This is a genomic window from Deinococcus multiflagellatus (assembly GCF_020166415.1).
In the GTDB taxonomy this organism is placed as follows: domain Bacteria; phylum Deinococcota; class Deinococci; order Deinococcales; family Deinococcaceae; genus Deinococcus; species Deinococcus multiflagellatus.
The window spans coordinates 54,711-110,381 of record NZ_JAIQXV010000011.1 but is presented as its reverse complement, the minus strand read 5'-3'; the positions used below and the strand labels follow the sequence as shown (position 1 = coordinate 110,381).

53 protein-coding genes and 4 tRNA genes (1 of these 57 cut by a window edge) are annotated in these 55,671 nt (G+C 68.5%); 33 read left to right on the top strand and 24 right to left on the bottom strand.

Annotated elements, in window-relative coordinates; genetic code table 11:
* From K7W41_RS13775 to K7W41_RS13750, 6 genes are all read left to right on the top strand, one after another.
* Window positions 1-392: the 3' portion of an ABC transporter permease gene (locus tag K7W41_RS13775; protein WP_224609610.1), read on the top strand. 439 nt of this gene lie to the left of the window's left edge; only the last 392 of its 831 coding nucleotides appear in the window; its start codon lies off the left edge, out of view; the stop codon is at window positions 390-392.
* A 91-nt stretch (window positions 393-483) separates the two neighbouring features.
* Window positions 484-1,449 carry an ABC transporter ATP-binding protein gene (locus tag K7W41_RS13770; protein ID WP_224609607.1) on the top strand — a complete coding sequence of 322 codons (966 nt, stop codon included), beginning with the start codon at window positions 484-486 and terminating at the stop codon, window positions 1,447-1,449.
* Window positions 1,446-1,859, top strand: coding sequence for a hypothetical protein (locus K7W41_RS13765; protein WP_224609605.1), 414 nt, complete (start codon window positions 1,446-1,448; stop codon window positions 1,857-1,859). The genes K7W41_RS13770 and K7W41_RS13765 overlap by 4 nt, the downstream gene beginning before the upstream one ends.
* A 65-nt stretch (window positions 1,860-1,924) precedes the next feature.
* A complete protein-coding gene (locus K7W41_RS13760; RefSeq protein ID WP_224609602.1) occupies window positions 1,925-2,254 on the top strand; it encodes a hypothetical protein in 330 nt (109 codons plus the stop codon).
* Entirely contained in the window at window positions 2,251-2,862 is a 612-nt protein-coding gene (locus K7W41_RS13755) for a DNA-3-methyladenine glycosylase (protein WP_224609600.1), read from the top strand. The genes K7W41_RS13760 and K7W41_RS13755 overlap by 4 nt, the downstream gene beginning before the upstream one ends.
* 69 nt (window positions 2,863-2,931) lie before the next feature.
* Entirely contained in the window at window positions 2,932-3,597 is a 666-nt protein-coding gene (locus K7W41_RS13750; RefSeq protein ID WP_224609598.1) for a DNA-3-methyladenine glycosylase, read from the top strand.
* 112 nt (window positions 3,598-3,709) lie between these two features.
* Here the strand turns inward: K7W41_RS13750 and meaB are convergent, their stop codons facing one another.
* From meaB to K7W41_RS13710, 8 genes are all read right to left on the bottom strand, one after another.
* Complete coding sequence (gene meaB, locus K7W41_RS13745; protein WP_224609692.1) at window positions 3,710-4,663, bottom strand: methylmalonyl Co-A mutase-associated GTPase MeaB; 954 nt, start codon at window positions 4,661-4,663, stop codon at window positions 3,710-3,712.
* Entirely contained in the window at window positions 4,645-5,190 is a 546-nt protein-coding gene (locus tag K7W41_RS13740) for a hypothetical protein (protein ID WP_224609596.1), read from the bottom strand. Before K7W41_RS13740 ends, meaB begins: the two co-directional genes overlap by 19 nt.
* Before the next feature lie 23 nt (window positions 5,191-5,213).
* A complete protein-coding gene (locus K7W41_RS13735; protein ID WP_224609593.1) occupies window positions 5,214-5,663 on the bottom strand; it encodes a hypothetical protein in 450 nt (149 codons plus the stop codon).
* Window positions 5,664-5,671: 8 nt separating this feature from the next.
* Window positions 5,672-5,941 carry a hypothetical protein gene (locus tag K7W41_RS13730; RefSeq protein ID WP_224609590.1) on the bottom strand — a complete coding sequence of 90 codons (270 nt, stop codon included), beginning with the start codon at window positions 5,939-5,941 and terminating at the stop codon, window positions 5,672-5,674.
* Window positions 5,938-8,073, bottom strand: a complete 2,136-nt coding sequence (gene scpA / locus K7W41_RS13725; protein ID WP_224609587.1) for a methylmalonyl-CoA mutase — start codon at window positions 8,071-8,073, stop codon at window positions 5,938-5,940. The genes K7W41_RS13730 and scpA overlap by 4 nt, the downstream gene beginning before the upstream one ends.
* Before the next feature lie 102 nt (window positions 8,074-8,175).
* Complete coding sequence (locus tag K7W41_RS13720; protein WP_224609584.1) at window positions 8,176-8,835, bottom strand: hypothetical protein; 660 nt, start codon at window positions 8,833-8,835, stop codon at window positions 8,176-8,178.
* On the bottom strand, window positions 8,825-9,775 hold the full coding sequence (locus K7W41_RS13715; protein WP_224609581.1) for an ABC transporter ATP-binding protein: 951 nt from the start codon (window positions 9,773-9,775) through the stop codon (window positions 8,825-8,827). The genes K7W41_RS13720 and K7W41_RS13715 overlap by 11 nt, the downstream gene beginning before the upstream one ends.
* A complete protein-coding gene (locus tag K7W41_RS13710; RefSeq protein ID WP_224609578.1) occupies window positions 9,772-10,416 on the bottom strand; it encodes a winged helix-turn-helix domain-containing protein in 645 nt (214 codons plus the stop codon). Before K7W41_RS13710 ends, K7W41_RS13715 begins: the two co-directional genes overlap by 4 nt.
* A gap of 170 nt (window positions 10,417-10,586) precedes the next feature.
* Between K7W41_RS13710 and rpe the strand changes: the two genes are divergently transcribed.
* The 5 genes from rpe to nspC are packed head-to-tail and all read left to right on the top strand — an operon-like array spanning window position 10,587 to window position 15,625.
* Window positions 10,587-11,261 carry a ribulose-phosphate 3-epimerase gene (gene rpe, locus K7W41_RS13705; RefSeq protein ID WP_224609575.1) on the top strand — a complete coding sequence of 225 codons (675 nt, stop codon included), beginning with the start codon at window positions 10,587-10,589 and terminating at the stop codon, window positions 11,259-11,261.
* Window positions 11,262-11,264: 3 nt separating this feature from the next.
* Window positions 11,265-11,996, top strand: a complete 732-nt coding sequence (locus K7W41_RS13700; RefSeq protein ID WP_224609572.1) for a 2-phosphosulfolactate phosphatase — start codon at window positions 11,265-11,267, stop codon at window positions 11,994-11,996.
* A gap of 56 nt (window positions 11,997-12,052) precedes the next feature.
* A complete protein-coding gene (locus tag K7W41_RS13695) occupies window positions 12,053-12,547 on the top strand; it encodes a DcrB-related protein (RefSeq protein WP_224609569.1) in 495 nt (164 codons plus the stop codon).
* 54 nt (window positions 12,548-12,601) lie between these two features.
* On the top strand, window positions 12,602-14,362 hold the full coding sequence (locus K7W41_RS13690; RefSeq protein ID WP_224609566.1) for a DUF4034 domain-containing protein: 1,761 nt from the start codon (window positions 12,602-12,604) through the stop codon (window positions 14,360-14,362).
* Window positions 14,363-14,404: 42 nt separating this feature from the next.
* Window positions 14,405-15,625, top strand: coding sequence for a carboxynorspermidine decarboxylase (nspC, locus tag K7W41_RS13685; RefSeq protein WP_224609563.1), 1,221 nt, complete (start codon window positions 14,405-14,407; stop codon window positions 15,623-15,625).
* A gap of 612 nt (window positions 15,626-16,237) precedes the next feature.
* On the opposite strand, the gene K7W41_RS13680 is transcribed toward nspC, so the two are convergent.
* Together K7W41_RS13680 and K7W41_RS13675 are read right to left on the bottom strand one after the other, a co-directional pair.
* Window positions 16,238-17,497: a DUF4384 domain-containing protein gene (locus K7W41_RS13680; protein ID WP_224609560.1), complete on the bottom strand. Its 1,260-nt coding sequence runs from the start codon at window positions 17,495-17,497 to the stop codon at window positions 16,238-16,240.
* Between the two features lie 148 nt (window positions 17,498-17,645).
* Window positions 17,646-18,419, bottom strand: coding sequence for a DUF554 domain-containing protein (locus tag K7W41_RS13675; RefSeq protein ID WP_224609556.1), 774 nt, complete (start codon window positions 18,417-18,419; stop codon window positions 17,646-17,648).
* 428 nt (window positions 18,420-18,847) lie between these two features.
* Between K7W41_RS13675 and K7W41_RS13670 the strand changes: the two genes are divergently transcribed.
* Both K7W41_RS13670 and K7W41_RS13665 read left to right on the top strand, forming a co-directional pair.
* Entirely contained in the window at window positions 18,848-19,024 is a 177-nt protein-coding gene (locus K7W41_RS13670; RefSeq protein ID WP_107137846.1) for a helix-turn-helix domain-containing protein, read from the top strand.
* 107 nt (window positions 19,025-19,131) lie between these two features.
* The gene (locus K7W41_RS13665; RefSeq protein WP_224609553.1) at window positions 19,132-19,854 is read left to right on the top strand and encodes a hypothetical protein; all 723 of its coding nucleotides are present in this window, start codon (window positions 19,132-19,134) and stop codon (window positions 19,852-19,854) included.
* Here K7W41_RS13665 and K7W41_RS13660 read toward each other — a convergent pair.
* From K7W41_RS13660 to K7W41_RS13645, 4 genes are all read right to left on the bottom strand, one after another.
* On the bottom strand, window positions 19,809-20,741 hold the full coding sequence (locus K7W41_RS13660) for a phosphotransferase enzyme family protein (protein WP_380058193.1): 933 nt from the start codon (window positions 20,739-20,741) through the stop codon (window positions 19,809-19,811). The genes K7W41_RS13665 and K7W41_RS13660 overlap by 46 nt on opposite strands.
* A 194-nt stretch (window positions 20,742-20,935) precedes the next feature.
* Window positions 20,936-22,201, bottom strand: coding sequence for a cytochrome P450 (locus K7W41_RS13655; protein WP_224609550.1), 1,266 nt, complete (start codon window positions 22,199-22,201; stop codon window positions 20,936-20,938).
* Window positions 22,198-23,103, bottom strand: coding sequence for a DivIVA domain-containing protein (locus tag K7W41_RS13650; RefSeq protein ID WP_224609547.1), 906 nt, complete (start codon window positions 23,101-23,103; stop codon window positions 22,198-22,200). The genes K7W41_RS13655 and K7W41_RS13650 overlap by 4 nt, the downstream gene beginning before the upstream one ends.
* Window positions 23,100-23,744, bottom strand: a complete 645-nt coding sequence (locus K7W41_RS13645) for a YggS family pyridoxal phosphate enzyme (RefSeq protein ID WP_224609544.1) — start codon at window positions 23,742-23,744, stop codon at window positions 23,100-23,102. Before K7W41_RS13645 ends, K7W41_RS13650 begins: the two co-directional genes overlap by 4 nt.
* A gap of 260 nt (window positions 23,745-24,004) precedes the next feature.
* Here K7W41_RS13645 and K7W41_RS13640 point away from each other — a divergent pair, with 260 nt between their 5' ends.
* The 4 genes from K7W41_RS13640 to K7W41_RS13625 all read left to right on the top strand — a co-directional run bounded on the left by K7W41_RS13640 (window position 24,005) and on the right by K7W41_RS13625 (window position 30,570).
* The gene (locus K7W41_RS13640; protein WP_224609541.1) at window positions 24,005-26,596 is read left to right on the top strand and encodes a BamA/OMP85 family outer membrane protein; all 2,592 of its coding nucleotides are present in this window, start codon (window positions 24,005-24,007) and stop codon (window positions 26,594-26,596) included.
* A gap of 129 nt (window positions 26,597-26,725) precedes the next feature.
* Window positions 26,726-28,312, top strand: a complete 1,587-nt coding sequence (locus tag K7W41_RS13635; protein WP_224609538.1) for an Rqc2 family fibronectin-binding protein — start codon at window positions 26,726-26,728, stop codon at window positions 28,310-28,312.
* Window positions 28,313-28,381: 69 nt separating this feature from the next.
* Window positions 28,382-28,744 (top strand): aspartate 1-decarboxylase, encoded by a 363-nt coding sequence (gene panD, locus K7W41_RS13630; protein WP_224609535.1) that lies wholly within the window; start codon window positions 28,382-28,384, stop codon window positions 28,742-28,744.
* Window positions 28,745-29,181: 437 nt separating this feature from the next.
* Complete coding sequence (locus K7W41_RS13625; RefSeq protein WP_224609532.1) at window positions 29,182-30,570, top strand: alpha/beta fold hydrolase; 1,389 nt, start codon at window positions 29,182-29,184, stop codon at window positions 30,568-30,570.
* 86 nt (window positions 30,571-30,656) lie between these two features.
* On the opposite strand, the gene K7W41_RS13620 is transcribed toward K7W41_RS13625, so the two are convergent.
* On the bottom strand, window positions 30,657-31,277 hold the full coding sequence (locus K7W41_RS13620; protein WP_224609529.1) for an NAD(P)H-dependent oxidoreductase: 621 nt from the start codon (window positions 31,275-31,277) through the stop codon (window positions 30,657-30,659).
* Between the two features lie 86 nt (window positions 31,278-31,363).
* On the opposite strand from K7W41_RS13620, the gene K7W41_RS13615 reads away from it, so the two are divergent.
* A complete protein-coding gene (locus K7W41_RS13615) occupies window positions 31,364-31,972 on the top strand; it encodes a TetR/AcrR family transcriptional regulator (protein WP_224609526.1) in 609 nt (202 codons plus the stop codon).
* Between the two features lie 17 nt (window positions 31,973-31,989).
* Here K7W41_RS13615 and K7W41_RS13610 read toward each other — a convergent pair whose 3' ends face one another.
* The 3 genes from K7W41_RS13610 to K7W41_RS13600 all read right to left on the bottom strand — a co-directional run bounded on the left by K7W41_RS13610 (window position 31,990) and on the right by K7W41_RS13600 (window position 34,365).
* Window positions 31,990-32,346, bottom strand: a complete 357-nt coding sequence (locus K7W41_RS13610) for a hypothetical protein (protein WP_224609523.1) — start codon at window positions 32,344-32,346, stop codon at window positions 31,990-31,992.
* Between the two features lie 109 nt (window positions 32,347-32,455).
* Window positions 32,456-32,854 (bottom strand): hypothetical protein, encoded by a 399-nt coding sequence (locus tag K7W41_RS13605; RefSeq protein WP_224609520.1) that lies wholly within the window; start codon window positions 32,852-32,854, stop codon window positions 32,456-32,458.
* A complete protein-coding gene (locus K7W41_RS13600; protein WP_224609517.1) occupies window positions 32,851-34,365 on the bottom strand; it encodes a glycine--tRNA ligase in 1,515 nt (504 codons plus the stop codon). Before K7W41_RS13600 ends, K7W41_RS13605 begins: the two co-directional genes overlap by 4 nt.
* A 370-nt stretch (window positions 34,366-34,735) precedes the next feature.
* Between K7W41_RS13600 and K7W41_RS13595 the strand changes: the two genes are divergently transcribed.
* The 5 genes from K7W41_RS13595 (at window position 34,736) to dusA (ending at window position 41,078) form a co-directional block, all read left to right on the top strand.
* A complete protein-coding gene (locus K7W41_RS13595; RefSeq protein ID WP_224609514.1) occupies window positions 34,736-35,500 on the top strand; it encodes a hypothetical protein in 765 nt (254 codons plus the stop codon).
* A 39-nt stretch (window positions 35,501-35,539) separates the two neighbouring features.
* Window positions 35,540-37,705: a HelD family protein gene (locus tag K7W41_RS13590; protein ID WP_224609511.1), complete on the top strand. Its 2,166-nt coding sequence runs from the start codon at window positions 35,540-35,542 to the stop codon at window positions 37,703-37,705.
* 521 nt (window positions 37,706-38,226) lie between these two features.
* Window positions 38,227-39,393: a hypothetical protein gene (locus tag K7W41_RS13585; protein ID WP_224609510.1), complete on the top strand. Its 1,167-nt coding sequence runs from the start codon at window positions 38,227-38,229 to the stop codon at window positions 39,391-39,393.
* 380 nt (window positions 39,394-39,773) lie between these two features.
* Window positions 39,774-39,986 (top strand): hypothetical protein, encoded by a 213-nt coding sequence (locus tag K7W41_RS13580; protein ID WP_224609508.1) that lies wholly within the window; start codon window positions 39,774-39,776, stop codon window positions 39,984-39,986.
* Between the two features lie 66 nt (window positions 39,987-40,052).
* Window positions 40,053-41,078, top strand: a complete 1,026-nt coding sequence (gene dusA / locus K7W41_RS13575; protein ID WP_224609505.1) for a tRNA dihydrouridine(20/20a) synthase DusA — start codon at window positions 40,053-40,055, stop codon at window positions 41,076-41,078.
* 150 nt (window positions 41,079-41,228) lie between these two features.
* Here dusA and K7W41_RS13570 read toward each other — a convergent pair whose 3' ends face one another.
* Window positions 41,229-42,320 (bottom strand): M42 family metallopeptidase, encoded by a 1,092-nt coding sequence (locus tag K7W41_RS13570; protein ID WP_380055253.1) that lies wholly within the window; start codon window positions 42,318-42,320, stop codon window positions 41,229-41,231.
* Between the two features lie 19 nt (window positions 42,321-42,339).
* Here K7W41_RS13570 and apaG point away from each other — a divergent pair, with 19 nt between their 5' ends.
* From apaG to K7W41_RS13555, 3 genes are all read left to right on the top strand, one after another.
* Window positions 42,340-42,732 carry a Co2+/Mg2+ efflux protein ApaG gene (gene apaG / locus K7W41_RS13565; protein ID WP_224609500.1) on the top strand — a complete coding sequence of 131 codons (393 nt, stop codon included), beginning with the start codon at window positions 42,340-42,342 and terminating at the stop codon, window positions 42,730-42,732.
* 77 nt (window positions 42,733-42,809) lie between these two features.
* Window positions 42,810-43,244: a response regulator gene (locus K7W41_RS13560; RefSeq protein ID WP_224609497.1), complete on the top strand. Its 435-nt coding sequence runs from the start codon at window positions 42,810-42,812 to the stop codon at window positions 43,242-43,244.
* A 280-nt stretch (window positions 43,245-43,524) separates the two neighbouring features.
* Complete coding sequence (locus K7W41_RS13555) at window positions 43,525-43,956, top strand: response regulator (RefSeq protein ID WP_224609494.1); 432 nt, start codon at window positions 43,525-43,527, stop codon at window positions 43,954-43,956.
* Between the two features lie 494 nt (window positions 43,957-44,450).
* Here K7W41_RS13555 and K7W41_RS13550 read toward each other — a convergent pair whose 3' ends face one another.
* From K7W41_RS13550 to K7W41_RS13530, 5 genes are all read right to left on the bottom strand, one after another.
* Complete coding sequence (locus tag K7W41_RS13550; protein WP_224609491.1) at window positions 44,451-45,326, bottom strand: cyanophycinase; 876 nt, start codon at window positions 45,324-45,326, stop codon at window positions 44,451-44,453.
* Entirely contained in the window at window positions 45,319-46,221 is a 903-nt protein-coding gene (locus K7W41_RS13545) for an isoaspartyl peptidase/L-asparaginase family protein (protein WP_224609489.1), read from the bottom strand. The genes K7W41_RS13550 and K7W41_RS13545 overlap by 8 nt, the downstream gene beginning before the upstream one ends.
* Window positions 46,214-49,030 carry a cyanophycin synthetase gene (gene cphA, locus K7W41_RS13540; RefSeq protein WP_396115683.1) on the bottom strand — a complete coding sequence of 939 codons (2,817 nt, stop codon included), beginning with the start codon at window positions 49,028-49,030 and terminating at the stop codon, window positions 46,214-46,216. The genes K7W41_RS13545 and cphA overlap by 8 nt, the downstream gene beginning before the upstream one ends.
* 267 nt (window positions 49,031-49,297) lie before the next feature.
* Window positions 49,298-49,372: transfer RNA gene (locus K7W41_RS13535), tRNA-Val, on the bottom strand.
* A gap of 9 nt (window positions 49,373-49,381) precedes the next feature.
* Window positions 49,382-49,457: transfer RNA gene (locus tag K7W41_RS13530), tRNA-Ile, on the bottom strand.
* A gap of 117 nt (window positions 49,458-49,574) precedes the next feature.
* Between K7W41_RS13530 and K7W41_RS13525 the strand changes: the two genes are divergently transcribed.
* The 7 genes from K7W41_RS13525 to K7W41_RS13495 all read left to right on the top strand — a co-directional run bounded on the left by K7W41_RS13525 (window position 49,575) and on the right by K7W41_RS13495 (window position 55,568).
* Window positions 49,575-50,957 carry a glycogen synthase gene (locus tag K7W41_RS13525; RefSeq protein ID WP_224609486.1) on the top strand — a complete coding sequence of 461 codons (1,383 nt, stop codon included), beginning with the start codon at window positions 49,575-49,577 and terminating at the stop codon, window positions 50,955-50,957.
* On the top strand, window positions 50,954-51,886 hold the full coding sequence (locus K7W41_RS13520) for a hypothetical protein (protein ID WP_224609483.1): 933 nt from the start codon (window positions 50,954-50,956) through the stop codon (window positions 51,884-51,886). Before K7W41_RS13525 ends, K7W41_RS13520 begins: the two co-directional genes overlap by 4 nt.
* A complete protein-coding gene (locus tag K7W41_RS13515) occupies window positions 51,883-52,653 on the top strand; it encodes an RNA methyltransferase (protein ID WP_224609480.1) in 771 nt (256 codons plus the stop codon). Before K7W41_RS13520 ends, K7W41_RS13515 begins: the two co-directional genes overlap by 4 nt.
* Window positions 52,650-54,419, top strand: coding sequence for a GAF domain-containing sensor histidine kinase (locus K7W41_RS13510; RefSeq protein WP_263489826.1), 1,770 nt, complete (start codon window positions 52,650-52,652; stop codon window positions 54,417-54,419). The genes K7W41_RS13515 and K7W41_RS13510 overlap by 4 nt, the downstream gene beginning before the upstream one ends.
* A 218-nt stretch (window positions 54,420-54,637) precedes the next feature.
* Window positions 54,638-55,324 carry a TrmB family transcriptional regulator gene (locus K7W41_RS13505; protein WP_224609477.1) on the top strand — a complete coding sequence of 229 codons (687 nt, stop codon included), beginning with the start codon at window positions 54,638-54,640 and terminating at the stop codon, window positions 55,322-55,324.
* Window positions 55,325-55,381: 57 nt separating this feature from the next.
* Window positions 55,382-55,457, top strand: a tRNA-Ala gene (locus tag K7W41_RS13500).
* A 34-nt stretch (window positions 55,458-55,491) separates the two neighbouring features.
* Window positions 55,492-55,568, top strand: a tRNA-Met gene (locus K7W41_RS13495).
* The last annotated feature ends 103 nt before the right edge of the window (window positions 55,569-55,671 follow it).

Genomic DNA, 55,671 nt, shown 5'->3' with positions numbered 1-55,671 from the left:
ACGCCTGGACCCTGGGCGACGCCGCACTCCTGGCGGGCTGCGTGCTGGGCCTGATCTGCTTTTTCGGCGGCCTGTTCGTGGTGGGGGGCACCCTCACCTTCTGGACGGTGGACAGCGTGGAAGCCATGAACGTGCTGACCTACGGCGGGCGCACCCTGATCAGCTACCCCATGGGCATCTACGGCGAGTGGCTGCGCAAGACCTTTACCTACCTCATTCCAGCGGCCTTTCTGTCGTACTTCCCGGTGCTGCACCTGCTGGGCCGCCCCCTGCCCGACGGTCTGCCCCCGGCCGCCGCCTTTCTCTCGCCGCTGGTGGGCCCGGCGGTGCTGGCCCTGGCCTTCGCCTTCTGGCGCGTGGGCCTGCGCCGTTATCAGGGCACTGGAACGTGAGGGGGGTTGTAGGTCGTGGGGTGTGGGCTGTAGGAACAGCCTTTCCGACAACCTACACCCCACTTCCCACACCCCCTCCAAAGGAGCACCCATGATTCACGTTGAACACCTGCACAAGACCTTTACCAGCCGGGGTGGCTCGCCCCTGCGCCCGGTACGGCGGGTCCATGAAGCGGTGCGCGATATCTCGTTTCAGGTGGCGCCCGGCGAGGTCGTGGGTTACCTGGGGCCCAATGGCGCCGGCAAAAGCACCACCGTCAAGATTCTCACTGGCCTGCTGGTGCCAGACCGGGGCGAGGTGCGCGTGGGCGGGCTGGTGCCCTGGAAGTCGCGGCGCCAGCATGTGGCGCGGCTGGGGGCCGTGTTCGGGCAGCGCACCACCCTGTGGTGGGACCTGCCGGTGCGCGACAGCCTGGAGTTGCTGCGCCACGTCTACCGGGTGCCGCCGGCCCGCTGGCAGGCCAACCTGACCACTTTTACCGAGCTGCTGGACCTGGGGCCCTTTCTGCACACCCCGGCGCGGGCCCTCAGCCTGGGCCAGCGCATGCGCGCCGATCTGGCCGCCGCGCTGCTGCACGACCCGGAACTGCTGTTTCTGGATGAACCCACCGTGGGCCTGGACGTGGTGGCCAAGGAGCGCATTCGCGACTTTGTGGCCCATGTCAGCCGCGAGCGCGGCGTGACGGTGCTGCTCACCACGCACGACCTGGGCGACGTGGAACGGCTGGCCCGGCGCGTGCTGATCATTGACCACGGCCAGCTGCTCTACGATGGCGATCTGGGTCAGCTCCAGACCCGCTACGGCAGCGCCCGCGAACTGCATGTGGACTACGACGCGTCTCCCGCCGATGCCCAGGTGCCTGGCCTGACCCTGCTGGGCACCGAGGGGCCCCGCGCCCGCTACGCCTTTACCGGCCCCGCCGCTGGCCCCATTGCCCGCGTGACCGCCCACGCCCCCGTGCGCGACCTCACCGTGAAAGAGCCCGACATCGAGGCCACCATCCGCCGCATCTACGAGGGCGGGCTGCTGCGGGGGGCGGTACACTCGGGGGCATGACGCGCTGCACTGTTCCCCAACATGCGCCGCGTGGCGAGGACCATTCGCTGCTCTGGCCCCGAGTCATGGTGGTGCTGGCGCTGCTGGGCACCGGGCTTCAGCTGGCCCTGTGGCTGCCGCCCGCCGATCACCACGCCCTGTCCTGGACTGTGGCGGCGGTGCAGGCCGGGCTGGCCGGGTGGCTGCTGCGGCGGCTGGTGCGCGGCCCCGGGCAGGCCACAATGCAGGACCACGGCCAGCACCTCGTGATGACCATGATGGTGCTCCTGACTGCTCAGCTGCTGGGCCAGCGGGTGATGCGGGCGCTGGACGCCGGCCTCTCTGTCCTTGATGGCGCCCTGCTGGCTATGTTGGTGGCGCTGCTGGGCCTGTTCGTGGTGGTGGCGTGTCGCCCCAGTGACGCGTCATGACTGGGCCGCAGCCAGAGCAGGAAACCCACCGGGGCCCGCCGCCCAGCGTGGGGGCGGGGTGGTTGATGCTGGTCATCGTGACCGCGTACGCCGGCGCTTCTGCCATGGGTCTGCTGGTGCTGCCCGATCACCGTGCGCTGCGTGTGGTGCTGGCCCTGGTGCCCTTCGCCTTCATCATCTGGGCGGGCGCTGAGCTGTGGCGGACCCGGGGCCGGACGGCTCTTCAGGGCCCGCCCTGGCCGCTGATGGCCGCGCTGGCATGGCCCGCTCTGGCGCGTCCCATCCTCAAGCTGGCGCGTCAGGAGACATTGACGGGTTTGGATATCGGATTTGCCCTGCTGGTTGGCGTGGGCCTCATCTGGGTGATCGTTGCCAGCCGCCGTGCAGGCCGGTGAACCTGCCCCCCAGCCACTTTGCCGGTGATCCGGTGTCCATCGCCCGCGCGCTGCTGGGGGCCACGCTGGTGCGCGTGCTGGACTCGGGCGAGCGCCTCAGTGGCCGCATTGTCGAAACCGAAGCCTACGATTGCCCGCGCGATCCTGCCTGCACTGCCGGGCGCTTTCACGCCGCCCGCAGCGCCGAGATGGCGATTGCCCCCGGCCACTGGCTGTTCTGGGCGGCGCACGGCCACCCCCTGCTGCAGGTCTCCTGCCGGCCCAAAGGCGTGTCGGCCAGTGTGCTGATCCGTGCCATAGAGCCGCTCGAAGGCCTGGGTCAGATGCTCACCTTCCGCCCGGTGACCCGCGAGCGCGACCTGAGCAACGGCCCGGCCAAGCTGGTCTATGCCCTGGGCCTGAACCCCGCCCAGATTGCGGGCACGCGGGTGGACAGCCCTGCCCTTCATCTGCGGCCCGCAGAAACCCCACTGGCCGACGACGCCGTGCGCGTGACCGCCCGCGTGGGCATCAAGGAAGGGCGCCACCTGCCCTGGCGCTTCACCCTTCGCGGCAATCCCTGGGTGTCGCCGGCCCTGCCCAGCATGGCGGTGGTGGGGGACGGTTGATGGTTGATCGTTGATGGACGGTCAAGGTGGCCCCAGGGGCCTGGACCGCCCAGTTTCGTAAGCTCAGCCATGCTGTTTGCGCCGGCCTTTCCGCAGGAGCAGGCCCTGCCCCCCGAGTTCTTCGCGGGTGATCCAGTGGCCGTGGCCCGCGCGCTGCTGGGGGCAGTGATGGTGCGGGTGCTGCCGGACGGCGTGACCCTGGCCGCCCGCATCGTGGAAACCGAAGCCTACGATTGCCCGCGTGACCCCAGCTGCCACGTCATCGCCCGTCTGCCCGGCGCCGCCGCCATGATGGCCGGGCCACCCGGGCGCGTGTATTACCACCTCGCCTACGACCAGCCGCTGCTGAACGTGATCTGCCGCCCCCAGGGTGTGCAGGCGTCCATTCTGGTGCGCGCCGCCGAGCCGCTGCTGGGCGAGGAGCGCATGCGCGAGCGCCGCCCCGTGAAGCGCCGCGTGGACCTGACCAATGGCCCGGCCAAGCTGGTGCAGGCCCTGCACCTGGACCCAGAATTGCGCGGTCAGCCGATCAATGGGCCGGCGTTCTTCCTGGTGCCCGGCGAGCCCGTGCCAGACGAGCAGGTCACCACCACCGCCCGCGTGGGCCTGCGCCAGGGGGCCGAGTTGCCCTGGCGCTTTCTGATTACGGGCAACGCGTGGGTGTCGCCGGGCAAGCCCAGTGTTGGGGGCGGAGGGGCTCAGAGGGAACGCAGGAGAGCTGAAGGCGAGAGGTGAGCGGACTTGCAGCGCTGCAGCGCACAGCGAACACGAGCACATGCGGGATGACGGCGATGGACAAGCCCTCCTCGCTCTTCCCACTCTGCTGTGGCATCAGAGTCGGTCCGTCTCAGCTGGCGGATGGGCCCAGCAACGCCGCCACGCCCTGAACAGCGGTCAGGCGCCCGGCCTCCACCTCGGCGCGCAGCTGGCGAAGCTGCTCCGGGTCCACCCCGGCCTGGAATGCGCGCCATGCGGCCTCGCGCAGCAGCTCGTCAAACCACACGGCGGTCTGGGCGCGGCGTTTGGCGGGCAGATCCACGGCCTCGCGGTAGCGCTCCACAGCGGCCCACACCTCATCCAGCCCTTCGCCGCTCAGCGCAGAGGCACGCAGGGCCAGAGGGCGCCACGGGGCGTCATGGGGGGTCAGCAGGGTCAGGGCCGCGCGCAGTTCCGTCTGGGCACGCACGGCCGCCTGCGGGTTGGTGTCGGCCTTGTTCACCACGCACAGGTCCGCCAGTTCCATGATCCCGCGCTTGATGCCCTGCAGTTCATCGCCGGCGTTGGGCAGGGTCAGCAGCAAAAAGAGGTCGGTCATGGCGGCCACCTGGGTTTCGCTCTGGCCCACGCCCACGGTTTCCACCAGCACCACGTCGTACCCGGCAGCCTCGCACAGCGTGATGGCCTCGCGGGTGCGCCGCGCGACGCCGCCCAGCGTGCCGCCGGACGGGCTGGGGCGAATAAAGGCCTGGGGGTGCACCGTCAGCCGGGGCATGCGCGTCTTGTCGCCCATGATGGACCCGCCCGTGCGCGCGCTGCTGGGGTCCACTGCCAGCACCGCCACGCGGTGCCCGGCATCCGCCAGACGCAGACCCAGCGCTTCAATAAACGTGCTTTTGCCCACGCCCGGCACGCCGGTCAGGCCCAGGCGAATGGCGCGGCCTGCGTGGGGCAGCACCTCGGCCAGCAGGGCCTGGGCGCTCTCTTCATGCTCGGGGCGCGTGGATTCCGTCAGCGTGATCGCCTTGGCCAGCGCCCGGCGGTGACCCGACAGCAGGGGAGAGGTCAGCGGATGGGTGGACAGGTCAACTCCTTGATGAGGTCGGCGGGCCGGAGGTTCTGAAGAATCTGCGGCCACAGCACGCGGTCCCGCTCGGTGACCGGCCCCTGTTCCAGCCGCTGCACCACGCGGCCTGAGGAGTCAATGAAGAGTTCGGTGCGGGTGGTGCCCCCTGGGCTGGGCTGCGGCCCGGCGGTGGGCCCAGCCCGGAGCAACTGGCTTTGGGACAGATACCGGGGGTGGCCGCTGGCGTCCCAGTACACCAGATACTCGGTGCGGCCCCCCTCCAGCAGGTTGGTGGCCGAAAAGAACAGGCGGCGCACCACGCCCCGCCGGTCCGTCCAGGTGTCCACCTGGAACGCCGCGTCCATGATGCACGGCACCGAGCTTCCCGAGAACACCACGAACTGCCCCCGGGCGGCGTCGGTCTGCGCCACCAGCGTCCGCACCGCCTGGGTCTGGGCCGCCGCAGGCAGCGGGGCGTGGCCCCCACCTGCCCCCGCCGACACGCTCAGGGTCAGGAGGCCCAGCGCGGCCCAGCGTCTCAGCACTGTGGGCCTCAGCACGTTGGGCCTCAGCACTTCAGCCCCCGGGGCACAGGGCGCAGGTACGAGCGCAGCGGTGTGGTGACGCCCGCCCGGCGAAAGCCCGTTTCCTTCACCAGCCGCCCCCGCGCGTCGAAGGCCCCGCGCACGTTCAGCAGCGGGCCCGCAAAGCCGGTCCACTGCACCTGCATGCCGGTCAGGCGCCCGGCGCGGTCATAGCTCTGGCGCACGCGCAGCGTGTTGTCGGGAATCAGGCGGGCGTAGTCCAGACTGCGCACCCGGCCCGCGCGGTCCAGCAGATACCGGGTCTCGCCCACCTGACAGACCTTCAGGCCGCCCACCGTGGTCACGGCCGGGGTGTTCTGGTACGGGACAGGGGGGAGGCCCTGGGCCCCCGCCAGGGTCAGCAGGGTGCAGAGGGAGAGCAGCATGGCTTTCATGGCTGCCTGTACGGTGTGGCGGCGGGCTGGGTTGCTCACGGCGGCCCTCATCTCGGGTCCAGCCACGACGAGGCGATGAGACAGCCCACCCCCGCCACCGTCAGTCCGAACGCGGCGGTCAGCAGCACCAGGGCTGGGCCCACATCTGGGGCGTCCTTCAGGGCTTCAGGACCGCCCCCTGACAGCGCCAGCACAAACCCCAGCCCCAACCCCGGCAGGGCCAGCAGGCCGCCGATCAGCATGCCCGTCACCCCCAGGCCCACGCTGATGGTCCCGGCCAATCGCCAGGGTCGCCGGGGCGCCGGGGCGCCGGTCACGCCTCCCCGCGCAGCAGGCGCAGCACCTCGCGCGCGCTGTGCAGAATCGGGGTGCCGGGGCCAAAGATGCCCGCCGCGCCGGCCTCGCGCAGGGCCGGGTAATCCTGCTGCGGAATCACGCCCCCCACCACCACCCGGATATCCCCCGCGCCTTCGGCACGCAGCGCCTGAATCAGCTGCGGCACCAGCGTCTTGTGCCCCGCCGCCTGAGAACTGACCCCCACCACATGCACGTCGTTCTCAATGGCCTGGCGCGCGGCTTCTTCCGGGGTCTGGAACAGCGGGCCCACGTCCACGTCAAAGCCCAGGTCGGCAAAGCCGGTGGCGATCACCTTGGCGCCCCGGTCGTGGCCGTCCTGGCCCATCTTCACGACCAGTAGGCGCGGGCGGCGGCCCTCGGCCTCGGCAAAGGCCTCGATCTCACCTTTCAGGGCGCTGAAGCCCTCGTCGCCCTCGTAGCCAGCGGCGTACACCCCGCTCAGGGTGCGCACCTCGGCGGCGTGGCGGCCCCACACGCGTTCCAGGGCGTCGCTGACCTCGCCCACGGTGCAGCGGGCCTGCATGGCGGTTACGCTGAGGGCCAGCAGGTTGCCCTCGCCCGTGCGGGCAGCGTCTTCCAGGGCCGACAAGGCAGCCTGAACCGCTTGCGGGTCGCGCTTGGCCTTCACGCGCGCCAGCCGGGCCAGCTGCGCTTCCCGCACCGCCGCGTTGTCAATGTCCAGCACGTCCACGGGGGTTTCGGTGGCCGGGCGGTACTTGTTCACGCCCACGATCACGTCCTCGCCCCGGTCAATGCGGGCCTGCTTGCGCGCCGCACTCTCCTCGATCCTCAGCTTGGGAATGCCGCTTTCAATGGCCTTGGCCATGCCGCCCAGGGCCTCGACCTCGCGCATCAGCTCTCGCGCCTTGTCGGCCAGGTCGTGGGTCAGGCGTTCCATCAGGTAGCTGCCGCCCCAGGGGTCCACCACCTGCGGAATGCCGGTTTCTTCCTGCAGCACCAGCTGCGTGTTGCGCGCAATGCGGGCCGAAAAATCGGTGGGCAGGCCAATGGCCTCGTCAAAGGAATTGGTGTGCAGGCTCTGGGTGCCGCCGAACACCGCCGCCATCGCCTCAATGGTCGTGCGGATGATGTTGTTGTAGGGGTCCTGCTCGGTCAGCGACCACCCCGAGGTCTGGCAGTGGGTGCGCAAGGCGCGGCTCATGGGTTTTTTGGGCTCAAACTGGGCGATCAGTTCGCTCCACAGCAGCCGCGCGGCGCGCAGTTTGGCGACCTCGGTGTAAAAGTTCATGCCAATGCCGAAGAAGAAACTCAGGCGCCCGGCAAAGTCGTCGATGTTCAGGCCCTTGCCCAGCGCGGCCTTCACGTATTCCAGGCCGTCGGCCAGCGTGTAGGCCAGTTCCAGCGCGGCGTTCGCCCCGGCTTCCTGCAGGTGGTACCCGGAAATCGAAATGGAATTGAAGCGCGGCATCTCCTGCGCCGTGAATTCGATGATGTCCGCAATGATCCGCATGCTGGGTGCGGGCGGGTAGATGTAGGTGTTGCGCACCATGAACTCTTTGAGGATGTCGTTCTGGATGGTCCCCGAGAGTTCGTCCAGCCGCGCGCCCTGCTCCAGCCCCGCCACGATGTACGCCGCCAGGATGGGCAGCACCGCGCCGTTCATGGTCATGGACACCGACATCTCATTCAAGGGAATGCCGTCAAAGAGGATTTTCATGTCCTCCACGGAATCGATTGCCACGCCCGCCTTGCCCACGTCGCCCACCACGCGCGGGTGGTCGCTGTCGTAACCCCGGTGGGTGGCAAGGTCAAAGGCCACCGACAGGCCCTTTTGCCCAGCCGCGAGGTTGCGGCGGTAAAAGGCGTTGGATTCCTCGGCGGTGGAAAAGCCTGCGTACTGCCGGATGGTCCAGGGCCGCGCGGCGTACATGGTGGCGCGCGGGCCCCGGGTAAAGGGCGGCAGGCCGGGCAGCGTATCGGCGTCCACGCCCTCCAGGTCGGCGGCGGTGTACAGCGGCTTCAGGGTCAGCCCCTCGGGGGTCTGGGCGTTCAGGCGCGCGGGGTCGGCGCCCTTCAGGTCCTTGCTGGCCAGGGCCTTCCAGGCGGCCAGATCGGCGGTGGGGTGGGTCATGGGTGGGTGCCTCCGTCTGGGCCCATGATGCCACGCGCCGCCTAACGGGCGTTTGGGAAGGCCTCTTGTCCTGGCCTTCCCACCCAGCCCTGCCCCTCCCGCTTACCAGTGCGGGGCGCGGCGGCGCAGCAGCGCCCACAGGACCAGCAGCAGCAGGGCGTGGGCCAGCAGCCGGGGCAGCAGCTGTGCCGTGTCCCCGAACTGGGTCAGGCCCAGGGCAGGCAGCATGGCCCCCAGCGTGCCTCGCACGCCCTCGGGCAGCAGGGTCAGCAGCGCGGGGGCCAGCTGCAGCCACACCACCCCGATCACCAGCGTGGCGGCGAAGTGGCGCGTCAGCAGGCTCAGGACGGTCAGGGTGAGGGTGCTGGAGAGCACGCCCAGCAGCCCGGTCAGCGCCTGGGTGGGCGTGGGGAGCGGGCTGCCCAGCGCCAGGGCCATCGCCGCGCCCAGCAGGGCCACGGCCAGCACCAGTACCACCTTGGCCGCCACCACGCGGCTGGGGTGGGTGGGCGTGGTCTTCAGCCAGCGCGGTGTGCCCAGGCCGTCTTCCAGGGTCACCAGGTAGGGCAGCAGCAGGGCCACCGCCGCGTGTGCCGGCAGCAGCCACCCCGGCGCCGAAGCGCTCAGCGCCACCGGGCCCAGGTGCTGCGCCCCCCACAGCAGGGCCGGCAGCCCCAGCGCCGAGGCCGTGAGGGCCAGCGCCAGCGGCTGGCGCTTGAATTTCAGAAGTTCCGGGTACAGGGGCAGGGGCTCAGGACGCATCTTTGATTCTCCAGTACAGCTCTTCCAGGTCTTCGGGGCGGCTGCCGTACACGGGCAGGTTCAGGGTGCTCAGCAGGCCCAGCACCTGCGCGGCCTGGGCGGGCGCGGCCTGCACCACCAGTTCGCCGGCGCCGCGCCCGCTCTGGGTGGCGTGGCCGTGGGCCTGCAGGGCGAGCGCCGTCTGGGCCGGGTCGGGCACCTGCAGCACCAGCCGCCGCTGCGCCTGCAGCGCGCTCAGCGGGCCATCAAAAACGCTGCGGCCCCCGTGCAGCACGCTCAGGTGGTCGGCAGAGCGCTCGGCTTCCAGCACCTGATGGGTGGACACCAGCAGGCTCACCCCGTCGTCCCGCAGGCGGGTCAGCACCGACCAGAGGGCCTCGCGGCCTTCCACGTCCAGGCCATTGGTGGGTTCGTCCAGCAGCAGCAGCCGCAGGTCCGGGGTGAGGGTGCTGGCCAGATACAGGCGCTGGCGCATGCCCAGCGAGCAGCGCCCGAAGGCCCGGTGCGCGCTCTCCCGCAGCCCCACCCGCTCCAGCGCCCCCGCCGCCCAGACCCCTGCGCGGCGCAGGCCCCGGTAGCCGGCCACCACCCGCAGGTTGTCCAGCAGGCTCAGGTGCGGGTAAAAGCGCGGTTCCTCCAGCGTAAAGGCCACCTCGCGGCGCAGCGCCGGGTGGGGCGCGCGGCCCAGCAGGGTGAAGGTGCCGCTGTCGGGGGCCTCCAGGCCGGCCAGCAGCCGCAGCGTGGTGGTCTTGCCCGCGCCGTTGGGACCCAGGAACAGCCCCAGGGCGCCCGCCGGCAGGCTCAGGTTCAGGCCCTGCAGGACCGGGTGGGCGCCGTAGCGCTTCGTCAGCCCCTGGACATGCAGGGCGTCGGCAGTGCGGGGGGAGGTGGGAGGGGCGGCCTGCTCCCCCTGGTCGCGGATAGCCGTCAGCGCACTCATGCGCCGGCCTCGGGGGCCGCTTCGAACAAGGCGCCGGGAAAGGTGATGGCCACAGCGGTGCAGGGGCGGCGCTCGCCCGATGTCGTCGCGCGGGCGGCGTAGCGTTCCAGCAGCTCGCCCAGTTCGGCCTGCAGCGCGGCGTAGTCCTCGGCATTCAGGTCAAAGGTGCGCACGTTGGCGTTCAGGGCGTAGCGAATCAGGGCGGCGGGGGGCGGGTCCATATGCAGCGGCTGGTGGTGGCCCAGGCGCAGGGTAATCGCGCCTTCCAGCCTCTCCTCGCTGAGTTCCTGGGCGCGGTCGCGCGCGGCCTGGGCAAAGCGCCCCGAGACCTCGCGGAACAGCGGCGTGAACATCTCGCTCACGTCGGCGGCGGCGGTCAGGCGGTAGGGCACCACGAAGGTCACGGCCACCACTTGGTACCGCGCGCGTTTGCCCACCGTCTGCGCGGTTTCCAGCAGGCCCAGGCTCAGCAGGCGGCGCACATGGTAGGTCACGCGGTTGGCGGGCTGGCCCAGGCTACGCGCGGCCTCGCTGGGGGTCATGGGCTCGGCAAAAGCGCCCAGCAGGCTCAGGGTCTGGGGGTCCAGCAGGGCCAGGGCCTGCTCGGGGGTCTGTACGGTGAGGGGCGGGGTGTCGCTCATGGGGCCACTATGCCCCGGGTCATTTTCAGTCGGAACGCCAAAAACTGAAAATTGAAGATGGGCCTGTTCGGACCGGGCCGCGCTCCTCCACGGTTCTGCAGAGGCAAGACTGGGTCGGGGTTTTATGACCTGCGCGAAGTCGCGGTCCGCTTCAGGGTAGACTGCGGGGCGTGACCACGCCCGACCCTGTTGCCCGCCGCGTCAAGCTCGCGCCGAGCATCCTCGCCTGTGACTTCGCCCGCCTGGGCGAGGAACTGCGCGCCATCGAAAGTGCCGACTGGGCGCATGTGGACGTGATGGACGGGGCCTTTGTGCCCAACATCTCGTTCGGGCTTCCCATTCTGGCGGCGGCCCGCGCGGCCAGCCCACTGTTCATGGACGTGCACCTGATGATTGACCGCCCCGAGCGTTACCTGAAGGACTTTGCGGCGGCCGGCGCCGACGGCCTGACGGTGCATGTGGAGGCCACGGCGCACATCCACCGCGCGGTGCAGCAGATCAAGGAACTGGGCAAAAAGGCCGGCGTGACCCTGAACCCGGGCACGCCGCTCGAAACCCTGCGCCCCGTGCTGCAGGAGGTGGACCTCGTGCTGATCATGAGCGTGAACCCGGGCTTTGGCGGGCAGAAATTCATTCCGCAGAGCCTGGAGCGCATCCGCACCGTGCGCCGCTGGCTGGACGACCTGGGCAGCGCTGCCGAATTGCAGGTGGACGGCGGCGTGAGTGCCGCCAACGCCCGCGCCGTGGTGCATGCCGGGGCCAGCAATCTGGTGGCGGGCAGCGCGGTCTACGGCAAGGACGGCGCAGCGGCCGGCCTGGAGCGCCTGCGCGAGGCGCTGAAGTAAGCCATGCGCCTGCGCGTTGACCTGCTGCCGCACGGCACCTACCCCGACGTGGTGGTGGTGGTGGACGTGCTGCGCGCCACGACCACCGCCGTGACCTACTTGGAACGCGGCGCCGACGCCCTGCTGCTGACCGCCACCCCAGAGGTGGCCCTGGCCCTGCGCGACGGCGCACCTGAAGGCAGCCCCTACCTGCTGGGCGGCGAGCGCGGCGGCCTGCCCATTCCCGGCTTTGACTTTGGCAACAGTCCTGCCGAGGCGGCGGGCCAGAACTTCACCAGGAAAACGGTGGTTATGAACACCACCAACGGCACCGGCGCGGCCCACACGGCGGCCCAGACCGGCAAACACATCTTTCTGGCCGCCCTGACCAACGCCCACGCGGCGGCCCGCCGCGCCCGCGCTGCCGCCACCGAGGAAATCGCCATTGTCTGCGCCGGCACCGACAATCATGTGGGCCTGGAAGATGTGTACGCGGCCGGCGTGCTGGCCGAATACCTGCTGGCGATGGGCGAATTCACCGTGGACGACGGCGCCCGCATTGCCCTGACGGTGCGCCGCAACGGCGGGAACCCCTTAGAAGCCCTGAGCAGCAGCGGCCACGGCCAGCACCTCAGCCGCTTGGGGCTGGGCGAGGACGTGCGCTTTGCCGCCGGCCTGAGCACCAGCACCCTGGTCCCCACGCTGATTCCCGGCGAGGGTGCCCCCGAAGGCACCCTGAGATTCACGGCAGGTTAAGACCCGGGGCCGCGCCCCAGACCTGCGCGCCCCGCCCGGCCCCGTACGCTGCGGCCATGACCCTGTCCCGCCCCCTGCTGACCCTGATCCTGCTCTCGGGGGTGGCCCACGCCGCCACCTACAAGGACCCTTCCGGCACCTTCTCGGCCACCGTGCCGGCAGGCTGGCAGCAGGGGTCGTACCCCGGTACGGCGGTGGTGTTCGCCGCCAAGCCCGAGAGCGGCTTTGCGTCGAACATCAACGTGATTGTGCAGCCCCTCCCCGCTGGCATGACCCAGGCGCAGTACCACGCCCTGAGCGTCAAGCAGATTGGGCAGCTGATCACCGACGGCAAGATTCTGAAAAACGAGGCGGCCACCCTGGGCGGCATAAAGGGCAACCGGCTGGTGTACACCGGGCGCCAGGGGCAGTACAAGCTGTATTTCATCGCCACCTACGCGGTGAAGGGCAACCGCGCCTACGTGGTGACCGCCACCAGCCGCCAGGGCCAGGAAGCCAAGCTGGCCCCCGTGAACGACGCCTTTATCAAGAGCTTCAAAGTGCTCAAGTAAGGCCACGCAGCTGCGCAGGTACAGCTGGGGGCGGGGCGCTACCATGAAGGCTCGATGAACGCCGCCCCCGACCTTCTGCGCCTGCTGCGCGACGAGCAGTACGGCACCCTTCAAGAGCATCTGGGCGGGCTGCAGCGCCAGTTTGAGGCCGGGCAGCTGGCCGAGCGCGACCTGCTGAACGCTTTTCAGGCCTTCCAGCAGCCGGACCCCGCGCTGGGGGAGCGCTTCAGCGCGTGGATGGACGCGCATGTGGGCTCTTACGAGGCGCATGTGGCGCTGGCAGAGTGGCTGCTGTCGCGGGCCTGGGCCGCGCGGGGAGAGGCAAAGTCCAGCCATGTGAGCGATCAGGGGTGGCGTGGGCTGGAGCACTTTACCGAACAGGCCACCGCCTGCGCCGGGCACGCCGTGACACTCACGGCCAATCCCCTGGCAGCGTGGGCCGTGATTGGCTGGGCCGCCAACAGTCTGGGCTGCCGAGTTTCGGCCGCCGAGGTGGACGCCCAGCAGTATCCCGACTGGTTTACCCAGGGACTGGCGGCCAATCCGCAAAGCCTGACCTTAAGGCGCATCATGCTCTACCACCTGCGCGAGGAATGGGGCGGCAGCGAGGCGCAGATGCTGGCGTTCGTGCGCCACCAGCAGGCCAGCGGTCTGCTCTCCGAGACAGACATGCAGCGCCTCTGGGCCGAATTTCACGTCTGTGTGTCGCACCACGCGATGGCGTTTACCCGCGACTTTGTGGTGGCGGTTGAGCGTGCCCAGCTGGCGGCCAACCTGCGCGACCTCCATGCCAACCAGCTGTTTGTCGCCCTGACCATTGCCGGGCGTTCCCTGGCCGAGCGCCGCGCGGCTCTGGAGCGCTATCTGGCTGCCGCCGAGCAGGATGAGGACGCTGCGCTGGACGGCAATGGCCTCATCGCTTTCGTGCACGGCTGGCAGGGGCTTGAAGACTTGGCCCCCCGCGTGGCGGGCCTCCTCAGGCGCGCGGCAGAGCGGGGTGACACCGACGCCATGATCGGCTTGGGCAAGCTGCAACTGGCGGGGCCGGCGTGGCGTCTGCCCGACGCCCTACCCTGGCTGCTGCGGGCCCGCGATGAAGGCAACCGCGAGGCCGCTGAACTGCTCGTGGTCCTGCGTGCGGACCAGGAGCCCGAAGAGGTCAACCGGGATGCCCTGCGGGCCGCTGACCTGGGAAGTCCCGACCTGAGCTGGCACGTCTATGGGCACTTTGGTGCCTTTCGCCAGCAATTTGGTCTGGACGAGCGAGACCGTTACCGCTATCTGCTGCGCGCCGCAGACGCGGGAAACAATGACGCCCGCGTCGCGCTGGCCCAGCAGCTGCGGGCCGGGCGCGTCGAAGTGGGCGGCGACGGGGTGCTGCGCCCGGTTAAGACGCGCCCCATCCAGGACAGCCTGAATTACGCGCGCCACCTGCTGGAGCGGGCTGAGGGGAGCGGTCATGCAGGTGCCCAGCGCCTGCTGGCCCGCAGCAAGGCGCGTGACTGGGAAGCGGGGACGGCCCGGCGTGCACTGCTGTGGCCGGCGCTGCCCTTCACGCTGTCGGCCCTGCCCTCCACGCTTTCCGCTTTGCCACTGCCCACCGCTGGTCAGGCCCTGCGGCCCCTGCTGGCGCTGGGCATCATGTCCGTGGTGCTGTTCCGGGCCTGTCATCAGGCAGAGCCCTCTGAGCCGTGGCGTCAGGTTCTTACACCGGAGCAGCGGGCCCTGGTGGAACGCATCGAAAGCGGCGACGCGCGGCCAGTGTTTGAAGGGGACCGTCTGCGCCTTGACGATGTGAAGCCAGCTGTGCCCTGAGCCGCAGACCCGGACCCACCCCAACCCGCTACCCTGTGCCTCATGACGGCTTCTGACCTGTCCCTCCCGGCGGTGACCCCGGTGGCCTCCGTGGATTTCGCGGCCATTCCCAGTCCGGCCTTTGTGCTCGACGAATCACGCCTGCGCCGCAACCTCGCCCTGATCTCCCAGGTGCAGCGCGAGAGCGGCGCGCAGATCATCGTGGCCTTCAAGGGCTTTTCGATGTGGTCGGCCTTTCCCATTCTGCGCGAGTACGGCATCACGGGCGCCACCGCCAGCAGCCTGAACGAGGCCCTCCTGGCGCGAGAGGAGATGCAGGGCGAGGTCCATGTGTACGCGCCCGCCTACAGCGACGAGGAGTTTCCGCGCATCCTGGAACTGGCTGATCACCTCGTGTTCAACTCGTTCTCGCAGTGGCAGCGCTTCAAGCCGCAGGTCGAAGCGGCGCGGGCCGCCGGGCGCACCCTGCATGTGGGCATCCGCGTGAACCCCGAATATGCCGAGGTGGAAACGGACCTGTACAACCCCGCCGGGCCCTTTTCCCGCCTGGGCGTCACGCGCCGTGAATTCCGCCCGGAGCTGATGGACGGCGTGGACGGCCTGCACTTCCATACCCTGTGCGAAAAAGACAGTGACACCCTGGAGCGCACCCTGGAAGTGCTGGAGCGCAACTTCGGGGACGTGCTGGGGCAGGTGAAGTGGGTGAACTTCGGCGGCGGCCACCTGATGACCCGCGAGGGCTACGACATCCCCCGCCTGATTCGCGTGGTGCGCGCCTTCCGCGAGAAATGGGGCGTGCACGTCATTCTGGAGCCCGGCAGCGCCTTTGGCTGGCAGACGGGCTGGCTGGTCAGCTCGGTGCTGGACGTGGTGCACAACGTCAAGGACGCCGCGCTGCTGGACATCTCGGTGTCGGCCCACATGCCCGACGTGCTGGAAATGCCCTACCGCCCCCGCATTCTGGGCGCCGGCGACCCCCCCGAACACGACCACCGCGAGGCCGTGGACGCCCCCCCCGGCCACCCGTACCTGATCGGCGGCACCACCTGTCTGGCGGGCGATGTGGTGGGCGAATACGTGTTTCCTGGGCCCCTGGCTGTTGGCGACCGGGTGGTCTTTGACGACATGATTCACTACACGATGGTCAAGACCACCTTCTTCAACGGCGTCAAGCACCCCGACATCGGCATTCTGCGCCTGGACGGCACCTACGAGCGCGTGAAAACCTTCGGCTACGAGGAATTCAAGGCCAAGCTGAGTTGAGACGGGGGGCCGCGCGCCCGGCCTCCTTGCCGCAGCACTGCCGCGCCCTGGCCAGGGGCGCGGCAGTGCTGCTGGAAAAACGGTCAACAGGCTGGGCGGAGGGACAGAGGGAGCGTGGCCAGTCGCCCCGAGGCCAATTGAGACCCGCAGGCCACCGCGCACACTGCGGTGGGGAGGGCGGGAGAAGCCAGTGCTGGGCAAGGCGCCCAGCCGCGCAGGAGTTGAAAGTGGTCTTAACCTCTACGCTGCGGCCAGTGTAGTGGTGGGGGCTGATGGGCGGCTGAAGGGCACCAGGAGAGACCTCATCCGCGCGCTCATGCTTGGTCAGGCACTGGGGCCTGCGGGCTTGGCTGCCCTGGTCAGCCGGCGCGCCGGTTCTCGCCTCTGGCCAAGAGGGTCGTGACAGGGCGCAGGCAGCAGTGCTGAGACTCACTACCTGCCTGGAAAGGTTCCCGCGTGGTGCTGTGCCCACGGGCCAGGCCATGACCGGGAGGCCAGGGCTCACCCCGAGACCAGCCAGCCGCCCTGATGTGGCCCAACACGCGCAGGGTGGCCCCGGATGAATACATCTGGGGCCACCCTGCGCAGGCTGCGGTCAGGCTCGGAAGCCGCTTACTTGCGGTACACCTTAGGCACGCCGTTCACCGTGCGAATGGTGCCGCCCTCGAAATCAGCCGCCCAGGCGCCGCCAATCTGGTACTGGTCACGGGTGGGGAAGCCCAAGAACGAACCGCTGCCGCCCAGGCCCTGGTAGGTTTTGAGCACGTCGCCGGTCAGCCAGAAGGTGCCGTATTTCTCGGTGCCGTACAGGGCGCCGTTCTGGAAGAAGCCGTACAGGCCGCTGGTGCCGTAGGTGTTGCGGGGAATCACCTTCTCGTCGCCCGCCGCCCAGCCCAGGCGGCTGGGGGGCCGGGCAGCGCCATTTTCCGCCCTGGCCAGGGCCAGGTAGCGCTCCAGCAGCATGCCGTGCACCGCGTAGGCGCGGCTGGAACCGTTCGCATGGAGCAGCACCGCGTCGCCGTAGGCCCCCACGCCTCTGAACTTCTGCCACCAGCCGTCGCCCCAGGGGCCAGCGTAGGTGGTCGCCGCCCCCAGGCTCTCTTCGCCCTTCAGGCGGGCATAGGCCTCCACCATCGCCTGATCGCGGCTGCCGTCCTGCTTTTCACCGGGAGCAATGCTGGTCGTGGGGGTGGGCTGCGGTTGGGGCTGGGGTTGCGGCTGCGCGCCAGTTGCCGGAGGCTGGCCCTGGCCAGGCGTGATGGTCACGGTGCCGGTGGCGCCGCCCTGGGCAGGGGACACAGGGGTGCCGCCCACGCGGAAGGTCACCACGTCGGTGGTCCAGCCGTCGGCAGGCAGGGGGTTGACCACAATGCTCAGCGCCTTGGCCAGATTCTCCTGGCCCTTCACGCGCACCTCGGCAAAGCCCTGGCCCTCGGCGAAGCGGGCAATGTCGTTCAGGTCCAGTTCGCGCTTGCTGGCCAGCGCCAGCAGGCGGTCCTGGCCGTTGGGGCCGCCCACCGTGAAGGTGTACTTGGCGCCCTGCGGCGGGAACACGCGCGTGACGCCCGCCTTCACGAAGTTGCTTTCCTCGTAGCTGTTGGGGAAGAACAGGTCCACTTCGCCGTTGGCGTTCACGTTGAACAGGTACACGTAGGCGTCCTGGTTGGTCTTCAGCCCCACGCTCAGGCGCTCGCCCTTGCGGTAGACCGGGTTGGCCTTGCCGCTGGCGTCCTTGTTCACCCAGACTTCCACATCCAGCTTGGTCTCGACCGGGTTAACAATGATGCTTTGGGCGGTGATCTTCGCGGGGCTGGCGGCGGCGAGGCTCAGGCCCAGCAGCGCGCTCAGGGTGGTCAGGCGTTTTGGGTTCATAGGGTCCACCGTAGGGGGCCAAACTGACCAAAGGCTGAAAAAAGCCGTGCCACAAGGGTTTCTGAAGTCCGGTTCAAGCCTGGGTCAAGGCCCAGGCTGCTGCTGAGCGGGTTGGTGAGCATTTGCTTGAGGGTGTCGCGGACCGCCCTCAGCCCAGGGTGCGGCTCAGCCACAGGGCCAGCGGCGCCAGCAGCAGGGCCGGCAACAGGCTGCCCACCCGCACGCGGCGGTCTTCCACGCCCAGCCCCGCCAGCATCAGGTTCCAGCTGATCCCGATGATGGTGATGCCGCCCGCTCCGGTGATCAGCAGCACGTAGGGATTGGCCTTGAGGGTCGCCGGGTCCGCGCCGCCCAGCAGGCTGCTGGCCAGCCCGCCGGCAGCGAGGCTGATGGCGCCCTGCAGCAGCAGCACCGTCACGGCGCTGAAGCCCACGCCCAGGCCATAGGCCCCCGCCAGCGCCAGGGCCGCAATGCCGTCCAGCACGCTTTTGAGGATATAGGTGGAGGCGTCGCCGGTCAGGCCGTTTTGCAGGCCCCCCACCACGGTCATGGGCCCCACGCAAAACAGCAGGCTGGCCGCCACGAAGCCTTCGGTAAAGCGCCCGCCTCCCCGGAAACGCCGCTTGAGGGTCTCGCCCAGCCGTTCCAGCGCCTCTTCAATGCGCAGCGCCTCGCCCAGCACGGCCCCGGCGGCGAGGCTGATCAGCGCCAGAATGACCCCGGGCACGGCGCCGCCGCTGACCCGGTTCAGCGACGCGGCCATGTCCAGCCCCAGAAACAGCGTGACCAGACTGAGGGTTTGCAGCAGGGTGCGCTGGGTGCGTTCGGGCAGGCGGTGGCCGATCAGCAGGCCCAGGGCGGTGCCGGCCAGCACCGTGCCCACGTTCACCAGCGTGCCCGACAGTTGGGAGAGCAGACTCATCCGGGTGACTGTAGTGCACGGTGCCCGGCCCCCGCTCCGGCTTGCCTGACTGCCGAACCCATCTGTCATCCATGATGGACGTTTTCCGGTGAAAGGGCCCCGCAGCGCCTTGGGGACGGGCAGGAGAGGCCCACTTCAGATGGAGTGCCAGGGCCCTGGGGCGGCGGCTCAAGAAAAGGGCAAGGCAACCCTGACCCCGCCTTGACAGGGGGTGTGGTAGGGTCTTGACAAGTTGAACCGACTTCCCTCCCTCATTTGCCCCGGGCCGCGCCGCAGCGGCGGGTCAGGTGGCGTGCTGGGCGGGGTTGTGGACGTGCTGATTCAGTCGTCCGGTGCCGTGAAAACTGAAGCTGAAGGTGGGGCTGCCTCTGTGCAGCCCCGCTGCGTTTAAGGAGGCCTGCGTGACCTTATCCGACCAGTACCAGAACATGCCCAAACTCCTCAAGGTCAGCGAGGTCGCTGACTTTACCGGAACCCACGAACGCACGGTGCGCCGCTGGATCAGAGACGGGCGTCTGGGTGCGGTGGAGCACCCCAGCGGCCTGCGCGTGCCCCGCCGCTCGCTGTGGCGCTTTCTGGGCCTGGATCTGGCACTGAGCGCGTAAAGAAAGGCGCGACTTCTGGTGGCTCCTGGCCCGGGGTTGGGCTTGGTCGCCCAGGGCTGGCGCGGCAATGGCCCGCAACTGCCCCCTCAACTGCCATAGTGGCGGCCATGACCGACCCGCTTGCCGCCCTGAGCGCCGCGCTGGAGGAAGACCCTCAGGCGGCGCTGGTTCTGTACGGCCACCTCCCCCCGGTACTGCAGGCGCAGGCGGGCGAGGCGGCCCTGGCCCTGGGGCGGCCCCGGCTGGCGCTGACCTGGGCACCCGACCCCCTGGTGCGCGCGGCGGCGGCCCTGCGGCTGGGCGACGCTGCCCGCGCGCAGGCTGAACTGGCGGCGCTGCCCGACGGCCCCCGGGTGCAGGTGCTGCAGGCCCGCGCCGCACACCAACTGGCCCGGCCCGGCGCCCCTGCCGTCACCCTGGCCGCCCGTGCCCAGGCCAGAGCGGCGGGGGACAGCGCCGCCCTGGTGGCCGCCGCCGTGCTGCTGGCCGAACAGGAGTATCCCCAGGCCACGTCCCCATACGCGCCCCTGCGCACCCTGGCCGAGGGCCTGAAGGTGGCCGAACTGAGCGGCCAGAGCGCTGACCCCCACCTGCTGGCCGTGCTGGCCCACGTTCAGGCCCGGCTCAACCCGCGCAAGGCCCAGGCCACCGCCCACAAGGCCCTGGACCGCAGCGCGCCGCGCAGCCCGGCGCGGGTGCTGGCCCTGCTGGCGCTAGAGCGGGCGGCCGAAGCCCAGGCCGAAGCCGATGCCGGCGAGCTGGCCCCGGTGTGGTGGGCAGCCTTTCAGCGCAGCCCGGCGGCAGCCCAGGCCATCCCAAACGGCACGTAGGGCGGCGGACGCACAAAGCGGCGGGGCCCTGGATTGCCCTGGAGGTACACGCCTTCCAGGGTCCACACGTTGCGCTCCTGCAGGGTGGCGTACAGGTCGGCGCCGGCCTGCAATTCCTCGTGGGAGAGGGGTTGCCGCGTGCGGTAGCCCGCCAGGAACGAGCGGCCCAGGTCGGCCTGCAGGCCCAGGCTCAGGTGCAAGGCGCGCACGATTTCCCAGGCGCGCGGTGCCAGCCGGGTCTGCTCCCAGTCAATCAGGGCGGCGGGTTGCCCCGCCTGAAAGAACACGTTGCCGTCGTGGTAATCGCCGTGGAGGAAGCGGTGGGGCAGTGCGGGCCTCGTGTCTGCTGGGGCGGGGTCCGGGCGCGGCCCGGTGCGCAGATGGGTCAGCCGCTGCTCGGTGCGGACCAGGGCCCAGCGGTCCACCTCGTCTGGCGTGGGCCGGGCCAGGATGGCGGCGCGCACGGCTTCCAGCCGCTCGGTGGTGCGCGCCACCGGGGCAGGCGGGGCCAGGGGCGGCACCTCGAACGCCACCGTGGCGGGCAGCTGGGCGTGAAGCTGCGCCAGGAACTCTCCCAGCGCTGCCGCGTGGGCCGGGGTCAGGGCGGCCCGGGGCACAGGCTCACCGGGGGCGCATTCAAACAGGGCCGCCCACCCAGGGCCAGCCGCGCCAGGGTGCCGCCCTGCCGGGTGGGCACGGGGGCCGGGGTGGGCACGCCAGCGGCGCGGGCCACCCCTATGGCGTGGTGCTCGCGCCCGGCGCGCTCGGGGCGGGGGTCGCGGTACACGCGCAGGTGATGTGGACTCCGATTGGATCGTTTCTACAAACGGTTCAATCCGAGCGGAGCGAGAAGGAGAAAAGCGGCTGCCCGGCGTGGAGTTGCTCACCCGGTTCTGTTCCGGGTGGGCGACGAAACAGAGGGCAGCCGTATGAAAAGGGCCGGCGCGCGTCTGCACGCGGTAGGCGCCGTTGATGCTGCCACCCGCCAGGGCCCGCAACTGCACGCCCGGCCCCAGCGACCAGTGGGCGGCCAGATCACCGGGGGTCAGCGCCCTGGCGCCCAGGGGCCCGGCCCCGGTGCTCACCCGGCCTGCACGTCCAGCCGCGCCAGCCCGCGAATCACGAAGCCGCCGGTGTACTGGCCGGGCTCGTGGGGGTCCAAGAGGCGCAGCCCCGGCAGGGTGCGGCACAGGGCGCGCAGGCTCAGGGCCAGTTCCAGCCGGGCCAGCGGGGCGCCCAGGCAGTAGTGAATGCCCAGCCCAAAGGTCAGGTGCGGGTTGGGATCGCGGTTCAGGCGCAGGTCGTCGGGGGCCTCGAACTTCTCGGGGTCGCGGTTGGCGCTGGCGTACAGCAGGGCCACGCGCTCGCCCGGCTTCAGCTCTGCCCCGGCCAGCGTGAGGGGGTCCAGCACAATGCGCTCGAACATGGGGAGCGGGGTGTCAAAGCGCAGCAGTTCCTCGATTGCCCTGCGGAAGACCGGCAGGCTGTCCTCATCCTGGGCGGCGGCCACCAGGGCGTCCCAGTGCTCGCGCTGGCGCAGCAGGGCCAGCACGCCCGCCGACAGGCCATTCACGCTGGCCTCGTGCCCGGCATTGAGCAGCAGAATGCAGGTGTCAATCAGTTCCTGCTCGGTCAGGCGGTCGCCGGCCTCCTCGGCCTGCACCAGCGCGGTGATCAGGTCGTCCTGTGGCTGGGCGCGCCGCTGGGCCACCAGCTCCCGCAGCAGGGCGCTGAAGTCCAGCACCGCGCGTTCGGCCTCGGCCTGATCAGCGGCGGTGGGGGCGGGCTCGTACAGCTTGACAATCGCCGCCGACCAGGGCCGCAGCGCGTGGCGCTCGGCTTCCGGCACGCCCAGCAGTTCGGCAATCACCGTGACGGGCAGCGGCTCGGCGTAGTCGGCCACCAGATCAAAGGGTCCCCGGGCGCCCAGGCCGCGCACCTGCTCGTCCAGAATCGCCTCAATGCGCGCCTGCAGCGCCTCCACGCGCCGGGGGGTGAACGCCAACTGCACCAGCGAGCGCAGGCGGGTGTGCTTGGGCGGCTCGGAATCCAGCAGGTGGTTGCTGTTAAAGGCGTCGAAGTTGGCCTGCCGGGGGTCGGGGGGCGGCCAGCCCAGTTCATCGCGCGAGTAGCGGTGCAGGGCGCTGCGGCCCAGTCGCCGGTCGCGCAGCGCCGCCGAGATCTCGGCGTGGCGGGTGAGCACCACGCGCCCCATGCCGGGGTCGTAGAAGGCCGGCGCCCAGGCGCGCAGCTCGGCCAGCAGGGGGTAGGGGTCGCGCAGAAAAGCCGGGTCTTCCAGTGGCAGTGTGAAAGTGGGCAGGCCAGGGTGGGCGGGAGGGGCGCTCAAAGGAACTGCTGCCCTTCCACCCGCACGGGGCGCTGTTCGTCGGGGCTGTCGGGCGAGAGGCGGGTGAGCAGCGCCACCCCAGCGGCCACAGCGGCGCGCCGGGCGGCCTGGGCATCGAAGGTTGCCTCGTCAATGGGGGCCTGGGGGGCGTCGGTGGCCATTTCCTGCAGTGGGGCAGCGGGCACGGCGTCCGGTGCAGGGGGCTCGCTGGGGGGCTGGGGCGCCGCGCCGGCCGTGAGACTGGTCACGGCCGGACTGGGCAGGGTGCCTAGGGGCAGCGGATGGTCGTCGGGGGCGCCGTGCCGCGCGGCCAGCTCGGAGAACGAGCCCACCAGGGCGCGGTAGGCGCTCAGGAACTGCGCGTATTCCTGCCGGGCCCCGGTGAGGCGCGCGGTCAGCTCGGCGTGGCGCGCGCTGAAGGTGCGTTCCAGCTGGCTCAGGCGCTCGGCCTGGGCGCGCTCACGGGTGGCACTCAGATCATGGTGGGCGCGCTCCAGTTCGGCGGCGCGCTGGGCGGCCACCCGCTCCAGTTCGGCCATGCGCGCCTGGTGCCCGGCCTCCAGGGCCTCGCGCCGGGCCTGGGTGTCGTGGTCCAGCGTGTCGCGCTGCTGGCGGGCCTGCGCCACCATCAGGTCGGCCTCGCGCACGGCGTTCTCGCGCAGTTCGTGGGAAATGCGCTCGGCGGCCACCACCGCGCGGCGAATCTCGTCCTCGTTCTGGCGCTGGTCCTCCAGGGCGCGCTCCAACGTGGCCACCTGCTCGCGCATGGCCTGCTGTTCATGCAGCAGGGCTTCGAGGTCATCGGAGAGCTCGTTCAGGAAGGCGCGCACGGCGGCGCGGTCATAGGCGCCCAGCCGGGTGGGAAATTCCTGGTGACGCACGTCAAGGGGGGTGAATTTCACGAGAACAGACTCCTTCCCACCCGCACCAGGGTGGCTCCAGCGTGCACGGCCAGCGGGTAATCCCCGCTCATGCCCATACTCAACTCTGACAGACCCAGGTCGTGCGCGCGCCGCGCCGTGTCCTGAAAGAGGGCCAGCAGGCGCTCGTCGCGCGCCGGGTGCCCGTCCAGATCCGGGGCCATCACCATGAGGCCGCGCACGCTCAGCCCGGTGGCCTGCACCTCGCGCAGCACGCCGGGCAGCAGCTCCACCTCAATGCCGTGTTTCTGCGCCTCGCCGTTGTGCACCTGCAGCAGCACCGCAGGCGCCCGGCCCCAGCCCTGGGCGGCCTGGGCAATGGCCTGCGCCTGCCACACCGCTTCCAGGCTGTGCACCAGCGCTGCCGGGCGCAGGTACTTGACCTTGTTGCGCTGCAGCGCGCCCAGGTAATGCCATTCCAGGTCGGGGCGCGCGGCGGCCTTGTCGCGCAGTTCCTGGGCGCGGCCCTCACCCAGCGGAAAAGTGCCGTGAGACAGGACGCAGCGGTCAATGGCCTCCAGGGTCTGGCCCTTGGTGACCGCCACCAGCCGGGCGCTGCCGGGCGCGCGCCCCGCCTGGGCCTCGGCGGCGCGGATGCCGGAGAGCACCTCTGGCAGGCTCATGGCGTGCCCCGGCGCGCGCGGCACCGGACAAGCCCGAAGGGTTGGTGAGCAAACACCCGTCTATTCTCACCCACCCTCTGCCTGGGCTCAAGCGGCGCGGCCTGCGCAGCCCCCCAGACTGAGCCGGGCAGGGCTGCACCCAATCTTCACCCTTCTCAGGGCCGAAGTCGCAAGTGTGGGCAGGACTCGCCGCGCCTGCCCCCGCCGCCGCACATCCGGCCGGGGGCGATTTCAGGAGCCTGTGCGACACTAGGAGAAGCATGCGACACCCCCTTACCCTTGCCCTGACCGTTGTCCTCGCCGCGCCTGCCGTTGCCCAGACGGCCGGCACGGTGCAGGAGGTCACGGTGGTCGGCACCAGTGACCTGCTGACCAATTTCCTGCGCGCCACCCTCTCGGTGCAGGCCGGCGCGCCGCTGTCCAGCGTGAATCTGCGTCAGGTGGAACAGGAAGTGCTGGCCAGCGGTTACTTCAAGTCGGCCGTGGCCGAACTGCGCAGCGTGGCCGGGCGCGACACGCTGGTCATTACCGTGGTGCCCAACCCCACCATCAAGGACGTGACCGTCTCGGGCCTGACCTTCCTGCCCGCCGACGGCTTCAAAAAGAGCGTGGCGGACCTGCTGAACATCGCCCCCGGCGCCACGCTGAACAACGCGCGCATTGAGGAAGCCAAGGACGCCCTGGCCAGCAACTACCAGGGCGAGGGCTACCCCTTTGCCCCCAGCATCAGCAGCGACGTGAAAACCGAAGCCGACGGGACCGTCACCGTGAACTTCGTGGTGGACGAAACCGCGCCCATTTCGCGCGTGGAGGTCGAGGGCGTGACCCTGCTGCCCGCCAGCACCGTCACGGCCATCTTCAAGCCGCTGTACGACGCCAAGCGCTTTACCCCGGAGGCCTATTACGCTGCCGTGCAGGGGCTGCAGCAGGCCTACGACGAGGCCGGCTACCTGCAGGCGGGCGTGAACACCCAGACCACCGCGCTGGAGGGCGGGGTGCTGAAGGTGCGCGTCATTGAGGGCAAGGTAGTAGGCGTGGACCTGAGCGACCTGAATAACCCCCAGGTGACGCTGCAGACCCAGCCGGGTCAGCCGATCTCGCTGGCGCGCCTGCAGGCCGACGTGCGCACGCTGGCCAACCAGACCGGCCAGCCGGTGGGCTTTGCCCTGCGCCCCAACCCCCAGAACCCGGCCGAAGTCACCGTGCTGTTCGGCTCGGCGGGGGTGGCCAGCGGCCCGGTCAAGACCATTGCCGTGCAGGGCAACGCCCTGGTGCCCACCGCCACGCTGCTGGCGGCTGTGAAAACCAAGGTGGGCGACGTGTACAGCCCCCAGCTGGCCCAGGAGGATTTCCTGGCCCTGCGCGACGCCTACCGCAAGGCGGGCTATGAAATCAGCACCCGCGACGCGATCACCTTTGAAAACGGCGCCTTGACCTTCAACATCCGCGAGGTGCGGGTGGCGGGCTACGAACTGCAGTGGCAGGGCAACCACAAGACCAACGACCGCGTGGTGCTGCGCGAACTGCCCGAAGCCGGGCGCGCCTTTAACCGCGACGAGCTGAACGCGGCGCTGGGCCGCATTGCCCGCCTGGGCTTCGTGCGCGTGGTGAGCGAGCAGGTGCGCTCGGACCCCGCCAACCCCGAGAACATCACCTACGTGCTGGGCGTGACCGAAACCACCAGCGGCATTCCGGTCAGCCTGGGCCTCACCTATGACTCGTTCGCCGGAGGCTTCGGCGGCGAGGCGGCCTACACCAACAACAATGTCTTTGGCCTGGGGCACAACTTCACGGTGACGCTGGGCGGCCAGCAGAACGAAGCTGGTCAGAACCTCGTGGGCAACGTGGCCTACACCATTCCCTGGCTGGACCTGGATTTCCTGGACTTCCGCAAGGTGCCCACCACCCTGTCCGTGAGTGCAGGCACGGGCGTGACCGGCAACCAGCCGCTGTTCACCAAGCCCACCGACACCCCCGCCAACGTGGACACCGGCTGGGACTACACCACCCGCACCACCAGCTTCAGCGTGAGTGCCGGGCGCAACCTCACCAAGAACCTGTACGCCAGCGTGGGCTTTGGGGTGGGCTACAACACCTATTACCTGGAGCCGCTGCAAAAAGACGACAAGAACACGGTGACCTACAAAGACGCCAGCGGCGCCGAACAGAGCCGCACCTTTGCCGAGGGCGACGTCAAGGGCCTGGTGCCCACCAACTCGCTGCTCTCGGCGGCCAGCGCAGGTCTGTCTTACGACTCCACCGACAACGGCGACTTTCCCGGCAGCGGCGCGCGGGCCAACCTGGGGGTGCGCTACAAGTTTGGCAACCAGAACGGCGCCAACGTGCGCTGGACGGAGCTGGAAAGCGGCGCGAGCACCTACTTCGGCTTTGGCCGCACCCTGGAAAAGAGCCTGGGCGTGACCAACAAGCAGCAGGTCTTCGCCGTGCGCGCCAACGCGGGCACCACCCTGGGCCTGGACACCGCCCCTGTGGGCACCGGGTACTCGGTGGGCGGCGGCAGCAGCGCCAGCGCCTCGCGCCACATTCGCGGGCTGGCCGACGGCGAGCTGTTTGGCCCCAACTACCTGACCGCCAGCGCCGAGTACCGCTACGACTTCGGCCTGAAGGCCGGCATCGCCCAGGGCCTGTACGGCGTGGTGTTTGCCGACGCGGGCAGCGCCTGGGGCAGCAGCGCCAACCCCAACTTCAACCTGAAGTACGGCGTGGGCGCGGGCGTGCAGCTGAACCTGGGCATTGGCGGCACCCTGCTGCCCAGCCTGCGCTTTGACTACGGCTTCAGCCCCCAGACCGGCAAAGGCAAGTTCTACTTCCGCCTGGGGAACTTCTGGTAAAGACGTAGACGGTTGAACGTTGATGGTTGATGGAAGGGGGCTGCTCTTCCATCAACCATCAACCTTTGACCATCCACCTGCCTGCTACCATGCCCCGATGACCGCTCCCCACCCCCCTGGAGGCCGCCTGTGGAAGGGCTGATGCTCGCGCGGGTGCTGCGCGACCTGGGCCCGGCGTTGCCGCTGCGCACGCTGGGCTGGGCATTTCCCGACGAAACCACGGCGGCGCTGCTGCTGGACGGCCCCGGGCTGGAGGGGCGGCGCAATCTGGTGCTCAGCTACCGGCCGCCCACCCCGGTGGTGTTTCTGTCGCGCGAGCGGCTGCGCGGCGAGCCCCACAACCCCTTTCAGCGCTTTCTGGTCGCGCGCGTGCGGGGCGAACTGTTGCGCGCCGAGCAGCTGAAACTAGACCGGGTGATCGCCCTGCATTTCGGCGGTGAATCGGGTTTCGTGGATCAGGCGCCCACCCGGCTGGTCTTTGAGGTGACGGGCCGCAACGCCAACCTGCTGGTGCTGGAAGGCGGCGAGGGCTTTGAGGGCCGCATTGTGATGGCGGCGCGGGAAATCACCGGCAGCCGCAACCGCTTCCGCACCGTGCGCACGGGCGGGCGCTACACGCCGCCGCCCCCCTACGACAAGCTGGACCCGCGTACCGTAGGCGAAGCGGACGCCGGGGCGCTGGCGGCCCTGCCCGTTGGCCGCTGGCGCGAGCGGCTGGACGGCCTGGGCCCGCTGCTGGGCGCCGAACTGGCCCGGCGTGCAGGGTTGCGGCCCGACGAGGCACCCGGGGCCGCCTGGCCACAGGCGCTGGCGGCCCTGCGCGCCCTGGTGCAGGACCCCACGGTGAGCGAGGGGGTGCTGCAGGGCGGGGCACGCGAGGCGGCGCGGGGCGAAAAGGCGGCGGCGCTGCGCAAGGCCCTGCGCGAACCACTGGACAAGCGCCTGACCCTGCTGCGCAACCAGCTGTCAGACGTGGCCCGCGCCGAGGCTGGCCTGGACGACGCCGCCCGCGACCGCGCTGAGGCCGATCTGCTGATGGCCTACGCCCACACCATTCCCGCCGGGGCCGCCAGCGCCCTGCTGCCGGCCTTTGACGGCAGCGGCGAACAGCCCCTCAGTCTGGACCCCACCCTCAGCGCCATTCAGAACGCCGAGAAACGCTATACCCGCGCCCGGCGCCGCGAAGAGGTGTACCTGCGCCTCGCCGAGCGTGAAGAGGGTCTGCGCGCCGAACTGCAGGAGGCCGAGGCCCGCCTCGCCGCCCTGGACACCGCTGAACTGGAAACCCTGGAGGCCCTCTCCGCCCAGCTGCAGACCGAGCGCCCGGAAAAAAGCCCGTATGGCGCGCGCTTTACCACCCCCGGCGGCTTTGAGGTGCTGGTGGGGCGCAACAACAAGGAAAACGCGGCCCTCACGCACCGGCTGGGCAAGTCCATGGACCACTGGTTCCACGCCCAGGGCTACCCCGGTAGCCATGTGCTGGTGCGTTCGGGGGGGCGCGACCTGGACCTGCCGGACATCCTGTACGCCGCTCGGCTGGCGGCGGCCCATTCCAAGGCGCGCGGCAGCAGCAACGTGCCGGTGGATTACACCCGCATCAAGCATGTGTGGCGGCCCAGAGGCGCCCCCGCCGGGCAGGTGCATTACACCGACCAGAAAACGGTGTTCGTGGACGGCACCCTGCCCGCAGAGGGCAGCGGCGTGGCGAGTGGGTGACCAGGCCGGCGGGGGCGGAAAGTAAGGCGCACCCTGTCCGGGGGCGCAAAACGCGTACAATGCCGCTTTGTGGAACGCATCATGTTCAGGGCCAAGATTCACCGCGCGACTGTTACGCAGGCCGACCTGGACTATGTCGGCAGCGTGACGATTGACCAGGACCTGCTGGACGCGGCGGACATCCTGGTCAATGAGCGCGTGGACATCTACAACATCACCAACGGCAACCGCCTGAGCACCTACGCGCTCAGCGGCCCGCGCGGCAGCGGCGTCATTGGCATCAACGGCGCCGCCGCCCACCTGATGAAGCCCGGCGATCTGGTGATTATCGCCGCGTACGGCAACTTCACCGAGGAAGAGGCCCGGACGCTGGAACCCCGCGTGGTCCATGTGGACGAACGCAACCGGCAGCTGCATCTGGAACTGGCGTAAGAGAAGATGGATGTGGGGAGTGGGAAGTAGGAAGTGGGAACAGCGCACAGGAAGACGGCGCGCGCTGTTGTGCTTTTGAAAGTAGAACCTGCTGGGCCGCACCACGCCTTCTTGCCCCTCCACCGCCCCGGTCCAGACGAGGCCGTCGTGCGCGCAGCGCGCGGGCAATTGCGCGGGGGCGGAGGATGGCGTCGAAGCCAGACACGTCACTTGGTCGAGCAACCCCAGCCGACGTCAGTAAAAACTCTTGCCCAGTGCGAACGTCGCTCCCCCCTGCCCCTCCGGGGTAGGGGGGCTGGGGGGTGGGGCAAACGGGGCAACCGTCTCCAACCAACCCAGCCCCCCTCAGCCCCATGAAGAACACCTCCACAAATCCATAACCCGCCTCCGTTCCTCTCCCCACCTTTGCCCCCACCCCCGCCGCCCAGCATGACCCCATGCGCCGCCCCCACGCCCTGCTGCTTGCCCTCCTGCTGACCGCCCCCGCCCTGGCCGCCCCCACCGAAGCGCAGCTGAACGCTGTTCCAGCCACGCGCGTGGTGATGGGCGGCGCCGTGGTCCCCGGCACCCCAGCCAACCTAAACGCGAGCATCACCGTGCGCTACGGCAGCGCCAAACCCCGCGCGGTGCTGCTGCTGATGCCGGGCTTCCTGGGCGGGGCTGGCAGTTTTGACCGGCTGGCGCGGCAGATCGTGGCCCTGAATCCGACTGTGGCGGTGTGGGCGGTGGACCGCCGCAGCAACCTGCTCGAAGACCACACGTCCATCCTCAAGGCCGGACCTGCCGCCCTGGCCGGGCTGGTCAAGGATGGCCTGCCCGTGCGCACCCCGGACAGCCTGCCCTACCTGAAGGACTGGGGCCTGGACACCACCCTCAAAGACTGGCGTGTGGCGGTGCAGGCGGCGCGGGCCCTGACCCCCAACGTGTTCCTGGGCGGGCACTCCATGGGCGGCACCCTCAGCGGCCTGTACGCCGCCTACGACTTTGCGGGGGTGCCAGGGGCCCGGGACGTGCGCGGGCTGGTGATGCTCGACGGCCTGCCCGGCCTGATGAGCGGCCAGCCACTGACCGCCGACGCCTACCGCAAGGGGGCCAGCAACCCGATTGGCCCGCTGCCGGGCCTGGACGGGCTGGCGCGGGCGCCGTATGTGGACGCGGTGTTCTTCAGCCCGCGCCTCGCCAGCCGGGGTGCGGCCCAGGCGCGGCTGGCCCAGCTGGACCCGTCCGGGCGGGCGCCGGCGGGGGGCCTCGTGCCCTTTCCGGCCACCAATATGGCCGCCGCCATGACCCAGCTGGACCAGCGCTACGCCCTGATTCCCTTCATGGCGATCAAGACCGGGCAGGCCACCAACGCCACCGAGGCCACCAATCTGCCCACCCTGGCCCTGGGCGGCAGGGACAGCCACTGGATTGCGGGCGCCAAGGACCCCCGTCAGCCGGTGGGCTGGCAGGCCGACCCCGCCGCCCCCACCGACGCCGCCGATTTTGTGCGCCGCTATATCACCCCGCTGAGCGACTACGCCGAGTGGTACTTTCCCCAGCGCCTGACCCTGGACCTTGCCGCCGCCCGCACCGGCACGCGCGGCACTCCCTTTGAAAAGACGCTGCCGGTGTGGCACATGAACACGCTGAAGCTGCCCGTGCTGGGCATCGCCGCCGAACAGGGCGTGACCACCGAAGCCCAGTACCGCACCTTTGCGGCGGGCACGCAGGCCCAGCTGACCACCTTTACCCTGAACGGCGCGGCGCACCTGGACATCGTTTCGGCGCGCGGGGATCAGGTGGCGCGCTGGATTGGCGCCTGGATGAGGCCGCTGGTGAAGTAGGGGAGAGGCGGAAGAGGGAGGGCCGCCGGTTCATCCGCGCAGATCCCCCCGGTCTTGCTGGTCCCGTGCCTTGTACGCGCCTCCTCCTACGCTCCGGGGTGGCTCATCACGGCTTGACCCGGGTGCCGCTGGCTGGCCCGCTGACCATCCCGCTCTCCCAGCTGGGCTGCCTGGGCCAGCCACCGTTCCCGCTGCTCTGGCGTGCTGCGGCGCACTGGCCCCAGGCGGGTGGCCTGCACAGGGCGGAAGCCGCTAAAGGCCAGGGTGCGGTCCTTGACGCTGCGCACGGCACTGTCGCCCGTGACATGCAGGTACCACCTGGGCGAGTCGCTGGTGACCATCACGCGCGCGCTCCGGCCGCGCAGGAGTTGGGCGGGGAATGGGCGATCCTGGTACTGAAAGGCAAACCCAGGCAGGAAGGTGCGGTCCACAAACCCTTTGAGCAGCGCGGGCGGCGCCCCCCACCAGACCGGGTACACGACGCACAGGTGCGTGCACCCGCGCAACAGGGCCTGCATGCGTTCCAGATCCGCTTCTGGTGGCTGCGCGGCCCCATACCCCCGGTGCAGGACCGGGTCAAAGTGCAGTTCGGCCAGATGAATGAGGGTGACCGGCCCAGCGGCGCGGGCCCCCTGGGCATAGCGTTCAGCCAGCGCGCGGCAGAAGCTGTCGGGGTTCGGGTGGGCGTTGATGACCAGTGTGGACATGCGGCCTCCAGGCTGCAGCGGCAGCCCCTGAGAGATCTTGACAGTGTCAAGTTGACTTGTTCACAGGTTGCGCCATCATGTTGACAATGTCAAGTTCGCGCGGGTCTGCCCGGCCCTATCACCATGGCCTGCTGCGTCAGGAGCTGCTGACGGCGGCCCGTACCCTGCTGGCCGGGCGCCCGGCCGCCGAGTTGAGCCTGCGTGAGGTGGCCCGGCAAGCGGGGGTCAGCCACGCGGCGCCGTACCACCATTTCAGTGATCGGCACGCCCTGCTGCTGGCGCTGGGTGAGGTCTGTATGACGGAATTCGTGGTCGCGCAGGAGCAGGCCGCCGCTGCGCCGCCCACGCCGCTGGCCCGGCTGGTGGCCCTGGGCGAGGCTTATGTGGGTTACGCCGCCCAGCATCCCCACGCCTTTACCCTGATCTTTGATCCGCAGGTGTGTCCACCGGGCTCCGTATCGCCCCTGGCTCCCCTGATCGAGCGCAATCAGACGCTGCTGGCGCGCCTTCTTGCAGAGGCACAGGCGAGCGGCGACCTGCAGACGGCCCAGCCTGAGGTGGTGGCCCAGGGGCTCTGGGCCACGGTGCATGGCCTGGCCCATCTGGTCATGAGCGGGCACCTGCCGCCCCACGCCACCGCCCAGATTCTCTGGGGCCTGCTCAGTGTGGAGTTCCGCGCGGCCACGCCACGGTAAAGCTGGTTCTGGCCGCCCTAGCCCCAGAACTGGATCGCCGCCAGGACGCTGCCCACCAGCGGAACCGTCGCCAGCGCCACCCGCTCGCGCCACAGGGCGACCAGAGCGAGCCCTGCACTCAGGCCCACCAGAGCCGGCAGAAGGGTGGGTGCGCTGCCCAGCCCTCCGGGAAAGCCGCCGTTCGGCTCGAACCAGTAGAGGCGGGTCCACCACCACCCATGAGGACCGCCCAGCAGCAGGGCCGGGTAGGCCAGCGCCGTAAAACAGGCCGCGCCCGCACTGGCCCCCAGCCACCACCGGCGGCGCCACAGCGCCCACAGGCCCAGCAGCGGACAGACGACGAGCAGCACGAGACCGGACCAGGGCGCCAGCATGCCCATGAGCATAAAGAGCCCCCGCGCGTGGCGGGGGCAAAGGTGAGGACGGTGCTGGGTCGGCGGGGGTGTTCAAAAGCGCGGCGGGGACTGGGCGGCAGGCCCGGCCCTACACCTCGTCGCTGTCCAGTTCGGTGTTCAGCTCGCGGTCAATGAACTTCAGGTAGCCCTGACGGCCACCCTCGCGGGTCCAGCGCTTCACACTGGTGCGCAGGCGGTTCACGCACTGGCGCAGGTCTTCGGCGCTGGGCCGCTGGTCCTCGCCCAGGTGGTTCAGCATCAGCGTCAGGTTGCGCAGCGCGGCGTCGTGCACCTCGGCGCGCAGGCCGTCCAGGGCCCCCGGCTTGAACGGAAAGTTCGTGGCCTCGGCCCGGTAGCGCCGCGCCAGTTCCTCGTAGGCGGCGTCCACCTGGGCGTCGGTCAGGTCGGGGTGCTCGCCGTACACGCCCAGCACGGCCAGTTCCAGACTGCGCAGCACCGGCAGAAAGCGGTCTTCGGGGAGGGTCATCGCAGTTTCTCCTGAAGGAAGGCGCTCAGATCAGCGATCTTGACCCGCTCCTGCTGCAAGGTGTCGCGGTCACGCACGGTCACGGTGTCGGTCAGGGAGGGGTCCTCGCCCTTGCCCACGGTGTCGAAGTCCACGGTGACGCAGTAGGGCGTGCCCACCTCGTCGTGGCGGCGGTACGCCTTGCCGATGTTGCCGCTGTCTTCCAGCAGAATGCGGCCCAGGCCCAGCCGCTGCAGGTCGCTCTTGATGGTGCGGGCCAGCTCCACCAGTTCGGGCTTGTTGCGGGCCAGCGGAATCACCGCCACCTTGATAGGCGCGAGGTGGGGCTTCAGTTTCAGCACAATGCGCTCGTTGCCGTTCTCCAGCGTTTCTTTGGTAAATGCCTCGCTCAGCACCGCCAACATGGCGCGGTCCACGCCCGCACTGGGCTCAATCACAAAGGGCACCACCGGCTTGTTCGTCTCCGGGTGGGGAATGGTCAGCTTGGCCACGCTGTCGAGGTTCTCCTCGACCTTCGCCACCAGACCCAGTTCGCCCTGCGCCTTGGTGTGGCTCCCCAGGTCGTAGTCCGAGCGGTTGGCAATGCCCTCGATTTCCTCGTGCCCCAGGGTGGGGTAGTCGTACATCAGGTCATAGGTGCGCTTGGAGTAGTGCGCGAGGTCCTCTTTGGGCACGTCCAGAATTTCAATCTTGCTTCTGGGCACCCCCTGGGCTTCCCACCAGCTCAGGCGCTTTTCCAGCCAGTGCTCGTGCCACTCTTCATCGGTGCCGGGCGTGCAGAAGAATTCAATCTCCATCTGCTCCAGCTCGCGCACGCGGAAGATAAAGTTGCGCGGCGTGATCTCGTTGCGAAACGCCTTGCCAATCTGCGCGATGCCGAACGGCAGGCGGCGGCTGGTGGAGTCCACGACGTTCTTGAAGTTGGTGAAGATCCCCTGGGCGGTTTCCGGACGCAGGTAGCCGTAGCTGTCGTCATCGGCCACCGGGCCGATGGTCGTCTTGAACATCATGTTAAAGGGCTTGGGCTCGGTCCACTCGCCCACCTCGCCGGAAAAGGGGTCGCGGACGCCCGCCGCGCGCAGGGCCTCGCTGGCCTGCACTGGGTTGGCATTTAGCGCGGCGATCAGCGCCGGGAAATTATCGGCATCCACGCCCATGCCCTGTGCCACCTTCGCAACCACGTCGGCCTTCTGGTCTTTCACCAGATGGTCCAGGCGGTAGCGCTTGTTGGTCTTCTTGTTGTCCACCATGGGGTCGCTAAACGTCGCCTCGTGGCCCGAGTGGCGCAGCACCTGCCGGTGCATGATGATGCTGGCGTCCAGCCCTTCCATGTCGTCGCGCTCGTAGACGTTGCTGCGCCACCACGCGGCCTTGATGTTGTTCTTCAGCTCCACGCCCAGCGGGCCGTAGTCGTAAAAGCCCTGCAGGCCCCCGTAGATCTCCGAGCCCTGAAAAATAAAGCCCCGGCGCTTGCACAGGCTGACGAGTTCTTCCATTGACGTTGCGGGCATATGGGTCTCCTTCGGAGGGTCGAAGGGTCAAAGGGTCGAAAGGTCTAAGGAACAGCAGAACGGGTGTTCTTAGACTCTTCGACCCTCGACCCTTAGACCTCCACAACGAAACGTCCCCAGACGGACATTTCGCCGTCTGGGGACGCATGACATCACGCGCGGTTCCACCCCAGTTCCAGTCACCGCCCTCTGCGGCCAGACTGGCACTTTTGTCGCCTGCTCTGCTCCCCGCTGCCCTTCACGGCCCGCCACCCGCCTGACTCTCACCGCCACAGGCTCGCTCGTTGGGTACGTGCGCCGCTACTCCTGCGGATCAACGCCCTCCAAGTGTGCGGCACCGGGGGCAGGGGGGTCAAGGTACCCTACCGCCATGCGCCGCCTGCTTCTGCCCCTGCTGCTGCTGGGCTCCGCCGCCGCCCTCACCCGCGCCGAGGTGGAGCGCTGGCCCGTGCTGTACCGCGAGGGCGACACGGCGCAGCGCTTTACCGCCCAGGAAGCCGCCAGCCTGTCAACCCTGCTGACGGGGCTGAACCGCAAACCCCAGGTGCAGGCCCTGAAAAAGAAATACGAGTATTTTGGGGGGCTGAAGTTGGCCGACGTGCAGTTCAGTCTGGTGGCGCCCTTCCGCTCGGCCCGGCCCGAACGCCTGACCACGGTGCAGGTGTACCAGGGCGAGCCGCCCGTGATGCTGGCGGTGCTGAACTCCGAGACATCGTCGGCCTGGCTGATCGAGCCGGTAGGCAACATGAATATCTGTATCTGGAAGCAGGGCTATACCCTGCGCGACCTGGATCAGAACAGCCTGCGGGAATTTGCATTGCTCACCAGCTGCGGTGACGGCCCCGGCGGAGCCTTTACCCTGAACCTGTTCGCGTGGCTGGGCGGCGAACTGCGCCCCTGGGGTGATCTGAGTGCCTATGAGGTGGGCCCAGAGGACGCGGCCAACACCCGGCAGCGCGAACTGAGGCGCACCCTGTACGTGCAAAAAGGGCAGGTGCCCCAGTTTGCCGCCGTGACCAGGGAACAGCGCTGGACCTGGGACAACGCCGGGCACAGCCAGATTCTCTCCACGCGCACCTATGTCGAACCCCTGCGCCTTCAGGACAGCAGCTACCGCGTGCGCCGCCTCTGGTAAGTCGCCCCAACTTTGCCCCACTCCCGTATCCTGTACGTTATGCCTGTTGCGGAATCACGTCCGGAAACCCACCCGGATTTTGAACTGGAAAGTCAGCACCTCTCGTCCACCGTGGCCGCCATGCTGCGGCAGATCGAATTCTGGGAAGACCGTGACCGCCAGATGGGCGCCGACCTGGAAACCAGCATCATCCTGGGCGACCAGGCCGAAGAATTTGCCGCCATGCTCTCGCCGCATGTGCACCAGCCGTACTTCGGCAGCCTGAAGGTGCGCGTGGCCGGGCGCGAGCAGACCCTGTACATCGGCAAGCACGGCTTCCGGGACGTGAAAGGGCCCTATTCGGTGGTCAGCTGGGACAGCGAGGTGGGCAGCCTGTTCTATTCGCAGGCATTGGGCTGGACCCCGCGCAAGGGCAGTGCCGGCGTGATCAAGCGCCGCCGCCAGCTGGACATTCACGCCAAGACGCTGCTGCGCGTGACCGACCTGTACGACGATGAACAGGGCGGCGACACCGGCGGGCGCGAGGAAGTGCTGCTGCGCCGCTTGCAGGAAGGCAGCACGGCCGGCATGCGCGATGTGGTCGAAACCCTGCAGCCCGAGCAGAACGAGGCCATGCGCGCCCCGGCCGGCGTGCCGGTGATCATTCAGGGCGCGGCGGGCTCGGGGAAAACCACCATCGGCTTTCACCGCCTGGCCTGGATGACCAGCGCCGAACGCGGCCCCCACCGCGCCCGCCCCGAAGCCTGCATGGTGCTGATGCCCAACCGCGTGCTCGCCACCTACGCCGCGCGGATTCTGCCCGAACTGGGCATTGAGCGCGTGGTGGTGACCACCCCCGAAGCCTGGGCCACCAGCCTGCTGGGTCTGGAAAAGTTAGATGTCACCGACCGCACCCTGAGCCTGCTGCTGACCGACCGTGACAACACCCGCCGCGCGCTGGCGTGGAGACGGGCCAAGCTGCTGGGCGACGCCCGCATGCTGGACGTGGTGCGCACCCACCTCTGGAACAGGTTTAACGCGGCGCTGCACGGCCAGAGCCTGCGAGAAGCCATTGAGCTGCGGGGCCGCGAGCCGCAGGTTTTCGCCTTGGATGAAGCGCAACTGGCCGGCATGCTGCGCGACGTGTTTGCCGCTGATCCCCTGGAGGGCTACCGCACCGGCATGCGCCGCGCCATTGAGGCCGAGGCCCTGTCCCGCCTGCGCCCCGCCGAGGACGAGGAGGCCAGTGTCTTGCGCCAGCTGTCCACGCCGCTGACCACCCTGCTGGGGCGTGTCTTCGCCTCCACCACGCCCATCACTGAGGCCCGGCGCCTGCTGGGCAGCCCCGAAGCTCTGGCGGCGAGTGGCCTGCTCACTGAGCGCGAGATTGCCCTGCTGGGCACCGACCCCCTCAGCGGCATTCCCACTCCTCGCCGCGCCCACGCCGACGTGACCGAGTTGCCCCTGATGCTGGCGGTGCAGGCCTTTACCGGCGGGATTGGCCGCCTGGACGGGCGCACGCTGGAACCCTTTGACCACGTGGTGCTGGACGAGGCGCAGGATTACTCGCCGCTGCTGTACGCCCTGCTGGGCCGCGCCACCCGCCCCGGGCACATCACGGCGCTGGGCGACCTGAACCAGGGCATGCACGGCTACAAGGGCCCCAGTTCCTGGGAGGCGGTCCAGGCGCAGCTCCCCGGCGCGCAGGTGCGCACGCTGGGCCGCACCTACCGCTCCACGCGGCAGATCACGGAGCTGGGCGCGCGCATTGCCGCCACCTACAACCGCGCGGCGGCCGTGCAGGGCGTGGACCGCGACGGCGCCGAGGTGCAGCGCTACACGGCCCCGGCTGACAGCCCCCACGGCGAACTGCCCCTGATCGCCCAGGCCGTCAAGGACGCGCAGGCGGCGGGCCACACGAACATCGCCATTGTCACGCGCCGGGGCGTGGACGCCGACCGGCTGGCCGAGGCCCTGCGCGAATTCGACACCGACGCCCAGCCGATCACCACGCAGGAGCACCGTTTCCGGGGCGGGCTGGTGATTCTGCCCGTGAACCTCGCCAAGGGGCTGGAATTCAGCGCGGCCATCGTGGCCAGTGCCAACGCTGACACCTACGACGAAAGCACCGAGTACGAGCGCCGATTGCTGTACGTGTCGGCCAGCCGCGCCCTGCACTGGCTGGCGCTGGTCAGCGTGGGCGACCTGCACCCGCTGGTGGCCTGAGCGAAACACTATGAAAGCGCAGAAATTGCTTGAGACAGGATTCTTTCGATAGTTAGAATATGACGTTTTTCGAGAGCAAGACTCTTACGGCCATAACATTAGCCATTATCATGGAAAGAGCAGAGCAAGCATGCGCCAACACTTGCTTCATATGAGTGCTCTGGCGTTGTTGCTGGGCTGACTTTTAACTGCTTCAAGTACCCGGCCTAGAGCGTTGTTGGTAGTCTGTGTCGTCTGTATTCCAGTCAAAACCCGCGTTATGTCGTGAAGTGTGCAGCGAGATAAAAGCGGAGGATGGATGACAAAAGCTGAGGGGAAGTAAGGCTCAGCAGCGCGGCATGTAATGTGTTGTGCGGATGTCAAATTCAGATTACTATCGCGAACCACACCACAGGAGCTGACCTTCGGAATATCCTGCACGAAATCTAACTGCCATAGAGCTCTCAACAAGAAGAAACTGATTAATGGTAATTTTTAGGCTGTAGCAGAGTTTTCTTATGCTACGGCACCAGAGGTGATTTATGATTTTCATCGAAAAAGTAAACCAAATTCTTTCTAAAAATCCTCGAATTATATGGGGAGCAATATTCTCTATTCTGATGCCTTTATTATTCCCTGGAAATACTTATAAATGGATTGTAATTGCATTAATTATAATATTATCTATCGATAAACCGACCAATAAAGCTTCGGGAGCATTTGGATTGATATCCTACTTCTTTATATTCTTTGAATCCACCAAGCCTCTAGGGAAAGCATTTTTCACAAACAATCATATCATCTTAAATAAATATCTGCCGATGTATTATTTTTATGTAGAGAGGTTGGAAATTTTTACTTTGATAGGTTTATCGTTATGGACTGTTGCGAGCCATACTAGTCAGACGAGTTTAAATGGCAAGCTTAATCGGCCCAAGTACGGTAAGAGGACTTTTAAGACAGTAAATATTTTGTTAATTGCTTTGTTAATCATCTTCGGAAAGTATAATTGGATTTGGCTTCTATCTCTCGGTTTTATAGTGAGCGTACTCTTCTTTATAAATAAAGATCAGAGGAACTCTATTGACCATCAGAGCAAGCTTAGAGGAATTAAGTACGCTCTTCTATTAGCTGGTCTGATGCATTACTTCTCTTATGGCGTCTTTGTCAACTTCATACCTAATTTGTTTACTGTGACAGACGATAATATCATGTCTGAAACCATACTGAGTTTCCAATCAAGTAACTTCATAGGAATTGCGGTCAATATCGCACTTCTCTATTTTATAATCTCCTCATCCATTGCTTTAATTCTTTTTAAACCAAGGGAAGAATTAAATGAAAATGAGTCAGTAAGGATCTATCCGCTGCCCCAGAGGGCTGTTCAGATCCTCTCTGAAATCGACTCCTTTCAACTGAAGCCGGAGAGCATTGTCACTAGGCAGGGTTACACTATTCGACAGTTACCTAAAAGAGCTCGTGAGTCCGCAGATGTATTCCAAACCATCCCTCCGGATGCGGAGATCTACACTCAAGCAGAGCAGGAGCTTTTAGATCAACTCGAGGATATCAGCAGTCACCTAAGATATGCTAAAGAGCTTGATGCAAGAGGAGCTCTTCATGAATTGCAGAAACTCGGAGACCTTTTGGAATCAGATATATCATTTAAAGGACATGAAGATTCGGTAGAGTTGAATAAAAATAAATAGGTACCACATGGCAAATAGATTGGTTATCCCGATATAAACCGCTGAAGTCTCAAATACGGGCAAATCTCAATTATATTCTAAATCTTGTCGTGGCATGCCAGGAGTCAGCTCCTGTGCTGAAGTTCTACGATGATAGCCTGAAGTTGACGTCCACGCGATACCTTGCACACCGCGCTGCTGGTCCTTTCTCATCTCCAAGCTTTTGTGCTCCACCCTCTGCCTTCGTTTCGGTGCACTCTTCACGCTCTAACGCCAGGTTTTGACTGAGGGTCAACTGTATTCCGCCTTGAACTCTCTTTCTGCGGGTATGCATGACACGCCTCAGCTTTTCCTCTACTTCCCACTCACCACTATCCACTCCCCGCACGCCACAGTGCCGCATGGACGACCACAAAGCCCAGGGCGGCCTGCCCACCGACGCCGGCAACGGCATGAGTGACCGCAGCGGCGACACCCGCGACAGCCAGACAGGGCTGACCGACACCCCAGTGGGCGGCAGTCACACCACCGACCTGCAGGACCAGGCGGACACCCACACCCCAGACACCGGCACCACCTTCGGCACGGGGCCCAACGACGACACGCGGCAGTAACCGCTGCCCCTTTTCCAGCCCCCGGCACCTTTGGCGCGGGGGCTTTTCGCGTACACTGACGGGCTGATGAGCGCCGCCGCCCGCCCCCCCCACACCCTGTCGGTGGCCCCCATGATGGACTGGACCGACCGGCACTGCCGCGTGTTTCACCGCACCCTGACGCGGCGCACGCTGCTCTACACCGAGATGGTCACCACCGGGGCCATCCTGCACGGGGACCGCGAGCGGCACCTGGGCTATTCCCCCGCCGAGCACCCGCTGGCCCTGCAACTGGGCGGCAGCGACCCGGCGGCCCTGGCCGAGTGCGCCCGCATGGCCCAGGACTGGGGCTACGCTGAAGTCAACCTAAACTGCGGCTGCCCCAGTGACCGCGTGCAGAACGGCTCGTTCGGCGCCTGCCTGATGGGCACGCCGGACGTGGTGGCCCGCGCCGTGGACGCCATGCGCGGCGCCACCACCCTGCCCGTGACCGTCAAGCACCGCATCGGCATTGACGACCTGGACAGCTACGAGCACCTCACAGCCTTTGTGCGCACGGTGGCCGCCGCCGGCTGCGAGACCTTCATCGTGCACGCGCGCAAGGCGTGGCTCTCGGGCCTGTCCCCGAAGGAGAACCGCGAAATCCCTCCGCTGCGCTACGAGGTGGTGCGGCAGCTGAAGGTGGATTTTCCCCACCTCACCATCGTCCTGAATGGGGGCGTGCTGAGTCTGGACGCGGCGCAGGAGGCCCTGGCCTGGGCCGATGGCGTGATGATCGGCCGCGCCGCCTACCAGGAGCCGTACCTGCTGGCAGAAGCCGACGGACGGATTTTTGGCGAGCAGACCCAGCCGGTGACGCGGCGCGAAGCCATCGAAGCCTATCTGCCCTACGTGGACGCGCAACTGGCCGCCGGGCAGCCCCTGAACCGCATGATGAAACACACCCTGGGCCTGTTCGCCGGCCAGCCCGGCGCCCGCCACTGGAAGCGAACTCTCTCCGAGCAGGGGCACAAGCCCGGCGCGGGACTGCCCGTGGTGCGCGAGGCCCTGGCCGGCGTGCCCGACAGCGTGCTGGACGCCCGCCCAGCGGTAGGGGAGAGGCAGACAGCGTAAGCCGGTGATTGGGCTGGGCAAGCGGAGAGGTAAAGGTCTGGAAGGCTCGCCCCCATTTCCTTCCCTCCAACAAGAGAAAGCGGCGGAGTTCATCGCTCCGCCGCTTCTGCCCGCTTTTCCCACTCCCTACACCCCACTCCCCACTTCCCCTCACCCCTTGCGCGTAAAGTCCACCTCCCCGGGCAGCCTTTCAATCCAGGCCACCAGCAGGTCAATGCACGCCTTTACGTCGCGCTCGTCCACCATTTCGCTGGGCGAGTGCATATAGCGGTTGGGAATGCTCACCACGGCGGTGGGCACCCCGGCGCGCACCAGGGTCAGGGCGTCGGCGTCGGTGCCGGAGTAACGGCCCGCCGCGCTGAGGGAAAAGGGAATGTCGGCTTCGCGGGCGGCGTCGGTCATCTGGCGCAGGATCACCGGGCTCACCATAGGCCCGGCCGTCAAGTTTGCGCCGGAGCCAAAGGGCGCCACGCCGTACTTTTTCTCGCTCACGCCGGGCTGCTTCGTTTCGTGGGTCACGTCCACGGCCACGCCCGCCACCGGGTTCAGCCGGTAGCCGCTGACCTGCGCGCCAAACACGCCAATCTCTTCCTGGCTGGTGCCCACCGCCACCACGCGGTAGGGCAGCGCCTTGTCTTTCAGCGCGCGCAGGGCTTCAAGCACGATAAACGCCCCCACGCGGTTGTCCAGCGCGCGGCCCACCACCTTGGTGCCCACCATCAGCGGCCCCTGCTCAATGACGGCGTAGGTGCCCACCGGCACCTGGGCCTGCACCTCTTCCTTGCTCAGGCCCACGTCAATCCACAGGTCTTCAATCTTGCTGGCCTTGGTGCGCTCCTCGGCTTCCATGACATGAATGGCTTTCTTGCCCACCACGCCGATCAGGTCGCCGCCCGGCGCCAGCACGCGCAGGCGCTGGCCCACCAGCACCTGTGGGTCCCAGCCGCCCACCGGCAGCACGCTCAGAAAGCCTTCCTCGCCCACGTGCGAGACAATCAGGCCAATCTCGTCCAGGTGGCCCATCAGGGCAATGGTCGGGCCGTCCTCGGGGCCCAGTTCGGCGTAGGCGTTGCCGTAATGGTCCTCGTGGGTGCGGGCAAAGGCGGCGGCTTCTTGCCGCCACACGTCGGCGGCGCGGCGCTCCAGGCCGCTGGGGGCGGCCACGTCCAGCAGGCGGAACAGAAACTCCCGGTTGATGATGGTCACGCCCGCGAGTCTACGCGCCTGGGCGGGGCCGCCCATACGCCAATATGCTGAGGCCATGACCCACCCCCCACCCCCGGAGTTGCTCGAGATTCACGTACAGGTGGACCCCCAGCACCTGCCCAGCCACAGCACCCCGGAGCGGCAGGTGTTTGCCTACGTGGTGCGCATTGAAAACCGCAGCGACCAGACCTGGAAACTGCTCGCGCGCCACTGGGAGATCGTGGACGCCCGTGGCCGCACCGTGACCGTGGACGGCGAGGGCGTGGTGGGTGAGCAGCCCCTCCTGCCGCCGGGGGGCGTGTTCGTCTACGACTCGTTCGTGACGCTGGACGCTGCCCCCGGCCGCATGGGCGGTTATTACCTGATGCAGGGCGCGTGGGGCGAACAGGGGCGCGCACCCATAGCGCCGTTTCGCCTCGCCGCCGCTGGAGACACGCTGCTCAACTGAGCCGCCCCGCCCGGCCACCGAACTGCAAGGCAGACACAGTTCGGGGCACCGGGGCAGAACTCGGTATCATCGGGGCCATGTCGCATCGCCTGTGCCTGCTCCTGATTGACGACAACCCGGCCGATCTGATGCTGGCGCAAGAAGCGTTTGCCGAACACGCCGAAGGGGTGTCGGTGTCCACCTGCCGCGACGGCGAGTCGGCGCTGGCCTACCTGCGCGACACCTCGCATAGCCTGCCCGACGTGGTGATTCTGGACATCAACATGCCGCAGATGAACGGCTTCGAGGTGCTGCGCGCCATCCGCGCCGACCCGGACCTGCGGCACCTGCCCGTGGTCATGCTGACCACCTCAGACAGCAAAAAAGACATTGATCAGGCGTACGACCTGTTCGCCAGTTCCTACATGGTCAAGCGCGGCAACTTTGCGGCCTTTGTGGAACAGGTGGACCAGTTTGTGCAGTTCTGGCAGGAGTGCCGGTTCAAGCAGCACCGCGACGTCCGCACCAGGTAATCCGCACGGGGGAAAGGGGACGTGCGCCCTGACCGCCGAGCCCCGCGCCCCGGGTTCGGCAACGCCGGCTGAAGCATCCCCGGCCGGGTGAGGGGCGCCCATGCTGCCGCTGTTGGTCCCCTTTTTGGGGCCACGGAAAGGGCAGAAACGCCGTGGGTCAGGGGCCCCGGCGGCAGGGTTTGACGCGGGCCCATGGCGCCCCTCACCTGGGGCCTGCCCCCCGAGGTTCAGGGAAAGCTAAAGGCGCCCGGCAGCGTCACCCGTCAGCATGAACGGCGCTGTGTCCCGTTCTCTGTCTGTGTTGCTGGTCGACGACGCGCCGACCGATCTTCTGCTGGCGCAGGAGGTGTTTGCCGACCATGCCCCCGCCGTTCACCTGATCACCGCTTGCGGCGCCCAGGCGGCGTTTGCCCAGCTGCGCGACAGCACCCAGTCCCTGCCAGACCTGGTGCTGGTGGACGTCAACATGGCGGGCATGGACGGCTTTGAATTTCTCACTCGCCTGCGCGCCACGGCCGATCTGGCGCACCTGCCGGTCATCATGCTCTCGGGCTCGGAGGCGCAGCACGACGTGGACCGCGCCTACGACCTGCAGGCCACCGCTTTTCTGGTCAAGGCCCTGAACCTCAGTGACTTCATGGCGCAGGTGCAGCACATCGTGCAGTTCTGGGGCAGTTGCCGCTTCCGCACGGCGCGCGTTCCGGTGGGTTGAGAGGAATTTTGGTTGAACAGGTTTTGCCACCGTTCAACCCGGGCCGACTTGCAAAGCGGCGCAGCGGAGCGAGGAAGAAAAAACGGCCGGCGGGAAAGGCATGATGGAAGGGAAACCGCATAAGCAATGGTTCGGACAGTTTCAGCGTTTCACAGAGGAAAGCCTGACGAACACGTTGTTTTTCCCCTCCCCCCTCGTGGGGGAGGTTGGGAGGGGGGCAGCGAGTCAAGCCTCCCAGACGACGTGTCTTCCATGGGCCCCTCGCCACACTTGAAAACTGTCCGTACCATTGATAAGACGGTTCCTGAAACCCGCCGTCATGCGTGACGGCAGGGGATTGACTGGCGGGACTCGCAGGGTGGGGGAGCCCAAAGGCGCCAAAGGTGGGACCATCCAGCGCAGCCCTGGATGGTCCGGACATGACCGGTCAGCTGGAGAAGGGAGTCCCTGCCGGTTGGGGGCCCTCCCGCAAGACGGGGCGGCGTCCCCCTGTGTTACTGCGCGGCGCCGCTGTCCAGGTCGCGCGCGGGCAGCGGCGCACGGCGGTTCAGGTCAAAGGCGTCGCCCGCCGAGAGTACATGCAGGCGCACGTCGTACAGCGACAGGGGCTCGTCGGTGCGGGCCTCGGCAATGTTGGAGTGGGTGATGCCGGCACCGTCGGCCACGTACACCGCGCCGCTGCCGATGACGCGGAAGTGGCCCCCCTGCAGCACGATGGCGGTGTCCTCGTCAATGCCGATGCCCAGCACACGCGGGTTCTGGGCCACTGCGCCGAGCAGGCGGCCCATGCGCCCGCGCTCGGCAAAGTGCTGGTCAATAATCACGCCGCGCACCAGCCCCAGCCCCGGCGCCATCTGCAGGTCGCCTATGCGGTAGGACTCGCGGCTGGGGCCCTTGACCAGCATCGTCTCGCACATCACCGAGGCCCCCGCCGAGGTGCCCGCCACCACGCCGCCCCGCTCGTAGACCTCGCGGATGCGCGCTTCCAGCGGCGTGTCGCCAATCTGGCTGGTGATGCGCAGCTGGTCGCCCCCGGAGAAAAAGACCCCCCGGGCGCCGTCGAACAGCGCCAGCTTCTCGGGGTGCGAGGCCTCGGGGCGCTCGTCTATGTACAGCTCGGTCAGCTCGCCCACGTTCAGGCCATCAAAGCCCTGCTGGTAGCTCTCGAAATACCCCTCGGGCTTGTGCGAGGCCACGGTGGCGATCACCAGCCGCCCGCCGTCCACGTGCCGGGCCACCTCTTTCAGAATCTCGCGCCCGCGCTCTTTGTCCTCGTGCCCGCCGATGATGATGAGGGTGCCGCGTCCCAGACGCGCGCCCCGCTCCTGGTGGTCTCTGTCCTGGGTGTGCTGCTCCTGGTCTTTAGCCACCGTGGTGTTCCTCCGTTTTTTGTAAGTACACGTGCGGGCGCTCCAGGCCCGCGTGCAGGTACGCGACCGGCATGTGAGGGCTGTTGTGCCACCACCCAATCTGGCCGCCGGGGGTCAGCGCAATGCCGCCCGCCGTGCCGCCCACGCGGGTGCGCATGGCCTCCAGCACCTCGCGCAGGGCATCTTCGGGGGCCTGCTGGGGCAGGCGGTGCATGAACCGGGCGGCCACCATCATGCGGGCAATGCTCTCGCCCTCGCCGGTCAGGGCCACGGCGCCCACGCCGTCTTCAGCGTAAAAGCCGCAGCCCGGCTGGGGCGAGTCGCCCACGCGCCCTACCCGCTGCCCGCTCAGGCCGCCCGTGGACACCCCAGCCACAAGGTGCCCCTGCCCGTCCAGCGCCACGCAGCCCACCGTGTCGTGCGATTCAAACGCGGCGCGCTGTTCGGGGGCGATCATCTCGTCTGGGTTACACAGCTCGGCGCCGCGTTCCGTGGCAAAGCGGTGGGCGCCGGGGCCGATCAGCAAGATCTCCGGCTCGCGCAGCAGGCGGCGCGCCACGCTGACCGGGTGGCGTACCCCGGGCAGGCCCGCGACCGCGCCCACCTCCAGCGTCTGGCCGTCCATCAGCGCCGCGTCCATCTCCACCTTGCCGTCGGCATTCAGGGCCGAGCCGTAGCCCGCGTTGAAGGTGGGGTCGTCTTCCAGCACGCGGATGGCGGCCTCCACGGCGTCCAGGGCGCTCCCGCCACCGGCGAGCACCCTGTGCCCGGCGCTCAGCGCGGCCAGCACCCCCGCGCGGCTGGCGGCCTGCTTCTCGGGTGGCACCTCGGTGGCCCCCCCGTGGACGATGATGGCCCAGCAGTCCTGTGCCCCTGTGCCCTGGCCCTCAGTCATGCGAAGCCCCCTGGCCCTGGCTGGCCGGCTGCGGCAGGGCGCCGCGCGGAATGTGCGAGCTGTCAAAGTCCAGAATCTGCTGCCACGTGTCTTCGACCTCAGTGGCCAGCAGGATCACCAGGTCCCCTGGCTGGGCCAGCCGCAGGGCGCACTCCACCGATTCCGCCTCGTTCAAGATGGTGGTCAGGCGCTCTGGCTCGGCCCCGGCGCGGCGCGCGCCCTGCTGAACCAGCGCGGCGCCCTCGCCCACCCGGCGGCCCCGGCGTAGCTCGTCCTCGCGGATGATCAGGTGGTCAAAGGTGTTGGCGGCAATTTCGCCCATGCGCACGATGTCCTCGTCGCGGCGGTCGCCGGCCACGCCCATCACGCCGATCACGCGGCCCTTCGGCGGGCGCAGGTGCGAGACCAGCTCGCTCAGGTATTCCAGGCCAGACGGGTTGTGCGCGTAGTCCAGCAGCACCCGGAAGGGGTGGCCGTCATACAGGTTCAGGCGGCCGGGGCTCTGCGCAAAGGAGGTGGAGAACGACCCCAGGGCCGAGCGGATCACGCTCAGGTCCACATTCTGCGCGGCGGCAATGGCAGCGGCGGCCAGGGCGTTTTGCACGTTCACCTGGGCGTAGCCCCCCAGCGTGGCCGGAATATCGCGCGCGCGCATGATGGGCCGGCGCTGCCCGCCTTCGTACAGCACGATCTCGTCGCCCAGCACCGTGGGTTCGCGCACCACCGCCGTACCGCCCCCTGCAATGTGCGCCTGCAGCTCCCGGGAGCAGGCGTTGCCGCCATTCATGGAAAACAGCGTGATCTGGCCGCCCGCCTTGCGCCGCATGCGCAGGGTCAGGGGATCGTCGGCGTTCAGGACACTGGTGCCGTGGTCCGTGACCACCTCCACCACCAGCGACTTGACCCAGGCGAGGTCTTCAACCGTCTCAATGCCCTTCAGGCCCAGGTGATCGGGCTGAATATTCAGCACCGCGCCCACGTCGCAGCGGTCAAAGCCCAGGCCCTCGCGCAGAATGCCGCCCCGGGCCGTTTCCAGCACCGCGACTTCCACGTTGGGGTCGCTCAGGACCACCTTGGCGCTCTTGGGGCCGGTGGTATCGCCGCTGACGATCTGCTCGCCGTCAATGTAAATGCCGTTGGAGGTGGTCAGGCCCACGACCTTGCCCGCGTGGCGCAGGATGTGGGCCACCATGCGCGAGGTGGTGCTTTTGCCGTTGGTGCCGGTGATCGAGATGATCGGCATGCGGCAGGGGGTGTCCTTCGGGAAGAGCATGCTGAGCACCGGGGCCGCCACGTTGCGCGGCGTGCCCTCTGAAGGCTGCAGGTGCATGCGGAAGCCGGGCGCGGCGTTGACCTCCACGATGCCGCCACCCGTGGCGTGCACCGACTTCGAGATGTCCGGGGTGATTAGGTCAATGCCCGCCACATCCAGCCCGATCACCTGCGCGGCGCGGCGGGCGATGGTCACGTTTTCCGGATGGGCCACGTCGGTGCGGTCCACGGCGGTGCCGCCCGTGGACATGTTGGCGGTGTCGCGCAGGTACACCACCTCGCCGGCGGCGGGCACGGTGTCCGGGGTGCGGCCGCCCCGTGCCAGCAGGGTGCGCACGTGCCCGTCAACCGTGATCCGGGTCATCACATTCTCGTGGCCATCGCCGCGCCGGGGGTCTTTGTTCAGCTCCTCGACCAGTTCGGTGATGGTGCGCTGGCCGTCCCCAACCACGTGGGCCGGAATGCGCTCGGCCACGGCAATTACCTGCCCGTTCACCACCAGCACGCGGTGGTCGTTGCCGGTGTAATACTGCTCCACCACCACCTGCCGGCTGTGCTGGCGCGCTTCTTCAAAGCCCTGGCGCACCTGTTCGTCGCTGCTCAGGTTCAGCGAGACCCCCCGGCCGTGGTTGCCGTCCAGCGGCTTGGTCACCACCGGCCCGCGCAGGCGCCGGGCGGCGGCCACGGCGTCCTCGGCCGTCTGCACCACCACGCCCTGCGGCACCGGCAGGCCCGCGCGGTCCAGCAGGCGCTTGGTGAGGTCCTTGTCGCTGGCGGTGCTGGTGGCAATGTGCGGCGTCTTGCTGGTGATGCTGGCGCGCACCTGCTGCTGGTACTTGCCGTAGCCCAGCTGCACGAGGCTCTGGTCGTCCAGCCGCAGATAGGGAATGCCCCGGCGCTCGGCCTCGCTCACCAGCGACTGGGTGGTGGGCCCCAGGGCAAATTTGCGCACCAGTCGGCGCAGTTCGCCCAGTTCCGCCTGAAAGTCGAAAGGGGAATCCAGGTCCAGGCGCGCGGCTTCTTCCGGCAGGAGCCGTGCCAGCCCCTGTATGCCCTGCAGTTCTGGGGGCAGGAGGCTCTGCACCAGCCGCAGCGCCACCACGCCCGCCAGCAGGCCCACGCGCTCCTCTTTGTACGAATACAGCACGTTGTACACGCCGGGCTGACCCTTCACGGAGCGGGTCTTGCCGTAGGTGACGCGGGTGCCAGCCAGGGTTTGCAGGTCCAGCGCCACGTGTTCAGCCACATGCCCCAGCCAGGTGCCGTCCCGCAGCCGCCGGATGAAGCCCCCGGGTGCGCGGTAGCAGCAGCCGTGGGCCTGCAGCGAAGGCAGAAGGGCCACCAGACGGTCGGTGAAGCCCGGCAGCGTGTTGGAGGGGAACTGCTCCAGCGCGCCCAGGTCCAGCTGAAAGCGAATCATGGGTTCGTAGCCGTAGATGTTCGGGCCACGGTAAATCTGTTTTTCCAGCACGCGCATGGGCGCAGCGGCGGCAGGCGAGCCCACTGGCCCGCCTGCTTTAGGGTCTGGATTGGTCATGGGCGGTCTCCTTGGGCGTCGCCACGTCATCGTGGCTGCTTTGGAGGCTAGAGCCCGCCCACCCACTCTCATTTCTCATTCTTCTCTTCGGCACTTCAGCCAGCTTCAGCGCGCTCAGAGAGGGACCTAAAGGCGCCTTTAAGTTTGGCGTCAGCTTCAGGGGACACTGGGTTGCCCTCTCCCGCTCTTCTCATCTTTGGAGGCAGACCGGCTTTTCGTACCAACGACGAACCCCCGGCTGAAAACCGGGGGTGACTTCGTCTGGTGTGGTGGGCGGTATAGGATTTGAACCTACGACCCCTCGCGTGTGAAGCGAGTGCTCTACCGCTGAGCTAACCGCCCTGATGCTTGTGGTGGGCCCTGCCGGATTTGAACCGGCAACCAATCGGTTATGAGCCGACTGCTCTGACCGTTGAGCTAAGAGCCCGTGGGCACGCCGCTGGTGGCAGAGCCGCCTTCAAGGCGAGGGGAAGTGTAGCAGCGCCCTTTGCCGGTTGTCAAACGTGGGGCCCGGAGGGGCGGGCCCTCGGGTACAGTGCGGGACATGCGTGCAGTGCATGTGGCCTCGGAAGTCTTTCCGTTCTCGCGCTCGGGCGGCCTGGGGGACGTGCTGGGGGCGCTCCCGGCTGTGCAGGCCCGGCACGGTGCCGAGGTGACCGTGGTGTCGCCCTGGTACGCGGACATTCGCCAGGACGTACGGGAAGTGTGGCGCGGCGAGCTCTCGGCGCCGGGGTACCCCGCGCTGGGCGAGGTGCGCCTGGGGGAAACCGAGGCCCACGGCGTGCGCCACCTGTTTGTGGGCCTGCCGGTCTTTGACCGCCCCGGGCTGTACCACCCCGACGACGTGTGGCGTTTCTGCCAGTTTGGCCGCGCCGTGGGCCCCGCCCTGGAGGTGCTGGGGGCAGTGCCCGAGGTGCTGCACGGCCACGACTGGCAGGCCGGGCTGGCGGTGGCCTGGGCGCGGCTGCGCGGCATACCGGGCGTGTTCAGCATTCACAACCTGCAGTACCAGGGCCGCTGGAACCTGCACGAGGCGGCGGGCTGGACCGGGCTGCCGCCTCAGGCCTTTACCGCTGAAACCCTGGAGTTCTACGGCGACGTGAGCCTGATGAAAGCCGGGCTGGTGTTCGCCTCGCAGGTCACCACCGTCAGCCCCACCTACGCCCGCGAGATCCTGACCCCCGACTACGGCGAGGGCCTGCAGGGCCTGCTGCGTCGCCTGGCCGGGGAAGGGCGCCTGAGCGGCATCCTCAACGGCCTGGACCAGGAGCGCTGGGACCCGCGCACCGACCCCGACATTCGCCCCTACCGCGACCTGCGCGGCAAGGTGGCGGCGGGCCGGGCCCTGCGCGCCGAGTTCGGCCTGGGCGGTGCCCCGGTGCTGGGCGTGGTCAGCCGCCTTGCGGAGCAAAAGGGCATGGACCTGCTGCTGGCGGCGCTGCCCGAACTGGTGCAGGACTGGAACGTGGTGGTGCTGGGCGGCGGTGATCCCCGCCTGGAAGCGGGGCTGCAGGAGTGGGCCGGGCACCCGCGCGTGGCCTACGCGGCCGGCATGAACGAGCCGCTGGCCCACCGCATCTACGCGGGCGCCGACGCCTTTGCCATGCCCAGCCGCTTCGAGCCCTGCGGCCTGTCGCAGATGATCGCCATGCGCTACGGCACCCTGCCGGTGGTGCGCGAAACTGGCGGGCTGGTGGACACGGTGCCGCAGGGCGTGGGCTTCCGCTTTGGGCCCGCCACCCCCGAGGCCTTCCTGGCCGCCTGCCGCGAGGCGCGCGCCGCCTGCGAGGACCGCGTGGACTGGCGCGCGCGCGTCAAGCGGGCTATGGCCCTGGACTTCAGCTGGGACGGCCCGGCGGGCGCTTACCTGGGACTGTACGAGGCGGTGCGCGCCGCACCCCTGACCCCTGTGGCGGGGCTGGCGTGACCGCGCCAGAAGCCCAGGGAGACGGAGTGCAACTGGGCGACCTGCAGGTCGAAGCGGTGGCCCCGCAGGCACTGACGCCTGCCCTGGCCGCCCTGTACGACGCTGGCCCGGAGGACGTCGCCTGGATGGCCGAGACCTGCGAGGCCGCGTGGCTGGTCTCAGAGGTGCAACTGGTGACCGGGCAGGCGCGTGAGGTGGTGGTGGGCGCCGCCGGGGCCCGGCCTAGCCCCGCCCACGGTGCGGAATTGCTGGGCGGGGTCTTCGCCGGTCTGCGCCGCGCCGAGGTCACCGGGCTGCTGGCCGGCGCGGCCCGGCAGGCCCTGGGTCGGGTGTATGCCTTTGCCGACGGCCACCTCTTTGCCCCCGAGCCGCTGCTGCAGGCCGGCTGGCGTGAGGCAGGCGCCTACCGCCGCCTGGAAGGCCGCGTGCCCTACCGGGTCGCCGCACCGCCGCCCAGGGTGGCGCTGGTGTCGCTGGCCGACGCGGCCCCGCAGGTCCGCCTGCAGGCCCTGCAAAGTTTCGAGGACCGCATCGGGCACCATGCGGTGACCCCCGAAGCCGCCCAGGCCGGTGCCGGCGGCTTTGACCCCGCGCTGAGCGTGGTGGCCCTGGACGCCGAAGGGCAGGGGATCGGCGTGTGCCGGGCAGCGCTGGAGGACGTGGACGGTGCCCGCGTGGCCCGACTGGACGGCCCGGGGGTGCAGCCCCTGTGGCGCCACACGCCCCTGCGCGCCGCCCTGCTGGCCGAGGTCTGCGCGCGGTTGCGTGCCCAGGGCGCCACCCACCTGAGCATGGATTCCTGGGGCGACACCCCCGAGGAACTCGCCCACGACCTGGGCTGGGGCCTGCATGTGACCGACGAGACGCCCATTCTGGCCTCGGCGGAGGGCGCGCCAGGGGAGGGCGGCGCGGTAGCATCCGGGGCGTGAATCTGGCCGTTGTGCTCGTGTCTCCCAAAACCCCTGGCAATATCGGCGCGGCGGCGCGCGCGATGCTGAATATGGGCGCGCGCGACCTGCGGCTGGTCGCGCCGCGCTGCGACCACCTGGACTCCGGGGCGGTGGCGATGGCGGTACACGCCGCTGACCTGCTGCGGGAGGCCCGGGTGTACCCCACCCTGCGCGAGGCCCTGGCTGACCGCGACCTGAGCGTGGGCACCACCGCCCGCCTGCGCGCCGACCTGCCCCCGCCCCAGCACCCGGCCTATGTGCGCCCGCTGGTGCGCGCCGCCGCCGCGCCTGCCCTGGTGTTTGGCCCCGAAGAAACCGGCCTGATCAACAGTGACCTGGAACAGTGCCAGGTGGCGGTGCGGGTGCCCACCGGGGACTACGCCAGCCTGAACCTCGCGCAGGCGGTGCTGCTGGTGTGCTACGAGTTCCTGCAGGGCCAGGACGAACTGCCCGAGCGCACCCGCAAGACCGCCACCCGCGAAGAGATGGAAGCCATGTACGGCCACCTGCTGGGCACCATGCGCCTGATCGGCTATACCGACGCGGTGCGCGCCCGCCACACCCTGCGCCTGTGGCGGGCCATGCTGGACCGCGCCCTGATGACCAGCGCCGAAAGCCGCCTGTTCCGGGGCCTGCTGCGGCAGGTGGCCTGGAAGGTCGAGGACGCCGCGCGCCGGGGCACCGCCGAGCCGCGTCCGGCGCAGGATGCAGCTGGCGGCGAGAACGGGGACGACCAGACCCCATGAGCGCCCCCACCGGGCCCGCCGAGGACACGCCCGCCCTCCCCGTGCCGCTGGACCCGGACCGCGCCCACCTGGAAGAGCGCGGCTTCCGCCTCTCGGACCGGGTGCGGGTGGTGCGCAATGTGCTGCCGCCCCTGATCGTGCTGGTCGTGGGCGTGGTGGAATTCCTGATTTCGCGCCTGCCCGTGCCCCGGCAGGAACTATGGGCGCACCTGCTCTTTTATGGCCTCCTGGGGCCCGCCGTGACCTATTTCAGCGTGGAGTGGATCGCCCAGGGCACCCGCGCCCGCGAGCGCGCCGAGCGTGAACTGCGTGACCTGTACGGCCAGCTGCACGCCAGCCACGCCCAGCTGGGCGCGGTGCAGGCCCTGATGCGCGACCTGACCGACGCCCCCGACATGGGCGCGGTGCTGGAAGTGGCGGCCCGGGGCGCCCTGCGGGTGACGGGGGCCGTCCACGCCACCCTGACTGTTCCTGGGGGGCTCAGCGCCTCGGCCGGAAATGAAGTGGGGGGCCTGGGTGGGGCGGCGCCCACCCCCGCGGCGTACACCCTGAAAGTGCCGGTGCCCGGCGGCGGCGCCCTGGCCCTGGGCTTTGTCCAGCCGCCGGCCGAAACCACCGAGGCCCTGGCCCAGGCCCTGGCCGCCGAGGTGGCGCGCGGCGTGGAGGCGGTGCGCCAGCGCACCCTGGACCTGATGACGCTGTACTCGGTGGACCAGAGCATCCGCGCCGAGCGCAACATGCGCCGCCTGCTCTCGCGCGTGACCCGCACCATGGCCGAGCGCGCCGGCGCCGAGGCCCGCGCGGTCTTTCTCAGCGACCAGGACGGCGTGCTGCGCCTGGAATATGCCCAGGACCGCCAGGGCGAGAAACCCGGTGGCCTGCCTGCCCCGCCCTTTGCGCAGCAGGTGGCGCAGGCGGGCGCGCCCCTGACCGCTGCCGACGAGGGCGCCGCTGGGGTCTTTCCAGGCGCGCGCAGCGTGCTGGGCATTCCCATGCGCGATGAGGAAGGGCTGGTGGGCGTGATCGTGCTGGGCGACGCCCGGGACCGCGCCTTTGATGACGCCCGGGTGTCGCTGCTGGCCCTGATGGCGGGGCAGGCCACCCTGGCCGTGCGCAACGCCCGCGCCTACCTCTATTCCGAGGAACTGGCGATCAGCGACGAGCGCGCCCGCATTGCGCGCGAGATTCATGACGGCGTGGCGCAGTCGCTGGCCTTTGCTGCCCTGAAGCTGGACATAGTGGCCCGGCAACTGCACGCCGACCCCGCCAAGGCCGAGGCCGAGGTGCGCGCCGCCACCCAGCTGCTGCGCGAGCAAATTCGCGAGGTGCGACGCTCCATTTTTGCGCTGCGCCCCATTGACCTGGAACGCTACGGCCTGCTGGAAACCGTGCGGCGCTACGTGCTGGATTTCGGCGAGCAGAACAACATCCGCGCCCAGCTGAACATCAGCGGCGACGTGCAGCTTTCGCCCGGCGACGAGGCCGTGGTGTTCCGCATCCTGCAAGAAAGCCTGAACAACGTGGCCAAGCACGCCCGCGCCCAGGAGGTCAAGGTAACCCTGCACGGCGGCGAACGCGTCACCCTGCGGGTGCAGGATGACGGCGCCGGCTTTGATCCGGCCACCATCACCGGGCGGGTGAGCAGCGCGGGCGGCCTGGGCCTGCTGCAGATGCGCGAGCGGGTGGAGGCGCGCGGCGGCACCTACCGCGTGCTCTCCAGCCCCGGTCACGGCACCCTGGTGGAAGCCGAACTCCCCCAGGGCTGAGCCGAACGGCTGTGCATGTTCAGACCATGTAGGCCAGAAGTGGCTTCTTTCCGCCTCTGAGGTCCATTTTCTGGACATCCGCTGCTGTTCTTTCTCAGCCCCGCCGCTCTGCAGCGCCCTTAAGTCGGCAACATTCCAGCAATGGTGACTGAATTTTTTGGAGTTCAGAGGCGACGCGCCGCTGCGTGGGCGGCTGGCTCCCGTATGCTGGGGGGCAGATGAGCGCCGTGATTCACCTGCAAGCCCTGGGACTGACCGAGTACGAGGCCCGGGCCTACACCGCCCTGCTGGCCCTGGGCCGCGCGGTCCCGGCCCGGGTGGCCCGGCAGGCCGGCATTCCCCGGCCCAAGATCTACGAAACCCTGGAGCGCCTGGAGGGCCGGGGGCTGGCCGCCAAGGTGGGCCAGAACCCCCTGGAATACGCGCCCCTGAGTGCCCGCGAATACCTGGCCCGCGCCCGGCGCGCCTTTGACGACCGCCTGGGCGCCCTGGACCGCGACCTCTCGCGCCTGACCCCCGACCCTGCCCCCGAGGCGGTGTACCACCTGTACGGCGAGGCCGCCATTCGCAGCCTGTGCGAAGACCTGACCCTGAATGCCCGCCGCAGCCTGTACATGGCCGGCGAACCTGCCCTGGCCGAGCGCCTGGAGCGCCTGACCCCCCGGGGCGTGGCCCTGCACCGCGCGGGGCTGGCGAACCTGCCCAGCATTGCCGCGCCGGGCCAGCGCGCCTTCCTGCTGGCGCGCGACGGCGAGGCGGCCCTGATCGCCCACTTTATTGAAGAGGGTGGCAGTGGCGACGCCCACGGGGTCCACACCCACAACCCTGTCATCATTCACCTGATCGAAGGCTACGTGCAGCTCAGCGCGCAGCACGCTGCCCCCGCCAGCGCGCCGCAGAGTTGACAGCCCTGGGGGCCGCTGTTAATCTATCTGAGCCCGCCAGTACGGCGAGCAAAAAACGGGGCTGTGGCGCAGTTGGGAGCGCGTCTGAATGGCATTCAGAAGGTCAGGGGTTCGAATCCCCTCAGCTCCACCAGAAGTGGCCCCGCCAGCTTGGCGGGGTTTTTCAAGGCGATGTAGCTCAGCTGGTTAGAGCGAACGACTCATAATCGTTAGGTCCCCGGTTCAAGTCCGGGCATCGCCACCAAAGCAAGGAGCCCTGTCTCAGACGGGGTTCTTTCTTTTTGGGCATAACAGAGGTGGTCAAATCAAAGAGTTGTGATCGTGCGCGTGCAGACAGGGTCAGGGGC

What these genes read in the sequence shown, in the direction of transcription:
- K7W41_RS13770 (WP_224609607.1), top strand. Translation starts at nt 484, where the DNA reads ATGATTCACGTTGAACACCTGCACAAGACCTTTACCAGCCGGGGTGGC.
- K7W41_RS13765 (WP_224609605.1), top strand. Translation starts at nt 1,446, where the DNA reads ATGACGCGCTGCACTGTTCCCCAACATGCGCCGCGTGGCGAGGACCAT.
- K7W41_RS13760 (WP_224609602.1), top strand. Translation starts at nt 1,925, where the DNA reads ATGCTGGTCATCGTGACCGCGTACGCCGGCGCTTCTGCCATGGGTCTG.
- K7W41_RS13750 (WP_224609598.1), top strand. Translation starts at nt 2,932, where the DNA reads ATGCTGTTTGCGCCGGCCTTTCCGCAGGAGCAGGCCCTGCCCCCCGAG.
- scpA (WP_224609587.1), bottom strand. Translation starts at nt 8,073, where the DNA reads ATGACCCACCCCACCGCCGATCTGGCCGCCTGGAAGGCCCTGGCCAGC.
- K7W41_RS13720 (WP_224609584.1), bottom strand. Translation starts at nt 8,835, where the DNA reads ATGCGTCCTGAGCCCCTGCCCCTGTACCCGGAACTTCTGAAATTCAAG.
- K7W41_RS13715 (WP_224609581.1), bottom strand. Translation starts at nt 9,775, where the DNA reads ATGAGTGCGCTGACGGCTATCCGCGACCAGGGGGAGCAGGCCGCCCCT.
- K7W41_RS13710 (WP_224609578.1), bottom strand. Translation starts at nt 10,416, where the DNA reads ATGAGCGACACCCCGCCCCTCACCGTACAGACCCCCGAGCAGGCCCTG.
- K7W41_RS13700 (WP_224609572.1), top strand. Translation starts at nt 11,265, where the DNA reads ATGCGCCTGCGCGTTGACCTGCTGCCGCACGGCACCTACCCCGACGTG.
- K7W41_RS13695 (WP_224609569.1), top strand. Translation starts at nt 12,053, where the DNA reads ATGACCCTGTCCCGCCCCCTGCTGACCCTGATCCTGCTCTCGGGGGTG.
- K7W41_RS13690 (WP_224609566.1), top strand. Translation starts at nt 12,602, where the DNA reads ATGAACGCCGCCCCCGACCTTCTGCGCCTGCTGCGCGACGAGCAGTAC.
- nspC (WP_224609563.1), top strand. Translation starts at nt 14,405, where the DNA reads ATGACGGCTTCTGACCTGTCCCTCCCGGCGGTGACCCCGGTGGCCTCC.
- K7W41_RS13680 (WP_224609560.1), bottom strand. Translation starts at nt 17,497, where the DNA reads ATGAACCCAAAACGCCTGACCACCCTGAGCGCGCTGCTGGGCCTGAGC.
- K7W41_RS13675 (WP_224609556.1), bottom strand. Translation starts at nt 18,419, where the DNA reads ATGAGTCTGCTCTCCCAACTGTCGGGCACGCTGGTGAACGTGGGCACG.
- K7W41_RS13670 (WP_107137846.1), top strand. Translation starts at nt 18,848, where the DNA reads ATGCCCAAACTCCTCAAGGTCAGCGAGGTCGCTGACTTTACCGGAACC.
- K7W41_RS13665 (WP_224609553.1), top strand. Translation starts at nt 19,132, where the DNA reads ATGACCGACCCGCTTGCCGCCCTGAGCGCCGCGCTGGAGGAAGACCCT.
- K7W41_RS13645 (WP_224609544.1), bottom strand. Translation starts at nt 23,744, where the DNA reads ATGAGCCTGCCAGAGGTGCTCTCCGGCATCCGCGCCGCCGAGGCCCAG.
- K7W41_RS13640 (WP_224609541.1), top strand. Translation starts at nt 24,005, where the DNA reads ATGCGACACCCCCTTACCCTTGCCCTGACCGTTGTCCTCGCCGCGCCT.
- K7W41_RS13625 (WP_224609532.1), top strand. Translation starts at nt 29,182, where the DNA reads ATGCGCCGCCCCCACGCCCTGCTGCTTGCCCTCCTGCTGACCGCCCCC.
- K7W41_RS13620 (WP_224609529.1), bottom strand. Translation starts at nt 31,277, where the DNA reads ATGTCCACACTGGTCATCAACGCCCACCCGAACCCCGACAGCTTCTGC.
- K7W41_RS13615 (WP_224609526.1), top strand. Translation starts at nt 31,364, where the DNA reads ATGTCAAGTTCGCGCGGGTCTGCCCGGCCCTATCACCATGGCCTGCTG.
- K7W41_RS13610 (WP_224609523.1), bottom strand. Translation starts at nt 32,346, where the DNA reads ATGCTGGCGCCCTGGTCCGGTCTCGTGCTGCTCGTCGTCTGTCCGCTG.
- K7W41_RS13605 (WP_224609520.1), bottom strand. Translation starts at nt 32,854, where the DNA reads ATGACCCTCCCCGAAGACCGCTTTCTGCCGGTGCTGCGCAGTCTGGAA.
- K7W41_RS13600 (WP_224609517.1), bottom strand. Translation starts at nt 34,365, where the DNA reads ATGCCCGCAACGTCAATGGAAGAACTCGTCAGCCTGTGCAAGCGCCGG.
- K7W41_RS13595 (WP_224609514.1), top strand. Translation starts at nt 34,736, where the DNA reads ATGCGCCGCCTGCTTCTGCCCCTGCTGCTGCTGGGCTCCGCCGCCGCC.
- K7W41_RS13590 (WP_224609511.1), top strand. Translation starts at nt 35,540, where the DNA reads ATGCCTGTTGCGGAATCACGTCCGGAAACCCACCCGGATTTTGAACTG.
- K7W41_RS13585 (WP_224609510.1), top strand. Translation starts at nt 38,227, where the DNA reads ATGATTTTCATCGAAAAAGTAAACCAAATTCTTTCTAAAAATCCTCGA.
- K7W41_RS13580 (WP_224609508.1), top strand. Translation starts at nt 39,774, where the DNA reads ATGGACGACCACAAAGCCCAGGGCGGCCTGCCCACCGACGCCGGCAAC.
- dusA (WP_224609505.1), top strand. Translation starts at nt 40,053, where the DNA reads ATGAGCGCCGCCGCCCGCCCCCCCCACACCCTGTCGGTGGCCCCCATG.
- K7W41_RS13570 (WP_380055253.1), bottom strand. Translation starts at nt 42,320, where the DNA reads ATGGGCGGCCCCGCCCAGGCGCGTAGACTCGCGGGCGTGACCATCATC.
- apaG (WP_224609500.1), top strand. Translation starts at nt 42,340, where the DNA reads ATGACCCACCCCCCACCCCCGGAGTTGCTCGAGATTCACGTACAGGTG.
- K7W41_RS13560 (WP_224609497.1), top strand. Translation starts at nt 42,810, where the DNA reads ATGTCGCATCGCCTGTGCCTGCTCCTGATTGACGACAACCCGGCCGAT.
- K7W41_RS13545 (WP_224609489.1), bottom strand. Translation starts at nt 46,221, where the DNA reads ATGACTGAGGGCCAGGGCACAGGGGCACAGGACTGCTGGGCCATCATC.
- cphA (WP_396115683.1), bottom strand. Translation starts at nt 49,030, where the DNA reads ATGACCAATCCAGACCCTAAAGCAGGCGGGCCAGTGGGCTCGCCTGCC.
- K7W41_RS13525 (WP_224609486.1), top strand. Translation starts at nt 49,575, where the DNA reads ATGCGTGCAGTGCATGTGGCCTCGGAAGTCTTTCCGTTCTCGCGCTCG.
- K7W41_RS13510 (WP_263489826.1), top strand. Translation starts at nt 52,650, where the DNA reads ATGAGCGCCCCCACCGGGCCCGCCGAGGACACGCCCGCCCTCCCCGTG.
- K7W41_RS13505 (WP_224609477.1), top strand. Translation starts at nt 54,638, where the DNA reads ATGAGCGCCGTGATTCACCTGCAAGCCCTGGGACTGACCGAGTACGAG.